Origin of the sequence: Duganella lactea (genome assembly GCF_009857505.1) — a bacterium.
GTDB classification, from domain to species: domain Bacteria; phylum Pseudomonadota; class Gammaproteobacteria; order Burkholderiales; family Burkholderiaceae_D; genus Rugamonas; species Rugamonas lactea.
In genome coordinates this window covers 1-55,987 of sequence record NZ_WWCP01000027.1, presented here as the reverse complement: position 1 = coordinate 55,987, position 55,987 = coordinate 1, and the positions used below count along the sequence as shown (strand labels likewise).

General features: G+C 65.9%; 50 protein-coding genes (1 of these 50 cut by a window edge). 32 read left to right on the top strand and 18 right to left on the bottom strand.

Translation table 11 applies throughout. The annotated features are described in order from the left end of the window. On the bottom strand, positions 1 to 227 hold the 5' end (the start) of the coding sequence (yjgA, locus tag GTP44_RS19315) for a ribosome biogenesis factor YjgA (protein WP_161020700.1). It extends 376 nt beyond the left edge of the window; only the first 227 of its 603 coding nucleotides appear in the window; its start codon is at positions 225 to 227; its stop codon lies beyond the left edge, outside the window. Between the two features lie 95 nt (positions 228 to 322). Between yjgA and pmbA the strand changes: the two genes are divergently transcribed. Then, positions 323 to 1,675, top strand: a complete 1,353-nt coding sequence (gene pmbA, locus GTP44_RS19310; protein ID WP_161020699.1) for a metalloprotease PmbA — start codon at positions 323 to 325, stop codon at positions 1,673 to 1,675. On the opposite strand, the gene GTP44_RS19305 is transcribed toward pmbA, so the two are convergent. The 3 genes from GTP44_RS19305 to paaX all read right to left on the bottom strand — a co-directional run bounded on the left by GTP44_RS19305 (position 1,672) and on the right by paaX (position 4,267). Next, a complete protein-coding gene (locus GTP44_RS19305; protein WP_160989282.1) occupies positions 1,672 to 1,917 on the bottom strand; it encodes a hypothetical protein in 246 nt (81 codons plus the stop codon). The two genes, pmbA and GTP44_RS19305, sit on opposite strands and share 4 nt — an antisense overlap. A gap of 164 nt (positions 1,918 to 2,081) precedes the next feature. Further along, positions 2,082 to 3,212, bottom strand: a complete 1,131-nt coding sequence (locus GTP44_RS19300) for a M14 family metallopeptidase (protein WP_160989283.1) — start codon at positions 3,210 to 3,212, stop codon at positions 2,082 to 2,084. Between the two features lie 128 nt (positions 3,213 to 3,340). Further along, positions 3,341 to 4,267: a phenylacetic acid degradation operon negative regulatory protein PaaX gene (gene paaX / locus GTP44_RS19295; protein WP_161020698.1), complete on the bottom strand. Its 927-nt coding sequence runs from the start codon at positions 4,265 to 4,267 to the stop codon at positions 3,341 to 3,343. A gap of 146 nt (positions 4,268 to 4,413) precedes the next feature. On the opposite strand from paaX, the gene paaA reads away from it, so the two are divergent. The 11 genes from paaA to paaZ are packed head-to-tail and all read left to right on the top strand — an operon-like array spanning position 4,414 to position 14,989. Next, the gene (paaA, locus tag GTP44_RS19290; protein ID WP_161020697.1) at positions 4,414 to 5,403 is read left to right on the top strand and encodes a 1,2-phenylacetyl-CoA epoxidase subunit PaaA; all 990 of its coding nucleotides are present in this window, start codon (positions 4,414 to 4,416) and stop codon (positions 5,401 to 5,403) included. Then, on the top strand, positions 5,400 to 5,684 hold the full coding sequence (gene paaB, locus GTP44_RS19285; RefSeq protein WP_160989286.1) for a 1,2-phenylacetyl-CoA epoxidase subunit PaaB: 285 nt from the start codon (positions 5,400 to 5,402) through the stop codon (positions 5,682 to 5,684). Before paaA ends, paaB begins: the two co-directional genes overlap by 4 nt. 11 nt (positions 5,685 to 5,695) lie before the next feature. After that, on the top strand, positions 5,696 to 6,448 hold the full coding sequence (gene paaC, locus GTP44_RS19280) for a 1,2-phenylacetyl-CoA epoxidase subunit PaaC (RefSeq protein WP_161020696.1): 753 nt from the start codon (positions 5,696 to 5,698) through the stop codon (positions 6,446 to 6,448). 13 nt (positions 6,449 to 6,461) lie between these two features. Beyond that, on the top strand, positions 6,462 to 7,016 hold the full coding sequence (gene paaD, locus GTP44_RS19275; RefSeq protein WP_161020695.1) for a 1,2-phenylacetyl-CoA epoxidase subunit PaaD: 555 nt from the start codon (positions 6,462 to 6,464) through the stop codon (positions 7,014 to 7,016). A gap of 5 nt (positions 7,017 to 7,021) precedes the next feature. Next, positions 7,022 to 8,104 (top strand): 1,2-phenylacetyl-CoA epoxidase subunit PaaE, encoded by a 1,083-nt coding sequence (gene paaE / locus GTP44_RS19270; RefSeq protein WP_161020694.1) that lies wholly within the window; start codon positions 7,022 to 7,024, stop codon positions 8,102 to 8,104. Between the two features lie 14 nt (positions 8,105 to 8,118). Then, on the top strand, positions 8,119 to 8,925 hold the full coding sequence (paaG, locus tag GTP44_RS19265; protein WP_161020693.1) for a 2-(1,2-epoxy-1,2-dihydrophenyl)acetyl-CoA isomerase PaaG: 807 nt from the start codon (positions 8,119 to 8,121) through the stop codon (positions 8,923 to 8,925). Between the two features lies 1 nt (position 8,926). Next, positions 8,927 to 10,507, top strand: a complete 1,581-nt coding sequence (gene paaH, locus GTP44_RS19260) for a 3-hydroxyacyl-CoA dehydrogenase PaaH (RefSeq protein ID WP_161020692.1) — start codon at positions 8,927 to 8,929, stop codon at positions 10,505 to 10,507. Continuing rightward, complete coding sequence (gene paaI / locus GTP44_RS19255) at positions 10,500 to 10,931, top strand: hydroxyphenylacetyl-CoA thioesterase PaaI (RefSeq protein ID WP_161020691.1); 432 nt, start codon at positions 10,500 to 10,502, stop codon at positions 10,929 to 10,931. The genes paaH and paaI overlap by 8 nt, the downstream gene beginning before the upstream one ends. A gap of 14 nt (positions 10,932 to 10,945) precedes the next feature. Continuing rightward, the gene (gene paaK, locus GTP44_RS19250) at positions 10,946 to 12,259 is read left to right on the top strand and encodes a phenylacetate--CoA ligase PaaK (protein ID WP_161020690.1); all 1,314 of its coding nucleotides are present in this window, start codon (positions 10,946 to 10,948) and stop codon (positions 12,257 to 12,259) included. 51 nt (positions 12,260 to 12,310) lie between these two features. Beyond that, positions 12,311 to 12,922 (top strand): phenylacetic acid degradation protein PaaY, encoded by a 612-nt coding sequence (gene paaY, locus GTP44_RS19245; protein WP_160989294.1) that lies wholly within the window; start codon positions 12,311 to 12,313, stop codon positions 12,920 to 12,922. 24 nt (positions 12,923 to 12,946) lie between these two features. Continuing rightward, positions 12,947 to 14,989, top strand: coding sequence for a phenylacetic acid degradation bifunctional protein PaaZ (gene paaZ, locus GTP44_RS19240; protein ID WP_161020689.1), 2,043 nt, complete (start codon positions 12,947 to 12,949; stop codon positions 14,987 to 14,989). A 101-nt stretch (positions 14,990 to 15,090) separates the two neighbouring features. Here the strand turns inward: paaZ and GTP44_RS19235 are convergent, their stop codons facing one another. After that, the gene (locus tag GTP44_RS19235) at positions 15,091 to 16,317 is read right to left on the bottom strand and encodes a M24 family metallopeptidase (RefSeq protein WP_161020688.1); all 1,227 of its coding nucleotides are present in this window, start codon (positions 16,315 to 16,317) and stop codon (positions 15,091 to 15,093) included. A 110-nt stretch (positions 16,318 to 16,427) separates the two neighbouring features. On the opposite strand from GTP44_RS19235, the gene GTP44_RS19230 reads away from it, so the two are divergent. Next, complete coding sequence (locus tag GTP44_RS19230) at positions 16,428 to 18,029, top strand: CehA/McbA family metallohydrolase domain-containing protein (RefSeq protein ID WP_161020687.1); 1,602 nt, start codon at positions 16,428 to 16,430, stop codon at positions 18,027 to 18,029. Here GTP44_RS19230 and GTP44_RS19225 read toward each other — a convergent pair whose 3' ends face one another. Next, positions 18,030 to 20,312: a M4 family metallopeptidase gene (locus GTP44_RS19225; protein WP_161020686.1), complete on the bottom strand. Its 2,283-nt coding sequence runs from the start codon at positions 20,310 to 20,312 to the stop codon at positions 18,030 to 18,032. It lies immediately after the preceding gene. Positions 20,313 to 20,444: 132 nt separating this feature from the next. Further along, the gene (gene argH / locus GTP44_RS19220) at positions 20,445 to 21,839 is read right to left on the bottom strand and encodes an argininosuccinate lyase (RefSeq protein ID WP_161020685.1); all 1,395 of its coding nucleotides are present in this window, start codon (positions 21,837 to 21,839) and stop codon (positions 20,445 to 20,447) included. A gap of 95 nt (positions 21,840 to 21,934) precedes the next feature. On the opposite strand from argH, the gene GTP44_RS19215 reads away from it, so the two are divergent. Next, positions 21,935 to 22,363, top strand: coding sequence for a GNAT family N-acetyltransferase (locus GTP44_RS19215; RefSeq protein ID WP_161020684.1), 429 nt, complete (start codon positions 21,935 to 21,937; stop codon positions 22,361 to 22,363). Between the two features lie 19 nt (positions 22,364 to 22,382). On the opposite strand, the gene GTP44_RS19210 is transcribed toward GTP44_RS19215, so the two are convergent. Together GTP44_RS19210 and GTP44_RS19205 are read right to left on the bottom strand one after the other, a co-directional pair. Then, positions 22,383 to 23,780 carry a YfcC family protein gene (locus tag GTP44_RS19210; protein ID WP_229256339.1) on the bottom strand — a complete coding sequence of 466 codons (1,398 nt, stop codon included), beginning with the start codon at positions 23,778 to 23,780 and terminating at the stop codon, positions 22,383 to 22,385. Positions 23,781 to 23,791: 11 nt separating this feature from the next. Beyond that, positions 23,792 to 24,931, bottom strand: a complete 1,140-nt coding sequence (locus GTP44_RS19205) for a succinylglutamate desuccinylase/aspartoacylase family protein (protein WP_161020683.1) — start codon at positions 24,929 to 24,931, stop codon at positions 23,792 to 23,794. 160 nt (positions 24,932 to 25,091) lie between these two features. Here GTP44_RS19205 and GTP44_RS19200 point away from each other — a divergent pair, with 160 nt between their 5' ends. From GTP44_RS19200 to GTP44_RS19180, 5 genes are all read left to right on the top strand, one after another. Beyond that, positions 25,092 to 27,830 (top strand): TonB-dependent receptor, encoded by a 2,739-nt coding sequence (locus tag GTP44_RS19200; RefSeq protein WP_161020682.1) that lies wholly within the window; start codon positions 25,092 to 25,094, stop codon positions 27,828 to 27,830. Between the two features lie 165 nt (positions 27,831 to 27,995). Further along, a complete protein-coding gene (locus tag GTP44_RS19195) occupies positions 27,996 to 29,279 on the top strand; it encodes a cyanophycinase (protein WP_229256340.1) in 1,284 nt (427 codons plus the stop codon). Positions 29,280 to 29,350: 71 nt separating this feature from the next. After that, positions 29,351 to 30,580 (top strand): cyanophycinase, encoded by a 1,230-nt coding sequence (locus tag GTP44_RS19190; RefSeq protein ID WP_161020681.1) that lies wholly within the window; start codon positions 29,351 to 29,353, stop codon positions 30,578 to 30,580. A 71-nt stretch (positions 30,581 to 30,651) separates the two neighbouring features. Then, positions 30,652 to 32,058, top strand: coding sequence for an IgA Peptidase M64 (locus GTP44_RS19185; protein ID WP_161020680.1), 1,407 nt, complete (start codon positions 30,652 to 30,654; stop codon positions 32,056 to 32,058). A gap of 93 nt (positions 32,059 to 32,151) precedes the next feature. Then, on the top strand, positions 32,152 to 32,619 hold the full coding sequence (locus GTP44_RS19180) for a hypothetical protein (RefSeq protein WP_160989307.1): 468 nt from the start codon (positions 32,152 to 32,154) through the stop codon (positions 32,617 to 32,619). A gap of 88 nt (positions 32,620 to 32,707) precedes the next feature. On the opposite strand, the gene parC is transcribed toward GTP44_RS19180, so the two are convergent. After that, positions 32,708 to 34,999, bottom strand: coding sequence for a DNA topoisomerase IV subunit A (parC, locus tag GTP44_RS19175; RefSeq protein ID WP_161020714.1), 2,292 nt, complete (start codon positions 34,997 to 34,999; stop codon positions 32,708 to 32,710). A 253-nt stretch (positions 35,000 to 35,252) separates the two neighbouring features. Beyond that, positions 35,253 to 37,250 (bottom strand): DNA topoisomerase IV subunit B, encoded by a 1,998-nt coding sequence (locus tag GTP44_RS19170; RefSeq protein WP_161020679.1) that lies wholly within the window; start codon positions 37,248 to 37,250, stop codon positions 35,253 to 35,255. A gap of 264 nt (positions 37,251 to 37,514) precedes the next feature. Between GTP44_RS19170 and GTP44_RS19165 the strand changes: the two genes are divergently transcribed. Together GTP44_RS19165 and GTP44_RS19160 are read left to right on the top strand one after the other, a co-directional pair. Continuing rightward, complete coding sequence (locus GTP44_RS19165) at positions 37,515 to 37,781, top strand: hypothetical protein (protein WP_229256985.1); 267 nt, start codon at positions 37,515 to 37,517, stop codon at positions 37,779 to 37,781. Between the two features lie 61 nt (positions 37,782 to 37,842). Then, positions 37,843 to 38,601, top strand: a complete 759-nt coding sequence (locus tag GTP44_RS19160) for a TorF family putative porin (RefSeq protein WP_161020677.1) — start codon at positions 37,843 to 37,845, stop codon at positions 38,599 to 38,601. Positions 38,602 to 38,637: 36 nt separating this feature from the next. On the opposite strand, the gene GTP44_RS19155 is transcribed toward GTP44_RS19160, so the two are convergent. Beyond that, a complete protein-coding gene (locus GTP44_RS19155; protein WP_161020676.1) occupies positions 38,638 to 39,192 on the bottom strand; it encodes a hypothetical protein in 555 nt (184 codons plus the stop codon). Positions 39,193 to 39,426: 234 nt separating this feature from the next. Here GTP44_RS19155 and GTP44_RS28260 point away from each other — a divergent pair, with 234 nt between their 5' ends. From GTP44_RS28260 to kdpE, 7 genes are read left to right on the top strand one after another with little or no spacing between them, the layout of a single operon-like run. Continuing rightward, positions 39,427 to 39,528 carry a potassium ABC transporter ATPase gene (locus GTP44_RS28260; RefSeq protein ID WP_371867273.1) on the top strand — a complete coding sequence of 34 codons (102 nt, stop codon included), beginning with the start codon at positions 39,427 to 39,429 and terminating at the stop codon, positions 39,526 to 39,528. Beyond that, positions 39,525 to 39,614, top strand: coding sequence for a potassium-transporting ATPase subunit F (locus GTP44_RS19150; protein WP_160989313.1), 90 nt, complete (start codon positions 39,525 to 39,527; stop codon positions 39,612 to 39,614). The genes GTP44_RS28260 and GTP44_RS19150 overlap by 4 nt, the downstream gene beginning before the upstream one ends. After that, positions 39,614 to 41,401 (top strand): potassium-transporting ATPase subunit KdpA, encoded by a 1,788-nt coding sequence (gene kdpA, locus GTP44_RS19145; protein ID WP_161020675.1) that lies wholly within the window; start codon positions 39,614 to 39,616, stop codon positions 41,399 to 41,401. The genes GTP44_RS19150 and kdpA overlap by 1 nt, the downstream gene beginning before the upstream one ends. 9 nt (positions 41,402 to 41,410) lie before the next feature. After that, positions 41,411 to 43,543 (top strand): potassium-transporting ATPase subunit KdpB, encoded by a 2,133-nt coding sequence (gene kdpB / locus GTP44_RS19140; RefSeq protein ID WP_308494378.1) that lies wholly within the window; start codon positions 41,411 to 41,413, stop codon positions 43,541 to 43,543. A 19-nt stretch (positions 43,544 to 43,562) separates the two neighbouring features. After that, on the top strand, positions 43,563 to 44,144 hold the full coding sequence (kdpC, locus tag GTP44_RS19135) for a potassium-transporting ATPase subunit KdpC (protein ID WP_161020674.1): 582 nt from the start codon (positions 43,563 to 43,565) through the stop codon (positions 44,142 to 44,144). Between the two features lie 15 nt (positions 44,145 to 44,159). Beyond that, on the top strand, positions 44,160 to 46,919 hold the full coding sequence (kdpD, locus tag GTP44_RS19130) for a two-component system sensor histidine kinase KdpD (RefSeq protein WP_161020673.1): 2,760 nt from the start codon (positions 44,160 to 44,162) through the stop codon (positions 46,917 to 46,919). Further along, a complete protein-coding gene (gene kdpE, locus GTP44_RS19125; protein ID WP_160989317.1) occupies positions 46,912 to 47,607 on the top strand; it encodes a two-component system response regulator KdpE in 696 nt (231 codons plus the stop codon). Before kdpD ends, kdpE begins: the two co-directional genes overlap by 8 nt. A gap of 22 nt (positions 47,608 to 47,629) precedes the next feature. On the opposite strand, the gene GTP44_RS27240 is transcribed toward kdpE, so the two are convergent. The 4 genes from GTP44_RS27240 to GTP44_RS19105 form a co-directional block, all read right to left on the bottom strand. After that, entirely contained in the window at positions 47,630 to 48,526 is an 897-nt protein-coding gene (locus tag GTP44_RS27240; RefSeq protein WP_202424149.1) for a GNAT family N-acetyltransferase, read from the bottom strand. A 125-nt stretch (positions 48,527 to 48,651) separates the two neighbouring features. Continuing rightward, positions 48,652 to 49,821, bottom strand: coding sequence for a vWA domain-containing protein (locus GTP44_RS19115; RefSeq protein ID WP_161020672.1), 1,170 nt, complete (start codon positions 49,819 to 49,821; stop codon positions 48,652 to 48,654). 1 nt (position 49,822) lies between these two features. Beyond that, entirely contained in the window at positions 49,823 to 50,416 is a 594-nt protein-coding gene (locus tag GTP44_RS19110; RefSeq protein ID WP_161020671.1) for a GNAT family N-acetyltransferase, read from the bottom strand. Beyond that, positions 50,413 to 51,261, bottom strand: a complete 849-nt coding sequence (locus GTP44_RS19105) for an AAA family ATPase (RefSeq protein ID WP_161020670.1) — start codon at positions 51,259 to 51,261, stop codon at positions 50,413 to 50,415. Before GTP44_RS19105 ends, GTP44_RS19110 begins: the two co-directional genes overlap by 4 nt. Before the next feature lie 199 nt (positions 51,262 to 51,460). Here GTP44_RS19105 and GTP44_RS19100 point away from each other — a divergent pair, with 199 nt between their 5' ends. Both GTP44_RS19100 and GTP44_RS19095 read left to right on the top strand, forming a co-directional pair. Then, a complete protein-coding gene (locus GTP44_RS19100; protein ID WP_160989321.1) occupies positions 51,461 to 51,799 on the top strand; it encodes a c-type cytochrome in 339 nt (112 codons plus the stop codon). A 2-nt stretch (positions 51,800 to 51,801) separates the two neighbouring features. After that, positions 51,802 to 52,143 carry a c-type cytochrome gene (locus GTP44_RS19095; RefSeq protein ID WP_160989352.1) on the top strand — a complete coding sequence of 114 codons (342 nt, stop codon included), beginning with the start codon at positions 51,802 to 51,804 and terminating at the stop codon, positions 52,141 to 52,143. A 21-nt stretch (positions 52,144 to 52,164) separates the two neighbouring features. On the opposite strand, the gene GTP44_RS19090 is transcribed toward GTP44_RS19095, so the two are convergent. Beyond that, complete coding sequence (locus GTP44_RS19090; RefSeq protein ID WP_160989322.1) at positions 52,165 to 52,590, bottom strand: DUF1841 family protein; 426 nt, start codon at positions 52,588 to 52,590, stop codon at positions 52,165 to 52,167. 55 nt (positions 52,591 to 52,645) lie between these two features. Beyond that, positions 52,646 to 53,275, bottom strand: coding sequence for an RNA pyrophosphohydrolase (locus GTP44_RS19085; RefSeq protein WP_229256984.1), 630 nt, complete (start codon positions 53,273 to 53,275; stop codon positions 52,646 to 52,648). A 203-nt stretch (positions 53,276 to 53,478) separates the two neighbouring features. Between GTP44_RS19085 and GTP44_RS19080 the strand changes: the two genes are divergently transcribed. Both GTP44_RS19080 and GTP44_RS19075 read left to right on the top strand, forming a co-directional pair. After that, positions 53,479 to 55,215 carry a proline--tRNA ligase gene (locus tag GTP44_RS19080; RefSeq protein ID WP_161020669.1) on the top strand — a complete coding sequence of 579 codons (1,737 nt, stop codon included), beginning with the start codon at positions 53,479 to 53,481 and terminating at the stop codon, positions 55,213 to 55,215. After that, a complete protein-coding gene (locus GTP44_RS19075; protein WP_160989324.1) occupies positions 55,215 to 55,805 on the top strand; it encodes a lytic transglycosylase domain-containing protein in 591 nt (196 codons plus the stop codon). Before GTP44_RS19080 ends, GTP44_RS19075 begins: the two co-directional genes overlap by 1 nt. Positions 55,806 to 55,987 lie beyond the last annotated feature (182 nt).

Here is a 55,987-nt window from a genome sequence, read left to right as displayed (position 1 = left end):
CCCTCGTGGTTGGTGATGTTCTGGCATTCGAGGATGGCGTCGAGCACGTCTTCCGGCATCGGCACCTTCTTGACGCGGTCGCGTGGCGCCTCGACCAGTTCCTTGCCGAGTTTTTGCAGGGCGTCCGACTGGCGCTTCATTTCGGACTTGGAGGGACGTTCGTAGTCGTCTTCGAATTCGGACGAACTGAAGCCGACGCCGCCGCCGCTGCGGTTGGGATTTACCATAATATTAACTTTCGAGCGGGCGCTTGGCGGCGCCCTTAAACTGTAAACGACTGCTATGATAACTGTTTTAGCGGCCAACCCGAATAAAACAGCCCATGAGCGATACCCATTTTACCCACACCCAGGACCAGTTGAAGCAGCTCGCATGCGATGTGCTGGGCTACGCGAAAGCCCAAGGCGGCACCGATTGCGCCGTCGAAATCAGCGAGGGCAGCGGCCTGTCGGTGTCGGTGCGCAAGAGCCAGATCGAGACCATCGAGCAAAATAAAGACAAGGGCATGGGCGTGACCGTGTTCATCGGCCAGCGCCGCGGCAACGCCTCGACCTCCGATTTTTCGCCGGCCGCGCTGAAGGCGACGGTGGAGGCGGCCTACAATATCGCCCGCTTCACCGCCGATGACGATTGCGCCGGTCTGGCCGACGCCGAGCTGCTGGAGCTGAACCCGCGCGACCTGAAACTGTTCTATCCATGGGAGATCTCGACCGCCGAGGCGGTGGCGCTGGCGCAGCGCGCCGAGGCGGCTGCCTTCGCCGTCGATCCGCGCGTGACCAATTCGGATGGCGTCGGCGTGCATGTGCAGCAGTCACAGTTTGTCGCGGCCAATTCGCGCGGCTTTATCGGCGGTTACCCGTTTTCGCGCCACACGCTGTCGGCGGCGTTGATCGCCGGCAAGGGCAAGCATATGCAGCGCGACGACTGGTATTCGTCGGTGCGCGATGCGGCGACGATGGCGTCGCCGGAGGCGATCGGCCGCTACGCGGCGGAGCGCGCGCTGGCGCGCTTGCATGCGCGCAGCATCGACACGCGCACCTGCCCGGTGCTGTTCGAGGCGCCGCTGGCGGCCGGTTTGCTGGGGGCCTACGTGCAAGCCACCTCGGGCGGCGCGCTGTATCGCAAGTCGACCTTCCTGCTCGACTCGCTGGGCCAGCAGGTGCTGCCCAAGCATGTGCAGATCGTCGAGGACCCGCATGTGATCGGCGCGGTCGGCTCGGCGCCGTTCGACGAGGAGGGCGTGCGCACGGTCAAGCGCGATGTGGTCAAGGACGGCGTGGTGCAGGGTTACTTCCTGTCGTCCTATTCGGCGCGCAAGCTGGGCATGCAGACCACCGGCAACGCCGGCGGCTCGCACAACCTGTCGCTGACGTCGTCGCTGACCACGGCGGCCGATGACTTCGCCGGCATGTTGTGCAAGATGGGTACCGGCCTGCTGGTTACCGAGCTGATGGGCCAGGGCACCAATTATGTGACCGGCGATTATTCGCGCGGCGCCGCCGGCTACTGGGTGGAGAATGGCGTGATCCAGTATCCGGTGGAGGAGATCACCATCGCCGGCAATATGAAGGACATGCTGGCGCAGATCGTCGCGGTCGGCAATGATGTGCTGGTGCGCGGCACCAAGCAGACCGGCTCGATCCTGATCGAGAACATGGTGGTGGCCGGCACCTAATCGGTGCCGCGACGGGCGCGGCGCACATAGATGTCGCGCCAGGCGTTGCGGATGCTGCCGCATACTTCTTCGGCCCATGCGCTCGGCGTGGTGATTTTTCCTTCGGCCATCAGGTAGTTGCCTTCCACTTGCGCCATGTGGCAGTGGCCGCGGTGGAGGATGCGCAGCCTTGTGCCGTGCGGCAGGAACAGTTCTTTCCATTGGTAGCCGCGATCGGTGGGCTGGCCGTACTCGCGTTCCATCGGAAGTTCGGCGGGCGGGCGGCTAAATTTCAGGCATTCGTCAGGCCATGTCAGGCAAAATCAGGCGCTGGCTGTGAGAGAGAAACCCTATGTATATGCTCGGATACATAGCTTGAGCAGGGATGCGGCGCCTGGAAGCGGCGCCGCGGGGAGTGGCGCCGAGCTTACTGCTGCGCCAACAGCGATTGCAGCACCGGCTGCAGGATCGCCTTGCCCAGCTCGGCGGAGCGGGCGCCGTTCCAGCCGGTGTCCGGGTCCGGATCGTTGGCGTTGTCCTTGAACGGCATCTCCAGCGTCAGCGACAGGCAGCCGAAGGCGTGGGTGATGTGCGGCGAGCCCATGGTCAGCGTCGCCGGCGTGTACGGCGTCTCGCCGTAGCCGAACTCGTCCTGGAAGTCCGGGCTGGCGATCAGGAAATTGTCGATGAAGTACTGCTGCGCCTCGGCCTGGTCCGGCGTGAACGCCGGCAGCGACTCGCTGCCGGCCACGAACACATACGGCAGGCCCTCGTCGCCGTGGATGTCCAGGCACAGATCGACACCGGTCTCGTGCATCTTCTGCTTGACCAGGAACACTTCCGGGCTGCGCTCCATGGTCGGGTTCAGCCATTCGCGGTTCAGGTTGGCGCCGGCGGCGTTGGTGCGCAGGTTGCCGCGCACCGAGCCGTCCGGGTTCATGTTCGGTACCACGTAGAACACCGCTTCCTTCAGGCACTGGCGGCCGAACGGGTTGGCCGGGTCCAGCAGCGCCTCGACCAAGCCTTCGACCAACCACTCGGCCATGGTTTCGCCCGGGTGCTGGCGGGCGATGATCCACACTTTTTGCGCCGCGTCCGGATCGCCGATGACCAGCATGTTGAGGTCGCGGCCGTCGATGGTGTTGCCCAGGTCGACCAGCCTGACCAGCGGCGACAGCTGGGCGTTGTCCAGCAGCGCCAGATGGCGTTCCCACGAATACGGCTCGAAGTAGGCGTAGTAGACGCTGTCGTGCTCGGGCGTGTGCTGGATGGTCATGGTCTGGCCATCGTAGGTGGTCGGCACGCGGAACCAGCTGTCGCGGTCGTAGCTGGCGACGGCCTGGTAATCCTGCCAGCCGTCCGGATAGGCGGACTGGCCGGCGTTGAGGAAGTTCATCGTCAGCGGCGTGCCCTGCGCGCCCTGCACGCGGTAGTAGAACCACTGGGTGATGTCGGCGTGGGAATCCTTGCGGAGGTTCAGGTCGATGGCGGCCGGATCAGCGGCGCGGACCACCTCGATGGCGCCAGCGTCGAATTGCTGGCTGATTTTGATAGGCATGACGGAATCCTGATGAATTCGATGGAAAGAGGCCCGCGCTTGTGGCGCGGACCCGACATGATACAGGGTAGCGCGCCGGCCCGCGCGGATTTCCAGTGCCACGCCGTCGGTGTTAGGGCCGCGGCGCGCTAGCTCAAGCCGCCGAAGCGGTCGAAGAAGGCGGCTTCGGCGCTGGCGGCGGCGGCGTCCTCGCGGCGCAGGGCGGCGTCGATGTGTTGCTCGGCGGCGGCGTAGACGCGCAGGTAGATGTCGCGCGCCAGCTCGTAGGCCAGCGCGCCCGGCCATGGCGTTGGCAGCAGTTCGACCGGCAGTTGCGGATCGTGCAACTGCACGCGGCGGTAGGCGTGGATCAGCAGCGTGCGCATCACGAAGGCTTGTTCCGGCGTCGGCGGCGTCTCGGCGGCGGCGGCGCGCAGCGCCGTCAGCAGCGGCGTGAACTGGGCGAGGAATTTGCTGTAGCCGTCGGCCACCGCCGCCACGTCCCAGCCCTCGGCCACCAGATCGCTGAGCGGGCGCGCGCTGACCTGGCGCATCGACTTGCCCTGCACCACGAACAGCTTGCCGGCCACGCCCAGCCGCTGGAGCAGCTCGTCCAGCGCCGCGCCGTCGGCCGCCGGATGGCCCATGATGCCCGGCGCGATCACGCTATAGCCTTCCCACAACAATTCCTTGCGCACCGCCGCCCGCTCGGCCGCGTTGAGCATGCCGTCGCCGTTGAGCACCAGCGTCCAGCTGCCGTCCCAGTGCACGTTCGGCGGCGCGTAGATGCGGCGGTAGGCGTGCACGAAACGCGCCATCGCCTCCGGCGTGATCGCATACGACGCGCGGCGACCGTCACGCTGCGCGCCCAGCCAGCCTTCCTGCGCCAGCCGGAACACGGTGGTGCGCAACAGGCGGTCGTTGACGCCGAACGGCGCCAGCAGCTCGATCAGGCTGCCCAGCCACACCATGCCGCCATGCGGCACGATGGCATCGCCAAAAATGGTCACCACCAGCGATTTCGAACGCGGCGGGTCGGTGGCCAAAAAACCGGTGATCCAGTCGTTGCAATTCATACGCGGCTTATTAATCTGTACATGGAAACGTAGTTTACTTTGCCGCGCGCCAAAAATTAAGCCGATGCATTAAAATAATATGACACAAAAAAACTGTAGCTAAAACAAAATTCGTATCGTATTATGGATGGAAACAGGAGACAGCCATGTACGCACAACTGGTGGAGACCGGCCTGAAGCAGGTTCGCACGGCCGACGACATGAGCGCCGACGAGCGCGCGTTCCAGGCCCGCATCGACGACGGCATCAAGATCGAGGCCAAGGACTGGATGCCCGAGGCCTACCGCAAAACGCTGATACGTCAGATCTCGCAGCACGCGCATTCGGAGATCGTCGGCCAACTGCCGGAGGGCAACTGGGTGACGCGTGCGCCCACGCTCAAGCGCAAGTCCATCCTGCTGGCCAAGATCCAGGACGAGGCCGGCCACGGCCTGTACCTGTACAGCGCCGCCGAAACGCTGGGCGTGTCGCGCGACGAGCTGCTGCGCGCGCTGCACAGCGGCAAGGCCAAATACTCCAGCATCTTCAATTATCCGACGCTGAGCTGGGCCGACATGGGCGCCATCGGCTGGCTGGTCGACGGCTCGGCCATCATCAACCAGATTCCGCTGTGCCGCTGCTCGTATGGCCCGTATGCGCGCGCCATGATCCGCGTGTGCAAGGAAGAATCGTTCCACGCGCGCCAGGGCTACGACATCATGCTGTCGCTGGCACGCGGCACGCCGGCGCAGAAGGCCATGGCGCAGGACGCGCTGAACCGCTGGTGGTGGCCGTCGTTGATGATGTTCGGGCCGTCGGACGCGGCGTCGGTCAACAGCGCGCAGTCGGCGCAGTGGCGCATCAAGCTGTTCTCCAACGACGAGCTGCGCCAGCGCATGGTCGACCAGACCGTGCCGCAGGCCGAGTTCCTGGGCCTGACCGTGCCGGACCCCGATCTGCGCTGGAACGCCGAGACCGGCCATTACGACTTCGGCGCCATCGACTGGGCCGAGTTCCACAACGTCTTGCAGGGCAACGGCCCGTGCAACCGCGAGCGCCTGCAAACCCGGGTCCGGGCCTGGGACGACGGCGAGTGGTTCCGCGACGCGCTGGTGGCCCACGCCGACAAGCAACGCAACCAGGAGAGCGCACCATGAGCAAGGAATGGCCACTGTGGGAAATCTTCATCCGCAGCCAGCATGGGCTGGCGCACAAACATGTCGGCAGCCTGCACGCGCCCGACGCCGGCATGGCGATGAATAACGCGCGCGACGTCTACACCCGGCGCAACGAGGGCGTCAGCATCTGGGTGGTGCGCGCCAGCGACATCGTCGCCAGCAGCCCGGCCGACAAGGGCGCGCTGTTCGAGCCGTCCAACAGCAAGGTGTATCGCCACCCGACCTTCTTCCCGATGCCGGAAGAAGTCAAGAACCTGTGAGGCGCGCGGCCATGGACGACAAGGTCAACTACCTGCTGCGCCTCGGCGACAATGCGCTGATCCTCAGCCAGCAGCTGTCGCGCTGGTGCGGCAAGGGGCCGGCGCTGGAGGAGGACATGGCGCTGACCAATGTCGCGCTGGACCTGCTGGGGCAAACGCGCCTGTGGTACGACTACGCGGCCGAACTGGAAGGCGCCGGCCGCGACGAGGACGCGCTGGCCTTCCTGCGCGACGCCCACGAGTTCAAGAACTGCCTGTTGCTGGAGCAGCCCAACGGCAATTACGCCGACACGCTGATGCGCCAGTTCTACTTCGACACCTGGCACTACTTCCTGATCGAAGGGCTGACGCGCAGCGCCGACCCACGCATCGCCGCCATCGCCGAGAAGTCGCTGAAGGAAGTGACCTATCACCTGCGCCGCAGCGGCGACTTGATTGTGCGTCTGGGCGACGGCACGGACGTCAGCCACGCCAAAACCCAGGCCGCCGCCAACGCGCTGTGGATGTACAGCGGCGAGGTCTTCGCCTACGACACGGTCGATCAGGCGATGGTCGCCGCCGGCATCGCGCCGGCCGCCGCCGACCTGCGCGCGCAATGGCTGGCGCACGTGGACGAGGTCTTCACCGAAGCCACGCTGACGATGCCGCCGGCCGACGCCTGGATGCAGAGCGGCGGCAAGCAAGGCCGCCACAGCGAGCACCTGGGCTACATCCTGGCCGAGATGCAGTTCCTGCAACGCGCCTATCCCGGCGCAACCTGGTAAGCGCGAGGCAACCATGAACGCCACCGCCGTCACCCCGGCGCAAGCCGGGGCCCATACAACGCAAATCTGGGCCTGGCTGGGCGCGATCCCCGATCCCGAAATCCCGGTCATCAGCATCGTCGACCTGGGCATCGTGCGCGCCGTGCGCGTGAGCGCCGACGGCGGCTGCGACATCACCATCACACCAACTTACTCCGGCTGCCCGGCGATGCAAGTCATCGCCGACGCCATCACCGAAGCGCTGCAAGCGCGCGGCGTGCGGCCAGTCCGCCTGCACACCCAAATCTCGCCCGCCTGGACCACCGACTGGATGAGCGAAACCGGCAAAGCCGCGCTGAAAGACTACGGCATCGCCCCGCCAGCGCAGCGGGTCATCGACATCAGCCGTTTGCGAACCGGTGCCGCCGCCGCCATCTCGCGCCGCGCCCACCCCGCGCCAACGGTCGCCTGCCCGCACTGCGGCTCAACGCACACCGAAATCACCAGCCAGTTCGGCTCCACGCCCTGCAAGGCGCTCTACAGATGCCTGGACTGCCGCGAACCGTTCGACTACTTCAAGTGCCACTGACCGCCATGAGCAAATTCCACCCGCTGACCATCGCCGACGTGCGCCACGAAACCCGCGACACCATCGCCGTCACCTTCGCCGTGCCGCCCGAGCTGCAGGACAGCTTCCAGTACCAGCAAGGCCAGCACCTGACGCTGCGCGCGCGGATCGGCGACGACGACGTGCGCCGCTCCTATTCGATCTGTTCCGCCGTGCAGGACCGCGCGCTGCGCGTGGCCATCAAGCGCACCCACGGCGGCCTGTTCTCGTGCTGGGCCAACGACAACCTGCGCGCCGGCCACATCATCGACGTGATGCCGCCGATGGGCCACTTCAACGTGCCGCTGGACGCCAGCCACAAAAAGCACTACCTGGCCTTCGCCGCCGGCAGCGGCATCACGCCGATCCTGTCGATCATCAAGACCACGCTGGCCGCCGAACCGCACAGCAGCTTCACGCTCTTCTACGGCAACCGCGCCTCGTCGTCGGTGATCTTCAAGGAAGAACTGTCGGACCTGAAGGACACTTACCTCGACCGCCTGAAAATCGCCTACGTCATGAGCCGCGAGCAGCAGGACATTGAACTGTTCAACGGCCGCATCACCCAGGACAAGGCCGCGCAATTCCTGCAACACTGGGTGCGCGCGGAAGACATCGACACCGCCTTCATCTGCGGCCCGGAGGACATGATGCACGGCGTCTCGGCGGCGCTGCAGGAAGCCGGCCTGCCGAAATCCAGCATCAAGGCCGAACTGTTCGCCGCCAGCATCCCGAAACACGCGCACCAGCCGCGCGCGGCGGCGGTCAGCGCCGCCGCCCACCAGCAGACCGAAGTCACCGTCATCATGGACGGCAACGCCGCCAGCTTCACCATGGAGCAGGACAAGGAATCGCTGCTCGACGCCGGTCTGCGCGCGGGGCTCGACATGCGCTACTCGTGCAAGGGCGGCGTGTGCTCGACCTGCCGCTGCAAAGTCATCGAGGGCAAGGTCGACATGGACGCCAACTACGCGCTGGAAGACTACGAAATCGCCCGAGGCTACGTATTGAGCTGCCAGAGCTTCCCCACCACCGCCAAAGTCGTCATCGACTTCGACCAGGCGGAATAAGAACGGAGACCCAGATGGACTATCAGAACATCCTGTTCGACATTAGTGACGGCATCGCCACGCTGACGCTCAACCGCCCGGATAAGCTGAACAGCTTCACGCAGGCCATGCACGACGAGGTGCGCCACGCGCTGCGCCGCACCGCCACCGCGGCTGCGGCCGCCGACGGCAGCGTGCGCGTGCTGGTGCTGACCGGCGCCGGACGTGGCTTCTGCGCCGGCCAGGACTTGTCCGACCGCGCGGTGGCGCCGGGCGCCAGGTCGATCGATCTGGGCGACTCGGTGGAAAAGAACTACGCGCCACTGGTGCAATCGCTGCGCGCGTTGCCGCTGCCGGTGATCGGCGCCATCAACGGTGTGGCCGCCGGCGCCGGCGCCAACATCGCGCTGGCGTGCGACATCGTGCTGGCCACGCGCTCGGCCAGCTTTGTCGAAGTGTTTTGCAAACTGGGGCTGATCCCCGACACCGGCGGCACCTACTTCCTGCCACGCCTGGTCGGCGGCGCCCGCGCCATGGGGCTGGCCATGCTGGGCGAGAAGCTGACCGCCGACAAAGCCGAAGCCTGGGGCCTGATCTGGAAAGCCATCCCCGACGACGACTTCGCCGCCGAAGTGCAGGCCATGGCCCGCCACTTCGCCAGCGCGCCGACCAAGGGACTGGCCTTCACCAAGCAAGCCTTGCACGCCAGCGCGCACAACACGTTGCAACAGCAGTTGGCGCTGGAATGCGGCATGATGAGTGAACTGGGTCGCAGCGACGATTACCGCGAGGGCGTGGCCGCCTTCATGGAAAAGCGCGCGCCGCAGTTCAAGGGGCGCTGAGATGGCGGCGCTGAGCAGGGAACGCGCGGTCGCCGTCATCGGCAGCGGCGCCATGGGGGCGGGCATCGCGCAGGTGGCGGCGGTGGCCGGCTACACGGTGTGTTTGTACGACACTCGTCCGGACGCCGTGGCCAAGGCGATATCCGATATCGCGGCGGCGCTGAACAAGCTGGTCGCCAAGCAGCGCATGGACGCGGTGGCGTGCGCGGCCGCCATCGCCCGCCTGCGGGCGGCCGTCACGCCCGCCGACGTGGCCGGCGCGGGGCTGGTGGTGGAGGCCATCGTCGAGAACCTGGAGGCCAAGCGCGCGCTGTTCGCGCAGCTGGAGGACATCGTCGCCGATGACTGCATTCTGGCCACCAATACCTCGTCAATCTCGGTCACCGCGATCGCGGCGGGTCTGCGTGTGCCGGGGCGGCTGGTGGGCATGCACTTCTTTAATCCGGTGCCGCTGATGGCGCTGTGCGAAGTGGTCAGCGGTCTCGCCACCGACGCCGCCGTCGCGCAGACGGTGTACGACACCGCCGCCGCGTGGGGCAAGAATCCGGTGCACGCCAAGTCCACGCCGGGCTTCATCGTCAACCGCGTGGCGCGGCCGTTTTACGCCGAGGGCTGGCGCTTGCTGAGCGAGCAGGCGGCCGACGCGGCCACCATCGACGCGGTGATGCGCGAGGCGGGCGGCTTCCGCATGGGGCCTTTCGAGTTGATGGACCTGATCGGGCATGACGTCAACTTCGCCGTCACGCAGTCGGTCTTTAATGCCTACTTCGGCGATCCGCGCTTTACGCCATCGGTGCTGCAACAGGAAATGGTCAACGCCGGCTTCCTCGGCCGCAAGGCGGGGCGCGGCTGCTACCGCTATGACGATGGCGCCGCCACGCCGCAGGCGCAATCGGAAGCGCCGCAGCCGAAGCCGGAATATGTCAGCTACACGATCGAGCAGGGAATGGTATCGCATGCCGTGGGCGGTGCGGTGGCCGATGCGCTGGCGACCCGTCTGCGCGCGGCCGGCATCGCGATTTCGCATCGCACCACGCCGGAGACCATTCGTCACGCCGGCCCGCACGATGATGCGCCGGCCTTCCATTGCAGCGGCGCCGCCGTCTACCTGACGGACGGCCGCAGCGCCACCCAGCGCGCGCGCGACAACAACCATCCGGATACCGTGCTGTTCGACCTGGCGCTGGACTACGCCGCCGCCAAGCGCATCGCCATTGCCCGCGGCGACCAGTGCGCGCCGGCGGCCTGCGACGCCGTGGTCGGCCTGCTGCAAGCGGCCGGCTTCACCGTCACGCGGCTGGACGACGTGCCGGGCATGGCGGTCATGCGCACCGTCGCCATGCTGGCCAACGAGGCGGCGGACGCGGTCAATCAAGGCGTGTGCAGCGCCGCCGCCGCCGACATCGCGATGCAAAAAGGCGTCAACTACCCGCGCGGCCCGCTGGCGTGGGCGGACGCCATCGGCATCGAACACGTCGTGCGCGTGCTGGCCAATCTGGCGGCCAGCTATGGCGAGGACCGCTACCGGGTATCGCCGCTGTTGCGCCGCAAGCAGGCGGGCGGAGGGCGCTTCCATGAATAAGCCGACCGACCCGCAGGCGCTGGCCGAGGCGGTGGGCGCGGCGATGTTTGCGCGCGATCCGGCCTCGCAGTCGCTGGGCATGACGCTGGATGCCATCGCGCCCGGCGCCGCGCGCATGTCGATGCCGGTGCGTCCCGATATGCTGAACGGCCACGCCAGCTGCCACGGCGGTTTCATTTTCGCGCTGGCCGACAGCGCTTTCGCCTTCGCCTGCAACAGCCATAACCTCGTCACCGTGGGCGCCGGCTGCACCATCGACTATCTGGCGCCCGGCCGCGAAGGCGATCTGCTGACCGCCACCGCGACGGAACAAGCGCTGGCCGGAAAAACCGGCGTCTACGACGTCGAGGTCCGCAACCAGGATGGCCGCATGATCGCGCTGTTTCGCGGAAAATCGCACCGCGTCAGCGGTGAAGTCATCTAACAAGGAGGCATCCGATGGTCCAACGCAGCCCCGCACCGTCCGATTTGGAACCGATCGAGCGCGCCAGCCGCGACGAGCTGCAAGCCTTGCAGCTGCAACGCATGCAATGGTCGCTGAAGCACGCTTATGACAACGTGCCGCATTATCGCGCCGCCTTCGACGCCGCCGGCGTCCACCCGGACGATCTGCGCATGCTGGCCGATATCGCGAAGTTCCCGTTCACCACCAAGAAGGAACTGCGCGACAACTACCCATTCGGCCTGTTCGCCGTGCCGCGCGAGCGCGTGGTGCGGGTGCACGCGTCGAGCGGCACCACCGGCAAGCCGACCGTGGTTGGCTACACGCAGAACGACATCGACACCTGGGCCAGCGTGGTCGCGCGCTCGATCCGCGCGGCTGGCGGACGGCAGGGCGACATGGTCCATATCTCTTACGGTTATGGCCTGTTCACCGGCGGCCTCGGGGCGCACTATGGCGCCGAGCGGCTGGGCTGCACCGTGGTGCCGATGTCCGGTGGCCAGACCGAAAAGCAGGTGCAGCTGATTCAGGACTTCAAGCCGGCTATCATCATGGTCACGCCGTCGTATATGCTCAACATCATCGAGGAATTCCAGCGTCAGGGGCTGGATGCCGCCGCCAGCTCGCTCAAGGTCGGCATCTTCGGCGCCGAGCCGTGGACCGATGCCATGCGCGCCGAAATCCAGCAACGCGCCGGCATCGACGCGGTGGATATTTACGGCCTGTCGGAAGTCATGGGGCCGGGCGTGGCCAGCGAATGCATCGAGAGCAAGGATGGTCCGGTGATCTGGGAAGACTACTTCTATCCGGAGATCGTCGATCCCGAAACCGGCGAGGTGCTGCCGGACGGCGCGCAGGGCGAACTGGTTTTCACTTCGCTCAGCAAGGAAGCGCTGCCGATTATTCGTTATCGCACCCGCGACCTGACTCGGCTGCTGCCGCCGACCTCGCGCAGCATGCGCCGCATCGGCAAGATCACCGGCCGTTCGGACGACATGCTGATCATCCGTGGCGTCAACGTGTTCCCGACGCAGATTGAGGAGTTGATCTGCAAGATGCCGAAGCTGTCGCCGCAATACCAGCTGGTGCTCACGCGCGACGGTCATCTGGACAAGCTGGAGGTGCTGACCGAGTTGCGTCCGGAGACCTCGGCTGGCGACAGCGAGGCGTTGGTGCGCGAGCTGGAACAGCGCATCAAGACCAACGTCGGCGTTAGCACCAAGGTGACGCTGCTACCGCCCAACGGCATCGAACGCACGCTGACCGGCAAGGCGCGCCGCGTGGTCGACCAGCGACCTGCATCGCGGTGATTATCGAGCGCGCATAAATCACACGACAACGCACACGACAACGGAGCGGATATGGTGAAGGTTTACGAAATCAATGGCGTCACTCCGGTGGTCGATCCGAGCGCCTACGTGCATCCCAGCGCGGTGCTGATCGGCGACGTGATTGTCGGCCCGCGCTGCTACGTCGGCCCGCTAGCCGCGCTGCGCGGCGACTTTGGCCGGCTGGTGCTGGAGGAAGGCGCCAATCTGCAGGACACCTGCGTGATGCACGGCTTCCCCGGCGCCGACACCGTGGTCGGGCGCGATGGCCACATCGGCCACGGCGCGGTGCTGCATGGCTGCCGCATCGGACGCAACGCGCTGGTCGGCATGAACGCCGTCATCATGGACAACGCGGTGGTGGGCGAGGACAGCATCGTCGCCGCCATGAGCTTCGTCCGTGCCGGCATGGAGATCCCGCCACGCAGCCTGGCGATGGGTTCCCCCGCCAAGGTCGCGCGCGAACTGCGCGACGATGAAATCGCATGGAAATCCGGCGGCACCGCGCAGTACCAGGAGCTGGCCGTGCGCTCGCTGCGGACCATGCGCGAAACCGAAGCGCTGACCGCGCCGGAGCCGGACCGCCAACGCATCGAATGGGACAGCGCGCTGCCGCTGCATCTGCACAAGAACGCCTCAGCATAATTCAGCCTAATCAACGGAGACAGTATGACCACTCTGCAAAGCTTTATCGCCGGACGCTGGATCGGCAGCGAGGCCGCCGCGCCGCTGCACAGCGCCTTGACCGGCGCCGTCATCCACCACACGCACGCCGACCGGATCGACTTCGACGAGGCCACCACTTACGCCCGCAAGACCGGCATCCCGGCGCTGATGCAACTGAACTTTCAGCAGCGCGCGCAGCGTCTGAAGGCGCTCGCGCTCTATCTGCTGAACCGCAAGGAGGAGCTGTACGCCATCTCCCACCAGACCGGCGCCACCCGCGCCGACAGCTGGGTCGACATTGAAGGCGGCACCGGCACGCTGTTCGCCTACGCCAGCATGGGCAGCCGCGAGCTGCCGTCGTCCAACGTGCTGCACGAAGGCCCGGCCATGGCGCTGGGGAAGAACGGCGGCTTCGCCGGCACCCACATCCTGGTGCCGCGCGGCGGGCTGGCGGTGCACATCAACGCCTTCAACTTCCCGATCTGGGGTTTGCTGGAAAAATTCGCGCCGAGCTTTCTGGCCGCCATGCCGTGCATCGGCAAGCCGGCCACCGCCACCAGCTATCTGACCGAAGCGCTGGTGCGCATGATGCACGAATCCGGCCTGCTGCCGCAAGGCGCGCTGCAACTGGTGATCGGCGGCACCGGCGATCTGCTGGACCGCCTGAACGGCGCGGACGTCGTCACCTTCACCGGTTCCGCCGACACGGCGGCCAGGCTGCGCGTCAACCGCAACCTGATCGCCAATTCGGTGCCGTTCACCGCCGAAGCGGACTCGCTCAACTGCGCCATCCTGGCGCCGGACGTCACGCCCGACGACGTGGAGTTCGACCTGTTCGTCAAAGAGGTGGCGCGCGAAATGACCGGCAAGGCGGGGCAGAAATGCACCGCGATCCGCCGCATCATCGTGCCGGAAAAGATGGTGGACGCGGTCGGCACGCGGCTGCGCGAGCGGCTGGCGAAAGTCAGCGTCGGCGATCCGTCGGTGGAGGGCGTGCGCATGGGCGCGCTGGCCTCGCGCGACCAGCAGCGCGATGTCGCCGAACGCGTCGAACAACTCGCGCGTGGCAACGAAGTGCTGTTCGGCGCCGGCGACGGCTTCAAGCCGGTGGGCGAGGGCGTGGCCGACGGCGCCTTCTTCGCGCCGACGCTGCTGCTGTGCCGCGACGGCCAGCGCAACGACGCGGTACACGACGTCGAGGCGTTTGGCCCGGTCAGCACCATCATCAGCTACAACGGCATCGACGAGGCGCTGGCGCTGGCCGCGCGCGGCAAGGGTTCGCTGGTATCGACGCTGGTGACGAAGGAACCGGCCATCGCCGCCTACGCGGTGCCGATGGCGGCCGCCTCGCACGGCCGGGTGCTGGTGCTGGAGCGCGAGGCGGCGGTGGACTCCACCGGCCACGGCTCGCCGCTGCCGCAACTGAAGCACGGCGGGCCGGGACGCGCCGGCGGCGGCGAGGAGCTGGGCGGCATCCGCGCGGTACGCCACTTCCTGCAACGGGCGGCGCTGCAAGGCTCGCCGACGATGCTGGCGGCGGTCACCGGCGAATACGTGCGCGGCGCGGCGGTGCAAGAGAGCGACGTGCACCCGTTCCGCAAACATTTCGAGGATCTGGCGATCGGCGACTCGCTGCTGACGCACCGCCGCACCGTCAGCGAGGCCGACATCGTCAACTTCGGCGGCGTCTCGGGCGACTACTTCTACATGCACTTCGACGAGGTGGCGGCGAAAGACACGCAATTTGGCCAGCGCATCGCGCACGGCTACTTCGTGCTGTCGGCGGCGGCCGGGCTGTTCGTATCGCCGGCGCCGGGGCCGGTGCTGGCCAACTACGGCCTGGATAATCTGCGCTTCATCACGCCGGTGGCGATCGGCGACACCATCCGCGCGCGCCTGACCTGCAAGCGCAAGGTCGACCGCAACCGCACCGACGACAAAGGCGTCGGCCAGGGCGTGGTCGCCTGGGAAGTGCAGATCACCAACCAGCGCGACGAACTGGTCGCTAGTTACGACATCCTGACGCTGGTGATGAAGCGGACATAAAACCCGGTGTCAGGTCTGACAATCGCACACGGGCTCAACTGCGTAGCAGTTGAGCCCGTGTGCGATTGTCAGACCTGACACCGGGTTTTGACGCTGGGGGCTTAGCGCTTGAGGCCGAACGGGTCGTCGATGCTGTGGGCCGGTTCGGTGAACCATTTGGGACCTTGCGCCGTCATGTAGAAGTGGTCTTCGTGGCGCACGCCGAATTCGCCGGGAATGCAGATCATCGGTTCGTTGGAGAAGCACATGCCGACGTCCAGCGGGGTGCTGTCGCCGCCCACCAGGTAGGGCCATTCGTGGATGTCGAGGCCGATGCCGTGGCCGGTGCGGTGCGGCAGGCCGGGCAGCTTGTAGCCGGGGCCGAAGCCGTCCTCCTCCAGCGCGCGCCGGGCGGCGGCGTCCACCTGCTCGCACGGCACGCCCAGTTGCGCGGCGGCGAAGGCGGCGGCCTGCGCTTTCTTTTCGCTGTTCCAGACAGAGCGCTGGCGCTCGCTGATCGGGCCGTAGACGTAAGTGCGGGTGATGTCGGAGATGTAGTTGTGCAGCTTGCAGCCGGTGTCGATCAGCACCGTGTCGCCGGCCTTGAGCGTCTGCACGTAGCTGACGCCGTGCGGGTAGGCGGTGGCTTCGCCGAACAGCACGATGACGAAATACGAGCCGGCCGCCGCGCCGACCTTGCGGTGCGCGCGGTCGATGAAGTCTTCCACTTCCTTGGTGGTGATGCCTTCGCGCAGCATGCTGGCGGTGGCGATGTGCACCGCCAGCGTCATGTCCTTGGCGCGCTGCATCAGGGCGATTTCGGCGGCCGATTTGCGTGTGCGGCAGTGCGCGGTCACCGCGCGCGCGTTCTCCAGCGCGTAGCCGTCCGCCAGCGGACGGATGCCGTCGTAGATGAAGAAGGCGGCGCTTTCGCAGATGCCGACGCGCGGCGGTTGTGCGGCATTCGGCGCGATACCCATGCGTTTGAGCACAGCGATGAACAGCGCGTACGGGCTTTCGTGTTCATCCCAGCAGTTGACGTCGCCATCGACCAGCATGAAGTCTTTGAGCGTGCTTTCCTCGAACGCCGGCGCGATGTATTCGACCGCGCCTTGCGCCGGCAGAATGGCGCCGACCATGCGTTCGCTGGCGTGCCATTTGGTGCCGGTGAAGTAGGTCAGGTTGGCGCCGGCGTTGATGTAGATCGCGGCGATGCCCTGCGCCCGCATATGGGCCTGCGCGCGGGCGATGCGCGCCAGGTGTTCGTCCTTGCCGATAGGGATCGCGCCCGCCGTCATGTCGGACAGTGTGGCCAGTGCTTGTTCTATGGTCTTTCCGCCAATAGTCATTTTTATATCCTGATGGTGTGCATAGCCTTCGATGATAGCAGGTCATCGGCTGGTCATACGCGAATGCTACATTGCCGTCTCGTTTTTCTTCCCCCTTTCAGGATGTTGCCATGTCGCTCAAAAAATTGTTGATCCCTTCCGCCATCGCCATCGCGCTGGTCGTCGTTGCCTGCGGCGGCGATAACGATCCGGTGAGCAGCGTGCCACCGCTGCCGGCGGGCCGCTGGATCGCCGGTGATCTGCACACCCACACCACGCAGTCGGCCGACGCTGACGTCAGCCAGACGCTGGACAAGATTCTCAGCAAGGCGTTCACCAGCTATGGCCTGGACTGGATGGCGGTGAGCAACCACCTGCGCGTCTCGACCCGCGACGAAAAAGGCACGCTGCTGCCGGCGCAGATTCCGATGTCGCTGGGCATGGAGCGCTATGAGCTGCCGCGCGTGCAGGCGCTGCAGGCGGCGGGCACGTATGCCGACAAGCTGATTTTCTCCGGCTTCGAGTGGGACATGCCGACGCATGACCATATCGGCATCGGCCTGTTTGACGGCGCCAACACGAGCGTCAAGGGTGTCAAGGAGTTCGAGTATCTGTTCACCACGCGCGACCCGGCGATGTTCGATGCGGCCGACGTGACGGCGTGGAAGGCGAAGTACGGCGAGACGCGCTACAACAAGAGCGCCGCCGATGCGCTGCAGGCGATCAGCTGGCTGAAGACCAATTATCCTGACAGCAGCTATGCGGTGATCAATCACCCGTCGCGCAACAAGGGCAGCTACAGCATCGCCGACTTCCGCGCCTTCAACGATCTGGCGCCGGACATCGTGTTTGCCATCGAAGGCATGGTCGGCAATCAGATGGAGCCGGACCGTGGCGGTTACACCGCTGCCTACACCGACGACAATGCGCTGCTGCGCGTGTATGGCGGTGTCGATTATGTGGTGGCCAAGTTGGGTGGCCCGTGGGACGCGCTGCTGGGCGAGGGCCGTCGTATCTGGAACCTGACCGACTCGGACACCCACTTCAAGATCGTTGGCCGTAACAGCAGCGGCTATCTCCCCGGCGAGTATGCGAAGAACTATGTGTTCAACAGCAGCACCGGCAAGCCGGCCACCCGTGACTTGCTGCTTGGTCTGCGCTCGGGCAAGATGTTCTCGGTCTATGGCGATTTGATCAACGCGCTCGATTTCAACCTGGCCAGCAAGGATGATCGCAAGGAGATGGGCGGCGAGCTGAAAGTGGCCAGCGGCGACAAGGTGACCATCACCATGCGCTTCAAGTCGCCGGCCAAAAACAATTACGAGAAGCCGGTCGACAGCGGCACGGCGGCCAACGTCAAGCCGGTGGTCGATCACGTCGATCTGATCGCCGGCGATGTCGGCACCAAGGCGCAGCCGGGCAGCGCGGCCTACAACGTCGCCACCAACGCCAGCACGCGCGTGGTCAAGCGCTTCACGGCGGCTGACTGGAAGGTCGATGCGGATGGCTATTCCAGCGTGACCTTCGAGACCACGGCGACCAGGAACCAGTACTTCCGCCTGCGCGGCACCAATCTGGGCACCGATGTCGCCGGCCTGACGGCCAACGGCGAGCCGCTGGCCGACCAGCGCACCAGCACCACCGACGACACGCAACGCTTCAACGCGATCAACGACCGCAATTACGGCAGCCTGTGGTTCTATTCGAACCCGGTGTTCGTGTCGCTGCGCTAGTCACTTGGTCAGCAGGCTGACTTTGTCGAGCACAAAGGAGGTCTGCTTGCTGCGGTCTTCGCGCATGGCGAAGGATAGCGTCACGCTCTGGCCCCGGTAGGCCAGCAGGTCGAAGCCGCGCAGTTGGTAGCCGGTGGCCGGCGTCAGGTTGGTGTAGATGGCCAGCGTGGCCGCCGCGCCGCTGGCGGGGCGCAGCGACACGGTCAGCGTGTCGTAGACGGTGTTGCTGGTTTCGGCGGTGTCGAGGTGCAGCGCGAAGCTCAGTTGCGCGCTGGTGGCGCCGGCCGGGATTTGTACTTGCTGCGTCAGCGTCTCGCTGCCGCGGCGGCCATTGCCGCCCAGCCAGGCGACGCGCGCCCCCTCGTAGGGCGCCTGCCCGCTGTGGGCGCTGATCACGCCGGTGCTGCCGCTCCAGCCGCTGACGCCGTCCTCGAAGCCGCCATTGCGCACGCGCTCGACGGCCTCGCCGCCGTCACCGCCGCCGCCCGCCTCGTCGATGTCGGCGCCGACGTTGATCGCCGCGTAGGCGCGCTGCACGGCGATGGCCTCCGGCGCGCCGGCGCCGTACAGTTCCTGCGCCGCCTGCAGCACTTTGCCGCGGGCGTCGGCGTAGTTGGTGGCGGCGGTGAATTTGGTGGTCAGCGCCTTGAACCAGATGCGGTAGGCCTTGTCGTTGCCGATGCCGGTCATCGCCAGCGGCGCGCGCGTCAGGTAGGGGCTGTGGTATTCGCTGGCCGGATCGGCCTTGGAACCCTGCGACAGGAAGTAGAACATGCGGTTGTTGGGGCCGCTGGAGTAGTGGACGTCCAGGTTCTTCAGGTCGGCGCTCCACGCGTCCGGGCTGTTGCCGTCCTTGCTCGGCTTGTACATCCAGCGCAGCGGCTGGCCGCTGCGGCTGATTTCCTTGCCCATCATCCAGTCGTTGCCGGTCGCCGGCAGCTGCGCGCCGGTGCCGCCGGCGCGCGCGTAGGCCTTGACCATTTCGCCGCCGATGTCGGAGTGCGATTCGTTCAGGCCGCCCGATTCGCCGGCGTAGATCAGGTCGGCCGTGGCGGCGGTGACGCCGTGCGACATCTCGTGGCCGATGACGTCGATCGCGCCCAGGCTGGTGAAGCTGTTGCCGTCGCCGATGTACATGCACTTGCAGCTGTCGTCGTAGAAGGCGTTGTCGTAGGCGGTGCCGACGTGGGCGGCGATGTAGGTGGCGGTGTTGTTGCCGTCCAGCGCTTGCCAGCCGAGCACGTTCTTGTGGGCGTCGTAGGTGTTCATCAGGCCCCACAGCGCGTTGACGGCGGCGGTCTGGCCGTTGGCGTCGGTGGTGCTGCCGCCGTTGTATTGCTGGCCGTCGCCCCAGGTGTTGCCGGTGTGGCTGTAGACGGCGCCGGGGTCGGGGTTGTTGGGCGAGCTGTGGTTGGCGTTGGTGATGGCCATGGCGCCGAACTTGCCGCCGCTGCCGCGCGCCGGGTCGCGCATCTGGAAGCCGCCGGCGGTCGCCGTGGTGCTGATCGGCACCACGCCGTTGTACTGGCTGTGGCCGCTGCCGATGACGGTTTGCAGCGCCGGCCATTTGGCGATGATGGCGCCGCTGCGGGCGTCGACCACCACGTCGTAGTAGATCACCTTGCCGTCGCGCGCCAGGCGTAGTTGCACCAGGTAGGCCAGTTCGTAGCGTTGCACCACCTCTTCGAGGTCGAGCGCGTTCAGTTGCGCGGCCGGCTGGTTGACGGCGGCGGCGGTGCGCACCGTCTGCATCACCGGGTAGATCAGCAGCTCGGCGCTGGCCGGCCAGCGGTGGCTGGCGCCGGGGGCGACGTTTTGCACCGCCAGGGCGATGGCCTCGTCGCCGCTCAGGGCCGGCGTCAGGTCGGCCGGCGGCGTCGCGGCGGCGGGCGCCACGATGCCGCCGGGTGCGCTGGCCTGCGGCGCCAGGCCGGGGCGGCGGTCGGCGCTGGAGACGCTGACGATGTCGCCGGCGGCGTTGGTCACCACCACCGCCTCGGAGCCGAACACGCGCAGGTTCTTGTAGGTGTGCTGGGCGCGGGTGATTTTTTGTCCGACCACGCCGGGGTGCTGGCTGCCGAGGCGAAAGCCGTAGTCGGTGGTCAGGCCGGCGCGGGCGTCGAGCGCGGTCAGGCGGGCCACCAGGCCGGCGCCTTCCTGCGGTGTGGCGATGGCGACCGGGGCGGACATCAGTTGCGGCGCGGCGCCGTCCGGCTGGGCGGCGTGGACGAGGCCGAGGCCGAGCGCGAGGCTGGCGGCGAGCAGCGGTGTGCGTGGGTTCATGTCATCCTCCTGTGGTAGAGGAGTTCACGCTAAACGCTGCGGCCGGCGCGGTGCTGTGCCAGATCAATAAGCGGGCAGATCGGCCTGTGCATGGGTCCCGGCACAGGCCGGGAGCCATGGCACGCCGGCGTGTTACGTCAGTTGCGCACGCACGCGGGCGATCGCCAGCCTTACCTGGTTCGGCGCGGTGCCGCCGACGTGATCGCGCGCGGCCACCGAGCCCTCCAGCGTCAGCACGGCGAACACGTCGTCCTCGATCAGCGGCGAGTAGGCGCGCAGTTGTTCCAGCGACATCTCGGCCAGGTCGATTTTCAGCGCGTCGCAGGCGCGCACCGCGTGCGCCACGGCCTCGTGGGCGTCGCGGAACGGCAGGCCCTTCTTGACCAGATAGTCGGCCAGGTCGGTGGCGGTGGCGTAGCCCTGCAGCGCGGCGGCGCGCATATTGTCCGGCTTGACCGTGATGCCGCCGGCCATGTCGGCGAAGATGCGCAGCGTGTCGACCAGCGTGTCGACCGTGTCGAACAGCGGCTCCTTGTCTTCCTGGTTGTCCTTGTTGTAGGCCAGCGGCTGGCCCTTCATCAAGGTGAGCAGGCCCATCAGGTGACCGAACACGCGGCCGGTCTTGCCGCGCGCCAGTTCCGGCACGTCCGGATTTTTCTTTTGCGGCATGATCGACGAGCCGGTGCAGAAGCGGTCGGCGATGTCGATGAAGCCCACGCGCGGGCTCATCCAGATGATCAGCTCTTCCGACATGCGCGAGATGTGCATCATGATCAGCGAGGCGGCGGCGGTGAACTCGATCGCGAAGTCGCGGTCGGACACGGCGTCCAGCGAGTTGTGGCAGACGTCGTCGAAGCCCAGCGTCCTGGCCACGCGCGCGCGGTCGATCGGGAAGGTGGTGCCGGCCAGCGCGGCCGCGCCCAGCGGCAGACGGTTGACGCGCTTGCGGGCGTCGGCCATGCGCTCGGCGTCGCGGCCGAACATTTCGACGTAGGCCAGCATGTGGTGGCCGAAGGTGATCGGCTGCGCCACCTGCATGTGGGTGAAGCCGGGCAGGATGGTGTCGGCGTTCTTCTCGGCCAGGTCGGTCAGCGCGGCGCGCAGCGCGTTGAGCAGCTGCAGCACGTCGTCGATGGCGCTGCGCACGTACAGGCGGATGTCGGTGGCCACCTGGTCGTTGCGCGAGCGGCCGGTGTGCAGGCGCTTGCCGGCGTCGCCGACCAGCTCGGTCAGGCGTTTTTCGATGTTCAGGTGGACGTCTTCCAGGTCGAGCAGCCATTCGAACTGGCCGGCGTCGATTTCGGCGCCGATCTGCGCCATGCCGCGTTCGATTTCGGCGCGGTCGGCGGCCGAGATGATGCCTTGCGCGGCCAGCATCTCGGCGTGCGCCAGCGAGCCCTGGATGTCGGCCTTGGCCAGGCGCTTGTCGAAGAACACCGAGGCGGTATAACGTTTGACGAGGTCGGAGACCGGTTCGCTGAAACGGGCCGACCAGGCTTCGGCTTTTTTGGAGAATTGTGCAGTCATAGTCAAATAGGGGAAGGTCGCTGAAGATCAACAGCGATTATAAACCGTCATCTGCCCTAAAATACGTCAAGCTTATCTTTATTGCCACGGAAAACATGACCATATTGCATATCAGCACCGATAAAGCCGCCCTGGACGTGGCCATGATCCACCAGTTCCTCAGCGAGCGCTCGACCTGGGCGCGCGGCATGCCGCTGACCACGTTGCAGCGGGCGATCGACCATTCGCTGTGTTTTGGCGCCTATCTGGATGGCCGGCAGGTCGGATTTGCGCGGGTGACGACCGACCGCGCCACCTTCGCTTACCTGGCCGATGTGTTTGTGCTGGAGGCGGCGCGCGGCAAGGGCGTGAGCAAGGCGCTGGTGGCGGCGGCGATGGCGCACCCGGACCTGCAGGGGCTGCGCCGCTTCATGCTGGCGACCAACGACGCGCACGCGCTGTACGCCCGTTACGGTTTCACGCCCCCGTTGCGTCCGGCGACGCTGATGGAGCGCTATTTCCCGGACGTTTATGTGAATGGATGATGGCCTGCAACCAGTCTGACTACTGCCAGTTCATCAGGCACGGCGGCACCAGCAGCGCCAGCGCCAGCACCGCGTAGATCAGTTGCAGCGGGATCATCCACTTGGCCCAGGTGATCCATGGAATCCGCGCCAGCGCCAGCACGCCGACCGTGATGCCCGAGGTCGGGATCATCGGCGTGGTGAACTCGCCGAACTGGAACGCCAGAATCGCCGTCTGCCGCGTCACGCCGACCAGATCGGCCAGCGGCGCCATGATCGGCATCGTCAGCGCCGCCTGCCCGCTGCCCGAGTGGATGAAGAAGTTGATCACCGTCTGGATGCCGAACATCTTCCACGCCGCGAACACCGGATGCGACGATTGCACCAGCGGCATCAGCTCGTGCAGCATGGTGTCGATGATGTGGGCGTCGCGCGCCAGCACCAGCGTGCCGCGCGCCAGCGCGATCACCAGCGCCGTGCCGACCAGATCGCGCGCGCCCTGCATGAAGCCCTCGACGATCTGGGTCGAATCCAAACGCCCGACCAGGCCGATGATGATCGCCATGCCGAGGAACAGCGCCGCGATCTCGTCGATGTACCACGCGTAGTGCACCACGCCGAACACCATCACCGCCAGCGACGCGGCGAACACCCACAGCACCGCCTTGTGGCGCCCGGTCATGCCGTGGAAGTCCTGCACGCCGCCCGCCGGCAAGTCCTTGCGCTTCTCCAGATCCAGCGCGTAGGTCGGGCTCAGCGTCGGATCGCGCTTGACGCGCGCCGCGTACCACATCAAAAACAGCACCGTCACGGTGGTGGCGATCGCCCACACGATCAGGCGGTAGCCCCAGCCGGAAAACACCGGCACGCCGGCGATGCCCTGGGCGATGCCGACGTTGAACGGATTCAGAAACGCCGCCGAGAAACCGACCTGCGAGCCGAGGAACGGAATCGACACCCCGGTCACCGTGTCATAGCCCAGCGCCAGCGCCAGCGGCACGAAAATCAGGATGAACGGAATCGCCTCCTCGTTCATGCCGAAGGTCGCGCCGCCGATCGAGAACATGGTGACGAATACCGGAATCAGCGCGCGCTGGATGAAGCGCGAACTGGCGTGCGCCCGCGCCAGCGACTTGATCATCGCGTCGATCGCCTCGGTTTTTTGCAGCACCGCGAAGGCGCCGCCGACGATCAGCACGAAGCCGATGATCTGGGCCGCCTCGACGAAGCCCTTGATCGGCGCCTTCATCAGCGCCACCAGCCCCTGCGGATTGCTGTCGACGTAGTGGAAGCTGTCCGGGTTGATCAGCTGCTTGCCGTTGACCAGATGCGTCTCGTACTTGCCGCCCGGGACCAGCCAGGTGGCCGCCGCGATCAGCGCCAGGATGATGAACAGCAGGACGAAGGTGTGCGGGAGTTTGAATTTTTTGGTCGTCATTTTGGTCATCATCATGCGCTTAGCAGGTCGCCTTCACGATAGGCCCGGGCGCCGGCCACCTTGCCGACGTTCATGCCGCGGATCACATGGCGGTGCGCGCTGCGGGCGAAGAACACGCCCTCGACCTCCGCGCGCAACACCGTGGTGGCGCCGCTGACCGGGTCGATCAGGTCGGCGATGGCGTCGCCGGCCGCCACCCGCTCGCCCAACGCGCGGGTGTAGACCAGGATGCCGGCGTGCGGCGCGTACAGCGGCTCGACGCCCTCCAGCGGGGTCGCCGCGCACAGCGGCGCCGGCAGCACGGCGGCGGCGGCCCGGGCGGCCGGATCGTCGGCGTGCAGCACGCCGTTCAGCGTCAGGAACTGCAGCAGGCCGGCGGCGTCCTGGCGCGCCAGCGCGTAACTGACCTCCTGCTCGCCGCGCAGTTCGACCGTGGTCGACAGGCAGGCCGGCGGAATCGGATAGCGGTGTTCGAAGTGGCGGTCCAGGTCCCACCACAGGCGGCTGCAGGCCTCGTCGAACGGTTCGCCGCCGGCCTCGTAGGCCAGCAAGGTGGCGTGCGAGCCGAGGATCGCCGACAGCGGTGCGATGGCCTCGGCCAGCGGCGTGCCGGCGTAGAGGTGCAGCACCGCCTCGTTGTCGCAATGCAGGTCGAGCACGATGTCGGCGTCGATCGCCAGCGTCATCAGGGTTTTCTTCAGCGTCTCGGCGTCGGTGGCCGGCTGCCAGTCGGCGATGGCGGCGCGCGCGTGCTGGCGGATCAGCGCCACGTTGGCGGCGGCGTCCGGCCCCAGCAGGCCCTCCAGCGAGGTCTTCAGCGCGTTGGCCACGTGCTTGTAGCCGCGGTTGAAGTTGACGCCGGTGGTCAGGTCGAAGCGGCCGAAGGCGGCGCCGTGCAGCGCCTGCGCCAGCCCGATCGGATTGGCGGCCGGCACCAGGATGATCTCGCCGCTGATCTTGCCGGCCGCCTCCAGCGCCAGCAGCTCCTGGCGCAGACACTGCGCCACCAGCATGCCGGGCACCTCGTCGGCGTGCAGCGAACCCTGGACATACACCTTCTTGCCGCCGCCGGGCGTGCCGAAATGGAAACTGGTCAGCGTGTAGGCGGCCGGGGCGCCGGCGACGGAAAGGGAATGGGTGATGGCGTGCATGGCAAGTCCGGAGGTCGGTGAAGGATTGAGTATGTCGCAGTATTTTCACAAAGTAAATCGCGCCGGGGTGAAACCCGGGTGGCTTTCTTGAGTTTTCGGCCACATGTGCGTACAGTTAGTTTAAATGAATTGTTTATAGATCGAATAGCGGGGAGAGAATATGCGTGCAGTACCCAACACCACCATGCGTCGCGCGGTGCGCCTGGCCCTGGCCGCCGGCGCCGTGTCCGGCCTGATCGGCAACGCCGCCGCCCAGAACGCCGACGGCGCTGCTTTGCCGGCGCCGCTGGCGCGGGTGGAAATCACCGGCTCGGCGATCAAGCGCATCGAGTCCGAAACCGCGCTGCCGGTGCAGATCATCACCCGCGAGGAGATCGACAAGGTCGGCGTGACCACCGCCGCCGAGATCCTGGCGCGGCTGTCGTCCAACGTCAACGGCCTGACCGACGCCGCCAGCATCACCGATGGCAAGGACCAGCGCGGCTTCAACAGCGCCAACCTGCGCGGCATCGGCACCTCGTCCACGCTGGTGCTGCTCAACGGCCGTCGCATGGCCAATTTCGCCTCGCCGGGCGACGACACCGGCGTCGACCTCAACAACATCCCGTCGGCCGCGCTGGCGCGCGTCGAAGTGCTGCTCGACGGCGCCTCGGCGCTGTACGGCACCGACGCCATCGGCGGCGTGATCAACTTCATCACCCGCAAGGACTTCCAGGGCGTCGAGCTGAACGTCTACGGCCTGAAGACGGAGGAGGGCGGCGCCGGCAAGCGCACCGCCAGCCTCAGCCTCGGCCACGGCGACCTCGCCAAGGACGGCTACAACGTGTTCGCGGTGGCCGACTTCCAGCGCACCGGCCGGCTGTCGAGCGCGCAGCGCGGCTTCATCGACGACCTGCACATCACCGAGCGCCTGCCGCACCTGCTGTCGGGCTTCACGTCGCCGGCCAATATCCGCCTGACCGGCGACCAGCGCGACTATCTGCAAGCGCAGGGCTTCACCATCAACGGCAAGCCGATCACCAACCGCCTGATCAACCTGTCGCAGCCGACCTGCTCGGCGCCGGCCAACGTCTACCTGCCCAACGGCATCGGCGGCGTCGACGCCTGCACCTACAACTACATGGGCGACACCGAGCTGTATCCGAAATCCGAGAAGGCCAATCTGCTGTCGCGCGGCGTGCTGCAGCTGGACGCCGAAAACCAGCTGTACGCCGAGGTCGCGCTGAGCCGCGCCAAGACCTGGTATGTGGCGTCGTCGGCGCGCACCACCGCCGCCATCGACTACCGCAAGATCCCGGCGCTGGCCGGCTACGACCTGGCCTCCGACGAGGCCGGCGGCGACGGCGAGATCGAGCTGCGCGTGCGGCTCAACGAGGCCGGCCGCCGCACCTCCGAGCTGATCAGCGAAAGCCAGCGCTATGTGGTCGGCTGGAGCGGCAGCCGCAACGGCTGGGACTATGACGTCGGCCTCAACCACAGCGTCAACGTGGTGCGCGACCGCGACACCCACGGCTACCTGCTGTACAACGAGCTGCAGGCCGGCATCGCCTCGGGCGTCATCAACCCGTTCGGCCCGTCCAGCCAGGCCGGCCGCGATCTGATCAACAGCATCCAGGTCAACGACGAGGTGCGCCACGCGCGCGGCACCATGGACTCGGTCGACTTCAAGGTCTCGCACGCGGTCGGCGCGCTGGCCGGCGGCGACGCCATGCTGGCCGTCGGCGGCGAGGCGCGCCGCGAGAAGACCGAATTCAACCCGTCGGCGCTGCTGATGAGCGACAACATCAACAACGACAGCGCGCCGGACGGCGGCCAGGCCACCAGCTACAGCCGCAAGATCCAGGCGGCGTACGGCGAGCTGCTGCTGCCGCTGACCAAGCAACTGGAAGCGCAGCTGTCGGCGCGCTACGACCACTACGAGGTGGTCGGCGGCGCCGCCAGCCCGAAACTGGGCCTGAGCTACATGCCGACCAAGACCATGCTGTTCCGCGCCTCGGCCGGCCGCGGCTTCCGCGCGCCATCGATGACCGACCTGTACCGCCCGACCCAGGTCAGCGCCACCGCCACGCTGCCGGACCCGGTCTACTGCGCCACGGTCGACAACAACTACGCCGACTGTGCCGACAACTGGGAAACCCACCGCCACTCGAACCCCAACCTGAAGCCGGAAAAGAGCCGCCAGTTCTCGCTCGGCATGGTGCTGCAGCCAAGCAAGCAGGTGCTGCTGTCGCTGGACTACTGGAACATCAAGCGCACCGACCTGATCGCCGAGGTCGGCGACGACGTCCTGCTGGCCAACCAGACCAAGTACGCCAACCTGATCCACCGCGATGAGGACGGCTACATCGACTACATCGACCTGTACAAGGAAAACCGCGGCGCCCAGAAGGCCGCCGGCCTCGACCTGACGATCGACTACAAGGGCGTGCAGACCTGGGCCGGCCGTTTCGGCGGCCGCCTCAGCGGCACCTATGTCACCGACTCCAAGATCCAGAACGAGAAGGGGGCCGCCTATGTCAGCAACCTGGGCCGCTTCGTCACCGACGGCGTGGTGCAGCGCTGGCGCCACACCATCACGCTGGACTGGGACAACGGCCCGTTCGCGGCCACCTTGTCGAACACCTTCTCCAGCGGCTACGAGGACCAGAACTCGGCGATCAACACCGACGACGGCACGGTGGTGGCGGCCAACCGTGTCAGCTCTTACTCGCTGTGGGATCTGACCGGCTCGTGGCAGGCCAGCAAGGCGCTCAAACTGCGCGCCGGCCTGCAGAACCTGTTCGACCGGGCGCCGCCGTTCTCCAATCAGGCCTATCATTTCATCTCCGGCTATGACCCGACCTATACCGATGTGCGTGGCCGTCGTTTGTTTGCTAGTGTAAATTACGCCTTCAAGTAATGCGCTTTTAAGCAATAGCTTGGTATCATCTGGCAATCAGTAGCAATTAGCAGTAATCAGCAACAACAAGCGGCGGTAACGCCCGGCGCCCGGCGCTAGCCCGGCGCCGGTTTTCATCGGAAGGGCAACATGAAATTAACTGGTTTTACGCTCCAGGGGCTGTGCATGCGTTGGTGCATGCTGTGGCTGCTGGCGCTGGCGGGCGCCGCGCAGGCCGCCGCGGCCACGCCGGTGCCCAAGGTCCAGGTGCCGGGCAAGACCAGCAAACCGGCCAAGGCCGTGCCGCCACCGAAGCCGGTGCTGGCGCCGCCGGCGGGCAATCTGGTCATCATCGGCGGCGGTCTGCGCACCGAGAACGCCGAGGTCTGGCAGCGCATCGTGCAACTGGCCGGCGGCAAGGGCGCGCGCATCGGCGTGTTCGGCGGCGCCTCGATCAACCCCGAGGCGGCGGCCCAGGCCACCGTCAACCGTCTCAATCAGTACGGTGCGCAGGCGTTCGCCATTCCGCTCGGCGTCACCTGGCCCAATAGCGACTACCGCAAGGCCGCCGAGGACCCGGAGACGGTGGCGATGATCCATTCGGCCACCGGGATCTACTTCACTGGCGGCGACCAGGCGCGCATCACGCGCGCGCTGGTGCGCCCGGACGGCAGCCACACGGCCGCGCTGGACGCGGTGTGGGACGTCTACCGCGACGGCGGCGTGGTGGCCGGCTCCAGCGCCGGCGCCGCCATCATGAGCACCACCATGTTCTACGACGCCAAGTCGACGCTGGACATGCTCAAGGCCGGCGTCAACGACGGCCACGAGATCGCGCCCGGCCTCGGCTTCATCGGCGAGGACGTGTTCATCGACCAGCACCTGCTGGTGCGCGGCCGCTTCGCGCGCATGATCCCGGTGATGCTGAAGAAGGGCTATCAGATCGGCCTCGGCATCGACGAGAACACCGCCATGGTGGTCAACGCCAAGCGCGACGTCGAGATCATCGGCTACAGCGGCGCGTTGCTGCTGGACCTGTCGGCGGCGATCACCGACCGCGGCATCAAGGGCTTCAACATCTCCAACGCCACCATCAGTTACCTCGATCGCGGCGACAAGTTCAATCTGGTCTCGCGCGAGTTCACGCCGTCGCCGGACAAGGCCGACAACAAGCTCGATCCGAACCAGCCGGACACGCGCGAGCCGGTCTATACCAACGATATCCTCGGCAACAACGCGGTGCTGGACCTGATGGTCAACCTGATCGACAATGCCCAGCAGGAGGCGATCGGCATCGCCTTCGGCAACCCGCGCGACTTCAACCCCGACCTGGGCTTCGAGTTCCGCTTCTCCAAGACCATCAACAGCGTCGGCTACGCCGGCACCGAGGTCGAGGCGTATTCGGTGCTCAAGCTGCGCATGGACATCCGGCCGATTCAGTTACAGCAGCCCTTATATCGTTACCGCTAGTCCGGCTTAAGGTATATTAACGGGACGGCGCCTCCAGCGAGGCGGCGTCCCGTTTTTCTTTGGAGAAGCCGATGCGCATGTTGTTCCGCTGCCTGTTCCCGCTGGTGCTGATGCTGGCCGTGCCGCCGGGCGCGGGTGCCGGCGCGGGTGCCGCCGCCGATGAGCCGCAAGGTTCGCTGGTGATCATCGGCGGCGGGCTGCGGCCGGACAACGACGCCGTCTGGCAACGCATCGTGCAACTGGCCGGCGGCCAGGGCGCGCGCATCGCCGTGTTCGCGTCGGCGGCGGCCGACCCGGCGCCGGTGGCCGCCGCCATCGTCGACTATTTGAAGCGCTACGGCGCCGACGCCTTCCAGGTGCCGCTGGCGGTCAAGCTGGCCGACAGCGACTTCCGTCAGGCCGCCGACGACCCGCTGCTGGCCGACGCCGTGCGCGGCGCCGGCGGCGTGTTCTTCTCCGGCGGCGACCAGGCGCGCATCACCCAGGCGCTGGTGCGCGCCGACGGCAGCCGCAGCGCCGTGCTGGAGGCGGTGTGGGACGTCTACCGCAAGGGCGGCGTGGTGGCCGGCAACAGCGCCGGCGCGGCGGTGATGAGCAGCACCATGTTCTACGCGCCCAAGACCGTGTTCGCCACCTTGCGCGGCGGCGTGCGCGACGGTGAGGAAATCGCCCCCGGCCTCGGCTTCATCGGCGACGACGTGTTTGTCGACCAGCACTTTCTGGTGCGCGGACGCTTCGCGCGGATGATTCCGGCGATGCTGACAAAGGGCTACAAGTACGGCCTGGGCATCGACGAAAACACCGCCATGGTGGTCGACCGCCGGCGCCGGGTGGAAATTGTCGGCAGCAAGGGCGCCTTGCTGGTCGACCTGTCGCGCGCCACCACCGACCCCGCCAGCGCCGGCTTCAACATCGCCAACGCGGTGATCAGCTATCTCGATAACGGCGACATCTACGACCTGACCACGCACGGTTTCACGCCGTCGAAGGCCAAGGCCGGGCGGCGGCTCAAGCCGCACAAGGATCTGGTGGCCGACCCGGTGTTCTCGCCCGACATCCTGGGCCGCAACGCGCTGGTGCAGCTGATGGAAAGCCTGATCAACAACCGCCGCAGCGAAGCGATCGGCATCGCCACCAGCGGCCGCGGCACGCCGCTGCCTGAGCTGGTGTTCCAGTTCACGCTGAGCAAAACGCGCGACAGCGTCGCCTACGCCTCGGTCGCGCCGCCGAGCTACTCCATCCTCAACCTGCGCCTCGACATCCGCCCGCTGGACCTCGGCCAAGCGCCGCGCCCCGAATAAGCACGGCGGTGACGCCACGCGTCCACCGCATTACAATACCGCACACTTTCCACCCCACCATCAGGACCCCCATGCTCCGCCGACTCGCCTCCCTGCTGGCGCTGTGCGCCATCAGCGCCACCGCGCTGGCCGCCCAACCCGCCACCATGCGCCTCGACTACCTCCACAGCGGCAACGCACTGGACGAACACTACGCCATCGACCGTGTGGTGATCGAACCGCTGCCGTGGCCCGGCAACCTGTCGCAAACCCTCGACCCCACCAACCGCGGCAACAACCTGGTCGAAGTGGTCGACGCCAAAACCGGCAAGCTGCTGTATTCGCGCGGCTTCTCCACCATCTTCGCCGAATGGCGCACCACCGACGAGGCCACGCGCGCCGACCGCGGCTTCCAGGAATCGGTGCGCTTCCCGCTGCCTGAGCAGCCGGTCAAGGTCCGCATCCTCAAGCGCGACGAGCGCAATCTGTTCTCGGTGGTGTGGACCACCAGCGTCGACCCCAACGCCATGGACGTGATCCGCAAGCAGCCGCCGGCGCCGGTCAAGCCGATCGGCATCCGCGTCAACGGCCCGTCGGAAGACAAGGTCGACCTGCTGATCGTCGGCGACGGCTACACCCAGGCCGACATGAAAAAATTCGAGGCCGACGCGCGTCGCCTGGCCGACCATCTGTTCGCCACCTCGCCGTTCAAGGAGCGCGCCAACGACTTCAACGTCTGGGCCATCGCCCGCCCGACCAGCGCATCGGGCGTCTCGCGCCCATCGACCGGCGTGCACAAGGAGTCGCCGCTGGGCACGCGCTACGACATCTTCGGCAGCGAGCGTTACGTGCTGACCACCGACAACCGCGCGCTGCGCGAACTGGCGCAATACGCGCCCTATGAATTCATCGAAATCCTGGTCAACAACGACACCTACGGCGGCGGCGGCATCTTCGGCCAGTTCAGCACGGCGGCGGCCGGCAACGACTGGGCCAACTACCTGTTCGTGCACGAATTCGGCCACCACTTCGCCGGCCTGGCCGACGAGTACTACACCTCGCCGGTGGCCTACGCCACCGGCGGCGAGCGCCGCGAACCATGGGAACCGAACGCCACCGCGCTGCGCGACCCGGCCCAACTGAAATGGAAAAAATTCATCAAGGAAGGCACGCCGCTGCCGACGCCGTGGCCGAAGGAAGCGTATGAAACCGCCTCGCGCGCGTACCAGAAAGAGCGCGCCGCGCTGCGCGCCAACCAGCGCCCGGAGTCCGAGATGAGCGCCTTGTTCCAGCGCGACCTGACGCAAAGCAGCGCGCTGTTCTCGCGTGACCCGCACGTGCACACGGTGGGCGCGTTCGAAGGCGCCAACTACGAAGCCACCGGTTACTACCGACCTGAAATGCAGTGCATCATGTTCGACCGCAGCGACAAATTCTGCTCGGTGTGCGCCGACGCGATCACCACCATCATCGACCTGTATTCCCGGCCAACAAGGTAATCAGGCAATTGAGTACGTTAGCGTACAGAGTGTGCGGCGGCGTGAGCATAAAGTGTGTCTCACGCACTCAACAACACCGAAAGGGAGAAAACCATGAGCAAAATCATCGCCACTCTGATCGCCGGCCTGTTCGCCACCGCCGCCTACGCACAAACCGCCGACGTCGCCAAGGCCCAGGTCGAAGCGAGCAAGGACATCGCCAAGGCCGAGCAGAAGGAAGCCAAGGCTGACGCCAAGGCCGACAAGAAAGCCAACAAAGCGATCGCCAAGGCCGACAAGGTGCACGAAGAGCAGCAAGCCAAGGTCACCGTGGAGCAAGCCAAGGCCAACGAAAAAGTCGCCAAGGCCGATCCTGAAGACAAGGCCAAGGCCGCCGCCAAGGGTGACAAAGAGGTTGCCAAAGCGGTAGAAAAAGCCGAGAAAAAATCGGTGAAAGCCGACGCCAAAGCGATCAAAGCCACGGTTGACGCCACCGAAGACAAAGCCCTGGCCGCCAACAAAACGGCCGCCGTCAAAGCCAAGGCCGACGCCGAAGTGAAAGAAGCCGCCGCCAAGCACTAAAAAACGGTGTCAGGTCTGACAAAAGCACACGGCCTCAACTGCGTAGCAGTTGAGGCCGTGTGCTTTTGTCAGACCTGACACCGTTTTTTTACACGATCGGGACCAGGCCGCTTGGTTTGATGCGCGTCGCCAGTTCCTTGCCTTTGCGCGCGCGCTTGCCGAAGTGGACCGCCAGCGCCGACGCCGACAGCTTCTCTTCCTGCGCCTTGCCGCCGCGGCCGATGCCGACCACGGTCACGCCTTTCTGGCTGATCGGCTTGGCCGCTATCAGGGTTTCCTTGTCGTTCAGCTCCATCAGGATCACGCCGCGGCCGCCGTTGGTCAGCACCTTCATTTCGTCCATGCCGAACACCAGCACCCGCGCGCCGGACGACAGCGTGGCGACCGCGCTGGCCGTGTCCGGGATCACGGTTGGCGGCAGCACGCTGTCGCCTTCGTCCAGCGTGAGGAAGGCCTTGCCGCTCTTGTTGCGGCTGACCATGTCGCCGGCCTTGCTTTCGAAGCCGAAGCCGGCGCTGGTGGCCAGCAGCAGGCGGGTGTTGCCGTTGCCGGCGAAGTAGTGCAGCAGGCGCGAGCCGGACGCCAGGTCGATCAAGGTCGTCACCGGGACACCGTCGCCACGCGCGTTCGGCAGGGCCGCCACCGGCACCGAGTAGATGCGGCCGTTGCTGCCGAAGGCCAGCAGGTGGTCGACCGTGCGGCATTCAAACGCGCCGTACAGCGTGTCGCCGGCCTTGAAGGTGAACTGCGTGGCGTCGTGGCCGATGCCGCCGCGCGCCCGTATCCAGCCTTTTTCCGAGATGATGACGGTCACCGGTTCGTCCACCACCTTCTGCTCGACCACGGCTTTTTGCGCCTCTTCGATCAGCGTGCGGCGGGCGTCGCCATACACCTTGGCGTCGCTCTCGATTTCCTTGATGATGGCGCGCTTCATCGATGCCGGGTTGTCCAGCAGATCCTGTAGCGTCTGGCGTTCCTTGCGCAGCTCGGCCAGTTCCTGTTCGATCTTGATCGCTTCCAGCCGCGCCAATTGGCGCAGGCGGATTTCCAGGATGTCCTCGGCCTGGGTCTCGGACAGCTTGAAGCGTTCGATCAGCGCCGCCTTCGGTTCGTCCGAGTTACGGATGATGTGGATCACTTCATCGATATTGAGCAGGATGGTCTGGCGGCCTTCCAGGATGTGGATGCGCGCGTCGACCTTGCCCAGCTTGAATTGCGTGCGGCGGGTCACGGTGGCGAAGCGGAACGTGATCCATTCCTGCAGGATGTCGGTCAGGCCCTTCTGGCGCGGCCGGCCATCGCCGCCGATCATCACCAGGTTGATCGAGGCCGACGATTCGAGCGAGGTGTGCGCCAACAGCAGCAGCATGAATTCGGTCTGGTCCTGGTTCTTCGATTTCGGCTCGAACACAAGGCGTACCGGCGCGGCGCGGCCGGATTCGTCGCGGATGGCGTCGAGCGAGTTGAGGATCAGCGATTTCAGCGCCAGCTGTTCCGGCGTCAGCGCTTTCTTGCCCAGCTTGACCTTCGGATTGGTCAGCTCTTCGATTTCCTCCAGCACTTTCTGCGACGAGGTGCCCGGCGGCAGTTCGGTCACCACCGCCTGCCACTGGCCGCGCGCCAGTTCTTCGATCTTCCAGCGCGCCCGCACCTTCATCGAGCCGCGACCGGTGGCGTACATGTCGGCGATCTGCTGCGCCGGCGTGATGATCTGGCCGCCGCCGGGGAAGTCGGGACCGGGGATCAGCGCCATCAGTTCTCTGTGGCTGATTTTCGGGTTCTTGATCATCGACACCGCCGCCTGCGCCACTTCGCCCAGGTTGTGCGACGGGATTTCGGTGGCCAGGCCGACCGCGATGCCGGAGGCGCCGTTCAGCAGCACCATCGGCAGCCGCGCCGGCAGCAGGCACGGTTCCTCGGTCGAGCCGTCGTAGTTGGCCTGGAAGTCGACCGTGCCCTGGTTGATTTCGTCCAGTAGCACCTTGGCGATCGGCGTCAGGCGCGCCTCGGTGTAACGCATCGCCGCCGCGCCGTCGCCGTCGCGCGAGCCGAAGTTGCCCTGGCCGTCGATCAGCGGGTAGCGCAGCGAGAAGTCCTGCGCCATGCGCACCATGGCGTCGTACACCGACTGGTCGCCGTGCGGGTGCAGCTTGCCCAGCACGTCGCCGACCACGGTGGCCGATTTGCGCGGCTTGGCGGCGCTGTTGAGGCCCATTTCGTTCATCGCGTACAGGATGCGGCGCTGCACTGGCTTCTGGCCGTCGCACACGTCCGGCAGTGCGCGGCCCTTGACCACCGAGATGGCGTAGTCGAGGTAGGCGCGCTCGGCGAAGGTGGACAGGGTCAGGGCGTCGCCGCCGTTGCCACCACCGCTGAACATGCCGCCGTCGCCGCCGCCACCACTGCCGCCGTTATGGCCGCCGCCGCCATCGCCATCGCCGCCGGCGTCGGTGTCGGTGTCGCCCTCGGCGAGGACAGGGGCTGGCTGGTCGTGGGCGGCCGCCGGTTGCGGCGCGAGCACGGGATGATCGGTGGCGCCGGGCTGTGGCGCTGGCGCGGCCTTGCTGTCGTCCGGCGCCGGTTCGTCAAAGAGATTTGCTTGAGTCATGATGTCTATGCTTGTGTAGTGCGCGTCAAATATCCGCGTCGGCTTCGTTGCCGTGTTCTTCGATCCAGGCGCGGCGCGCGGCCGCTTCGCCTTTGCCCATCAGCATGTTGAAGCGGGCGGCCGATTCATGCAGGCCGTAGCCGCCCAGCGCCACCGGCAGCAGGCGCCGCGTGTCCGGGTTCATCGTGGTTTCCCACAGCTGCTCGGCGTTCATCTCGCCCAGACCCTTGAAGCGCGAGATCGACCACGCGCCTTCCTTCAGGCCATCCTTGCGCAGCTTGTCCTCGATGGCGGTCAGCTCGCCGTCGTCGAGCGCGTACAGCTTCTGGATCGGCTTCTTGCCGCGCGCCGGCGCGTCCACCCGGTACAGCGGCGGACGGGCGATGCAAATATTGCCGTTGGCGATCAGGCCGGGGAAGTGGCGGAAGAACAGCGTCAGCAACAGCACCTGGATGTGCGAGCCGTCCACGTCCGCATCCGACAGGATGCAGATTTTGCCGTAGCGCAGGCCGGACAGGTCGGGCTGATCGTTCGGCGTGTGCGGGTCGACACCGATGGCGACCGAAATGTCGTGGATCTCGTTGTTGGCGAACAGCCGGTCCTTGTCGGTCTCCCACGAGTTCAGCACCTTGCCGCGCAGCGGCAGGATGGCCTGGAATTCCTTGTCGCGGCCCATCTTGGCCGAGCCGCCGGCCGAGTCGCCCTCGACCAGGAACAGTTCGGTGCGCTCGACATCGGTCGATTCGCAGTCGGTCAGCTTGCCCGGCAACACCGCCACGCCGGAGGATTTTTTCTTTTCCACTTTCTGCGCCGAGCGCAGGCGCGATTGCGCCTGCTTGATCACCAGCTCGGCCAGCTTCTTGCCGTAGTCGACGTGGTGGTTCAGCCACAGCTCCAGCGCCGGCTTGGAATAGGTCGACACCAGCCGCACCGCGTCGCGCGAGTTCAGGCGTTCCTTGATCTGGCCCTGGAACTGCGGGTCCAGCACCTTGGCCGACAGCACGAACGAGGCGCGCGCGAACACGTCCTCCGGCAGCAGCTTGACGCCCTTCGGCAGCAGCGAGTGCATTTCGACGAAGTTTTTCACCGCGCCGTACAGGCCGTCGCGCAGGCCCGATTCGTGGGTGCCGCCGTTTGGCGTCGGGATCAGGTTGACATACGATTCGCGCACGATCGCGCCTTGCTCGGTCCACGCCACCACCCACGACGCGCCTTCGCCTTCGGCGAAGCCTTCGGCGTCGGCGCCGGCGAACTGCTCGCCCTCGAACAGCGGGATCAGCGTCTCGCCGTCGGTGCTTTGCGCCAGCGCCTCGGTCAGGTAGCCGCGCAGGCCGTCGTTGTACCGCCAGGTCTGCGACTCGCCGCTCTTGGCGTTGTTCAGCGTGACCGTGACGCCTGGCAGCAGCACCGCCTTCGAGCGCAGCAGCCGTTGCAGCTCGGTTGGCGAGATCGCGGCGGAATCAAAATATTTGGCGTCCGGCCACACCGTGACTTTGGTGCCGGATTTTTTGCCGTCGCGCGGCGCCACCACGGAGGTCAGCGGCTCGGTGACGTCGCCGTGCTCGAATACCAGATGGTGCAGGCCGGTGCCGTTGGGCTCCTTGCGCCAGACGGTGATCTCCAGCCGCTTCGACAGCGCATTGGTGACCGACACGCCAACGCCGTGCAGGCCGCCGGAAAACGCGTAGGCGCCGCCGCTGCCCTTGTCGAACTTGCCGCCGGCGTGCAGCCGGGTGAAGACGATTTCCACCGTCGGCACGCCTTCCTCCGGGTGTAGGCCGACCGGGATGCCGCGGCCGTCATCCTCGACGGTGACGCTGCCGTCGGCGTTCTGCGTGACGATGATGTTGTTGCAATTGCCGCCCAGCGCTTCGTCGGCGGCGTTGTCGATCACTTCCTGGATGATGTGCAGCGGGTTCTCGGTGCGGGTATACATCCCCGGACGTTGCTTGACAGGTTCCAGTCCCTTCAGGACCCGGATGGATGATTCGCTATAGTCGGAAACGGGTTTTTTGGTGGCCATACGTGAGCAGCTTGTGTTTTTGATACTGGGTTTATGTACAGTTCGCAGATTGTTTGCGTATTCTATCCTCAACTGCGGTGGAAGGCGGCAAAAATTGCGCAGTGCGCAATTTATACACGATGTTTACAGGCCCAGCCTGTCTTTTTAGACCGTTTTTACGAAGTCATGGCTAAGCTTTCCTGTATCGAAACGTCCACCCGGAGGTCAGCCATGCCCGCCTTTTTCCCAACACCCGCCGCGTCGCACCGTTCCTCCCGGAGCGGCTTGACGCGTGCCCGCGTCCCGCGCCAGTGCCTGATGCAGCTGACGGTGGACACCACCGCGCTGAGCGAGTTGCGGGCGCTGGTGGCGCGCACCTGCGGTGATGCGCTGCAATTCATGCGGGTCGAGGCGTGTGACCACGGCGCCCGTGTGCGGGTTTGGCTATGCCTGTCCCGCACGTTGGCGGCGCAGGTGATGGAGGCGGTGATGCGCGCCTTGCCGGGGGCCGAGTTCGGCCGCCTGACGGCGCTGGCGCAGCGCTCGGCATGAGCGCCGAGATGGACGTGGACGTACCGTACCGCGAAGTTTTCAACCACTGATAGGAAGTTTTATGAAAAAGTTTGTACTTGCCGCCGCCATCGCCGCGGTTTTCGCCGCCCAGACCACTCATGCGCAGGAGGCTGCGCCGGCACCGGCACCGGCCGCCGAGCCGGAAAACGCGGTCAGCTTCAACGCGGCGGTGGTCAGCGATTACCGCTATCGCGGCATCTCGCAAACGCGCCTGCAACCGGCGTTGCAGGGCGGCGCCGACTACGTGAATAACCCGTCCGGCCTGTATGTTGGCGCCTGGGCGTCGACCATCACGTGGGTCAAGGATGCCGGCGGCGACGGCAACGTTGAGCTGGATCTGTATGCCGGCAAGCGCGGGCAACTGTCGACGGAGGTGTCGTATGACGTTGGCGTGCTGAGCTATGTGTATGCCGACAATAAACTGCCGGTCAGCGCCAACACCAGCGAGGTGTATGGCCAGCTGGGTTATGGCCCGGCGTATATCAAGTATTCGCTCGCGGTGACCAATCTGTTCGGCTTTGCCGACAGCAAGAACAGCGGCTATCTGGACATCGGCGCCAATATCGATGCGGGCGAGGGCCTGACCGTCAACCTGCATGCCGGCCGCCAGAACGTCAAGCACAATGACACCGCCTCCTACACCGACTGGAAGCTGGGCGTGAGCAAAGACTTCGGCGTGCTCACCGGCGCGCTGGCCTTGGTCGGCACCAATGCCAACGAGGCGGCCTATACCTCGGCCGCCAATGGCAAGTTCCTCGGCAAGAACGCCGTGCAGCTGATGATCAGCAAAGTCTTTTAAGCGTTAATTAAGCGTTAATTAAGCGTTAATTAAGCGTTAAGGCCGGCGCGCCAGGGCAAGGAACACCTCCCGGTAGAGGTGACGTACTTCTGGCGCGCACAGTTTGTGGTCCTGTTTGTAGGCTTGCGGTTCCAGCGCGCTGTGGCGGGAGTGGTAGGTGTCCTGGCCGTCTTCCAGCACCAGCGTGTCGGCCAGCCGGGCCTGCGGCAGCTGCGCCACGAACACCAGCACACAGCCGGCTTGATGCGCCGTCAGCGGCCGGCGGCCATGCGCCACCGCCACCAGTACCCGCGCCGCCGGGTTCCCACTCTGCATCACCTTCAAGCGCGCCAGCAGTTCGGCGCAGCCGTCGCGCTCCAGCGTTTCCGGGCGCAGCAGGGCGAGGATCACGCTCGCCCGCGCCGGTGCCGCATCCTGACCGCGCAGCGACAGGTCGATGACCAGATCATCGAACAACCGCGGATCGTAGGGGCCGGGATTGGGCGACACCAGCAGCACGCGCTTGCCGGCGGCCACGCGCAGCATGGCCAGGTCCTCGGCCAGATCGGCGACGGCGCTGTCGCCATCCACACCAGTCAGGGCGACGATCATAGGGCCCCCATGCAGTGTAAAGAACAGTGTAAAGAAGTCATGATATTCAAAAGTCGTTGCGATGAAACCAGCGTAGCCAAGGCGCTGTAAAAATGGCCTAAAGAGTCGCCCGCCGCGCGTAAAGAAGGCGTAAATTTTTACGCTTTGTTTACACCCCGCCAGCAAGTCTTTACAAAATCTTTAGACCGATCTGGCTAAGCTTGACTCCATCAAAACAAGACCTGTGAGGGTGTGATGGACTTAGTATTTATCGGCGCCATGGCGCTGTTCTACCTGCTGACGGTGGCGCTGGCCACCGGCTGCGACAAGCTGGGCCAAATGGGAGGCCAGCCATGAACACGTTCTATCTGATCGGCGCCATCGCCGCCGCCGGCCTGCTGGTCTACCTGGTGGTGGCGCTGGTGAAAGCGGAGGACCTGTGATGACCGCGCAATCCCTGATCCTGCTGATCGTCTTTCTGGCCGTGCTGCTGGTGCTGGCCTGGCCGCTGGGCAAGCTGCTGACCCGCGTCGGCGACGGCCGCGCCATCCCCGGCATGGGCTGGCTGGGCAAAATCGAACACCTGATTTACCGCGTGGCCGGCGTCAACCCGGCCGAAGGCCAGGGCTGGAAAGCCTACGCCACCTCGCTGCTGCTGTTCAGCGTGATCGGCGCGCTGGTCACCTACGGCCTGCAGCGGGTGCAAGTCTGGCTGCCGCTCAATCCCCAGGCGATGGCCAATATCAGCCCGGATTCCGCCTTCAACACCGCCGTCAGCTTCGTCGCCAACACCAACTGGCAGGGCTATAGCGGCGAGCAGGCGATGAGCTACCTGACCCAGATGCTGGCGCTGGCCGGCCAGAACTTCTTCTCGGCCGCCACCGGCATCGCCGTCGCCTATGCGCTGATTCGCGGCTTCGCGTCGCGCTCGGCCAAGTCGATCGGCAACTTCTGGGTCGACCTGACCCGCTCCACGCTGTACCTGCTGCTGCCGCTGTCGCTGATCCTGGCGGTGTTCCTGATGGCGCAGGGCGTGATTCAGAACTTCAAGCCGTATCAGGAAGTGCCGTTGCTCGATCCGGTCACCTACAGTCAGCCGAAGGTGGACGCCGCCGGCCAGCCGGTGCTGGACGCCAAGGGCCAGCCGGTCACCGAAACGCTGACCGCCACCACCCAGACCATCGCCATGGGCCCGGTCGCCTCGCAGGAAGCGATCAAGATGCTGGGCACCAACGGCGGCGGTTTCTTCAACGCCAATTCCGCGCATCCGTATGAGAACCCGAACGCGCTGACCAATTTCGTGCAGATGCTGGCGATCTTTCTGATCCCGACCGCGCTGTGCTTCGCCTTCGGCCATATGGTTGGCGACCAGCGTCAGGGCTGGGCGGTGCTGGCCGCGATGACGCTGCTGTTCGTGGTCTGCACCTGTGTGGTGATGGGCACCGAGCAGGCCGCGCATCCGGGCTTGCAGGCGCTCAACGTCGACCAGTCGGCCGGCTACATGGAGGGCAAGGAAACCCGCTTCGGCGTCAGCGCCTCATCGCTGTTCGTGGCGGTCACCACCGCCGCCTCGTGCGGCGCGGTCAACGCCATGCACGACTCGCTGACCCCGGTCGGCGGCCTGATCCCGATGCTGCTGATGCAGTTCGGCGAAGTGATCTTCGGCGGCGTCGGTTCCGGCCTGTACGGCATGCTGGTGTTCGCCATCATGGCGGTGTTCATCGCCGGCCTGATGATCGGCCGCACGCCGGAATACCTGGGCAAGAAAATCCAGTCGTATGAAATGAAGATGACCGCGATCACCATCCTGGTGACGCCGACGCTGGTGCTGGCCGGCACCGCCATCGCGGTGCTGTGCGAGGCCGGCAAGGCGGGCATCGCCAATCCGGGCGCGCACGGCTTCTCGGAAATCCTGTACGCCTTCAGCTCGGCCGCCAACAACAACGGCAGCGCGTTTGCCGGGCTATCGGCCAACACGCCGTTCTATAACACGATGCTGGCGATCGCCATGTGGTTCGGCCGCTTCGCCATGATCGTGCCGATTCTGGCGATCGCCGGTTCGCTGGCCGGCAAGCAGCGGCTGGAGGCCAACGCCGGCACCATGCCGACCCACGGCGGCATGTTCATCGCCCTGCTGTGCGGCGTGGTGGTGCTGGTCGGCGTGCTCAATTACGTGCCGGCGCTGGCGCTAGGCCCGGTCGTCGAACACCTGCAGCTGTTTGCCCAATAAGGATTCATCATGTCACAAGCCACCCCAAAAGAGATGACCCTCTTTACCAATGCGCCGGCCAAAAAGCTGCGCATGTTCGACGCCGCGCTGGCCGTGCCGGCCATCGTTGACGCCTTCCGCAAGCTGCACCCGCGCACCCAGTTGCGCAGCCCGGTGATGTTCGTGGTCTACGTCGGCAGCATCATCACCACCTTGCTGGCGGCGCAGGCGCTGGCCGGCCACGGCGAGGCGCCGGCCGGCTTCATCGTCGCCACCGCCGTCTGGCTGTGGTTCACCGTGTTGTTCGCCAACTTCGCCGAGGCGCTGGCCGAGGGCCGCAGCAAGGCGCAGGCGGCGTCGCTGCGCAGCCTGAAGCAAACCGTCACCGCCAAGAAGCTGGCCACGCCGAAGTACGGCACCACCTGGCTGCCGGCGCCGGCGCTGGACCTGCGCAAGGGCCATACCATCCTGGTCGAGGCGGGCGACGTGATCCCGATCGACGGCGAGGTGATCGAAGGCGTGGCCTCGGTCGACGAAAGCGCCATCACCGGCGAATCGGCGCCGGTGATCCGCGAGTCCGGCGGCGACTTTTCATCGGTCACCGGCGGCACCCGCGTGCTGTCGGACTGGCTGGTGGTGCGGGTCACCGCCAATCCGGGCGAGACCTTCCTCGACCGCATGATCTCGATGGTGGAGGGCGCCAAACGCCAGAAAACCCCGAACGAGATCGCGCTGACCATCCTGCTGGTGGCCTTGACCATCGTGTTCCTGGTGGTGACGGTGACGCTGCTGCCGTTTTCACTGTTCTCGGTCAGCGCCGCCGGCAGCGGCACGCCGGTCACCATCACCGTGCTGATCGCGCTGCTGGTGTGCCTGATTCCGACCACCATCGGCGGCCTGCTGTCGGCCATCGGCGTGGCCGGCATGAGCCGCATGATGCAGGCCAACGTCATCGCCACCTCGGGTCGCGCGGTGGAGGCGGCCGGCGACGTCGACGTGCTGCTGCTGGATAAAACCGGCACCATCACGCTGGGCAACCGCCAGGCCTCGGCCTTCGTGCCGGCGCCGGGCGTGACCGAACAGCAGCTGGCCGATGTCGCGCAACTGGCCTCGCTGGCCGACGACACGCCGGAAGGGCGCAGCATCGTGGTGCTGGCCAAGCAGAAGTTCAACATCCGCGAACGCGAGATGGCGACGCTGAACGCGGTGTTCGTGCCGTTCACGGCGCAGACGCGCATGAGCGGCATCGACCTGCCGGCCGATGGCGCCGCCGCCGGCGTGGTGCGGGCGATCCGCAAGGGCGCCGCCGACACCGTGCGCAAATACGTCGAGTCGCTGGGGCAGCCGTATCCGGCGGAAATCGCGCGCGGCGTCGATGACATCGCGCGCCGTGGCAGCACGCCGCTGGTGGTGGTCGATGGCGGCCGGGTGATGGGCGTGGTGGAGTTGAAGGACATCGTCAAGGGCGGCATCAAGGAGCGGTTCGCCGAGTTGCGCCGCATGGGCATCAAGACCGTGATGATCACCGGCGACAATCAGCTGACCGCCGCCGCCATCGCCGCCGAGGCGGGCGTGGACGACTTCCTGGCCGAGGCCACGCCGGAAGACAAGCTGAAACTGATCCGCCAGTACCAGGCCGAGGGCCGCCTGGTGGCGATGACCGGCGACGGCACCAACGACGCGCCGGCGCTGGCGCAGGCCGATGTCGCCGTGGCGATGAACTCCGGCACCCAGGCCGCCAAGGAGGCCGGCAACATGGTCGACCTGGATTCGAATCCGACCAAGCTGCTGGAGATCGTTGAAATCGGCAAGCAGATGCTGATGACCCGCGGTTCGCTGACCACGTTCTCGATCGCCAACGACATCGCCAAGTACTTCGCCATCATTCCGGCGGCGTTTGTCGGCACCTATCCGCAGTTGAAGGCGCTGGATGTCATGCGCCTGGCCAGCCCGTCGTCGGCCATCATGTCGGCGGTGATTTTCAACGCCTTGATCATTGTGGTGCTGATTCCGCTGGCGCTGAAGGGCGTGCAGTACCGGGCGATCGGCGCGGTGGCGCTGTTGCGCCGCAACCTGCTGCTGTACGGCGTGGGCGGCATCATTTTGCCGTTCATTGGTATCAAGGCCATCGATATGCTGCTGGCCGCGCTTAATCTCGTTTAACCCTGCACAGGAGTTTTTTATGGCATCGCAACTTCGCCCCGCCCTCACCATCTTCGCCGCGCTGACCTTGATCTGCGGCGTGCTCTATCCGCTCGCCGTCACCGGCATCGGCCGGGCGGCCTTCCCGGTGCAGGCCGGCGGCAGCCTGGTTGAACGCGACGGCAAGGCGATCGGCTCGTCGCTGATCGGCCAGGCCTTTACCTCGCCTATGTACTTCTGGGGCCGGCCATCGGCCACCACGCCGATGCCCAACAACGCCGCCGGTTCCGGCGGCGCCAACCAGGGGCCGACCAACCCGGCCTTCCTGGACGCCGTCAAAGGCCGCATCGCCGCGCTGAAAGCCGCCGATCCCGGCAACAGCGCCGCCATCCCGGTCGATCTGGTCACCGCCTCGGCCAGCGGCCTTGATCCGGAGATCAGCGTGGCCGCCGCGCGCTACCAGGCCGGCCGCGTGGCCGGCGCGCGACAGATCAGCCAGGAGCAGGTGCTGGCGCTGATCGCCCGCCACACCCAGCCGCAGTGGCTGGGTTTCTTCGGCGAGACGCGGGTCAACGTGCTGGCGCTGAATCTGGCGCTGGACCGCGCGCAGCCGCATGGCTAAGGGTACAATCCGCGCATGGCCTTGATTCCCCACGACTCTGCACGCCGGGAGCCCGTACGCCCCGACCCCGATGCGCTGCTGGCGCAGGTGCAGGCGCAGGCGCGCAAGGCCGCGCGCGGCAAGTTGCGCATCTATTTCGGCGCCTCGGCCGGCGTCGGCAAAACCTGCGCCATGCTGTCCGCCGCCCGCAAGCTGCAGGAGGGCGGGCAGCCGGTGCTGGTCGGCGTGGTGGAAACCCACGGCCGCGCCGACACCGCCGCGCTGCTGGCGGGGTTGCCGCAACTGCCGCCGCGCGTGGTCGCCCACCGCGGCAAGCAATTGGCCGAATTTGACCTGGATGGCGCGCTGGCGCTGCGACCGCCGCTGATTCTGATGGACGAGCTGGCGCACTCCAACGCGCCCGGCTCGCGCCACCCGAAGCGCTGGCAGGACGTCGAGGAACTGCTGGACGCCGGCATCGACGTGCTCACCACCGTCAATGTGCAGCATCTGGAAAGTCTGAACGACGTGGTGGGCGGCATCACCGGCATCCGCGTCGCCGAGACCGTGCCGGACACCGTGTTCGACCAGGCCGACGAGGTGGTGCTGGTCGACGTGCCTGCCGACGAGCTGCTGGCGCGCCTGCAAAGCGGCAAAGTCTATCAGGCGGCGCAGGCCGAGCGGGCGTCGAAAAACTTCTTCCGCAAAGGTAATCTGATCGCGCTGCGCGAGCTGGCGCTGCGGCGCACGGCCGACCGCATCGAGGACGATGTGCGCGCCTACCGTGTGGAGAAATCGATCGCCGACATCTGGAAGACCGGCGCCGCGCTGCTGGCCTGCGTCGGCCCGCGCGCCGACGGCGAGCACACCGTGCGCAGCACCGCGCGCTTGGCCAGTCAGCTGGGCACCGAGTGGCACGCGGTCTACATCGAAACGCCGGCGCTGCAACGGCTGCCGGCCGCGCAGCGCGAGCAGATTCTCAAGCACCTCAAGCTGGCGGAGGACCTGGGCGCGACCACCGCCGTGCTGCCCGGCGCCGATGTCGCGCTGGCCGCGCTGGATTATGCGCGCAGCCACAATCTGTCCAAGCTGGTGCTGGGGCGTCCGCGCCGCCGCGCGCCGTTGCCGTGGCGGACGCCGCACCGCAAGCGGCTGGCGCAGCTGGCGCCGGACCTGGACCTGATCGAAATCGGCGTGCCGCGCAACGCCGGCGGCGCGGCGGCGATCGACAAGCCGCCGGTGTCCGACCTTGACGAACGGGCCGCGCCCGAGCTGCTGCGCCGGCGCGCCACTGGCTACGCGATCGCCGCCGTCGCCAGCGTCGCCACCGCGCTGGCGGCTTTGCCGCTGCTGGCCTGGCTGGACCTGGCCAACCTGGCCATGCTGTTCCTGCTGGTGGTGGTGCTGGTGGCGGTGCGTTACGGGCGCGGACCGTCGGTGCTGGCCACCTGCGTCAGCGTGGCCAGTTTCGACTTCTTCTTTGTCGCCCCGCGCTTCACCTTTGCCGTCACCGACTTCCAATATCTGATCACCTTTGTCGTGATGCTGGCGGTGGGCCTGATCACCGGCCACCTGACGGCCGGCCTGCGTTTCCAGGCGCGGGTGGCGGCGCAGCGCGAGCGGCGCGCGCGGGCGCTGTACGAGTTCGCCCGCGAGCTGTCCGGCGCGTTGCAGACCGAACAAATTTTCGACAGCACGCAACGGGTGATCCAGACCGCCTTCCGCGCGCGCGCCACGCTGCTGCTGCCGGACGACGATGGCCGCCTGCTGCCGCCCGCCGCCGCCGCCGCCGGCCCTGGCGGGGCGGCGGCCCGGCCCGATCTCGGCATCGCCCAATGGGCGTTCGACCGCGCCGAGCCGGCTGGGTTGGGCACCGACACGCTGCCGGCCAGTCGCGGCTTCTATCTGCCGCTGGTGGCGCCGATGCGCACGCGCGGCGTGCTGGCCATCGAGCCCGAGCAGCGGCGCTGGCTGCTGATCCCCGAGCAGCGGCAGCAGCTCGACACCTTCGCCGCGCTGGCCGCCATCGCGCTCGAACGCGTGCATTACATCGACGTGGCGCAGAGCGCGCTGGTCAGCATGGAGTCCGAACGGCTGCGCAACTCGCTGCTGGCGGCCTTGTCGCACGACCTGCGCACGCCGTTGACCTCATTGGTGGGCCTGTCCGAATCACTGGCGGGCTCCAAGCCGGCGCTGAGCAGCACGCAGCGGGAGGTGGCGCGCGCGCTACACGACGAGGCGCTGCGCATGAGCACCATGGTGGCCAACCTGCTGGACATGGCGCGCATCCAGAGCGGCGACGTGCATTTCAATTTGCAATGGCAGCCGTTGGAGGAAGTGGTCGGCAGCGCGCTGCGCGCCAGCGCCGCCGCGCTGAAGCAACACCGGCTCACTACCCGGCTGCCGCCGGATCTGCCGCTGCTGCGTTACGACGCCGTGCTGATCGAGCGGGTGCTGGCCAATCTGCTGGAAAACGCCGCCAAATACACGCCGCCGGGCGCGCACATCGAGATCAGCGCCGCGCTGCACGGCGCCTGGATCAACGTCACGGTGGCCGACGACGGCCCCGGCCTGCCGCCGGGACGCGAGGAAGCGCTGTTTGAAAAGTTTACCCGTGGTGAGCGCGAATCGGCCAAGCCGGGCGTTGGCCTCGGGCTGGCGATCTGCCGCGCCATCGTTGAAGCGCACGGCGGCAAGATCGGCGCCGCCGGCAGCCCGCTGGGCGGCGCCGCCTTCACCTTTACCCTGCCGTTAGGCACGCCACCGGCCATGCCGGACGAGGAAGCCCATGAATGACACCGCGCCGACCGCGCTGCTGGTCGAAGACGAACCGCAAATTCGCCGCTTCGTGCGCGCCGCGCTGGAAGAGGAGGGCTGGCAGGTGCACGAAGCGCCCGGTCTGCAACGCGGCCTGATCGACGCCGGCACGCGCAAGCCGGACCTGATCGTGCTCGACCTCGGGCTGCCGGATGGCGACGGCATCGACTTCGTCATCGACCTGCGAAAATGGTCGACGGTGCCGGTGATCGTGCTGTCGGCGCGGGTCAGCGAGGACGACAAGATCCGCGCGCTGGACGCCGGCGCCGATGATTATCTGACCAAGCCATTCGGCGTGGGCGAGTTGCTGGCGCGGGTGCGCGCGACCTTGCGGCGGCAGCGCCAGCCGGCCGCTGATACGAGCGGGTTGGTGCGGTTTGGCGAGGTGGAGGTGGATTTGCAAAACCGCCGCGTGACGCGTGGCGGTGCGCATGTGCATCTGACGCCGACCGAATACCGGTTGCTGGCGGTGCTGGTGACCAATGCCGGGCGGGTGATGACCAATCCGCAGCTGCTGCGCGCGGTGTGGGGGCCGTCGCAATCGGAGAACGGCCACTATCTGCGCATTTACATGGGCCATCTGCGGCATAAGCTGGAGGCCGATCCGACGCAGCCGCGCTATCTGCTGACCGAGACGGCGGTGGGCTACCGGCTGCAACTGCCATAGGCCGGGTCGCCACGCGCGCCGCTTAGCCGCGGATCATCAGATCGTAGTCGCTGCTGGTGCTATGGTACTGGAAGCTGCGCCGGCGCAGCATCTGCATCATTTGCGAATTGGTCTTGCAGCCGACCACCAGACGGCGCTGCTGGTAGCGGGTGCAGAAGAAGTCCACCAGCGCGCGGCCGACACCGCGACCGCGGCAGGCCGGATCCACCGCCAGCGCGTGCATCTCGCGTTCCGGTCCGTGGTCGCCGTTGAGCCCCAGCACCATCATGTAGCCGCTGATCTGGCCCTCCAGTTCGGCCACCCAGAACTCGATCGGCACCATCGACTGGCCGCCGCCCCACAGATCGCGCAACGCGACGCCGTTGGCGATGCCCTGGCTGAAATGCATGGACAACTGCGCCTGGCGCTCAGCCTCGGCCACATTGCTGTTAAAGGCGCCGTTGTCGTTGCTGCCGACGGTCAGGCGCACGATGGCCGGCACGTCGGCCTGCACGGCGCGGCGGATGGCGGTGTCCAGATGGCGGGCGTGGCGTGCCTGGCGCGCCTTGCGCTGGAAGCTGGCGGCGTGGCGCGCCAACCGGTTCATCGTCTGCCGCACCTTGTGCGCCAGCAGCGCGATCAGGCTGTAGAAGGCCGCGCTCTGCAGCAAGTCGTACAGCAGCAACAGCCATGTCTCATGGTGCAGATTGTGGTAATCGTAGACGCGCGCCAGCGTGGCGATGACGACAAACGTCACCACCAGCGGCAGGCGCAGGCGCCACGCCGCCAGTGCCACCGGCAGGCTGTAGAAAGGGGCGAACGAAATCGTCGCATTGGTGCTGGCGTCAACGATAAAAATCAGCGCGTGCGCCAGCAGCAGCCAAGCGGCCACCTGACGCTCGCTGGCGCCGCGCAGGCGCCGGGAAAAATGGCGGAACATAGCGTTAGATTAAGTCCGCCACCGCGCACGATCAACCGTTGATTTGTATTGAATTGTTTCAGTAATGGAATAAAATCAAGTCTTTTGGCCGCTTGGCAATCGATGTTGTTTCTTTGCTAGTGTGCTTATTTGCTGAGGGTGCGCATGGCGCGCTCCAGGCCGTCCATGGTCAGCGGGAACATGCGCTGGTTCATCAGCTGACGGATGATCGACACCGATTGCCGGTACTGCCACAGGCCTTCCGGCTCCGGGTTGAGCCAGGCGAACTTGGGGAAGGCGCTGGTGAAGCGCGCCAGCCAGGCGCTGCCCGCCTCCGGGTTGTTGTACTCGACCGAGCCGCCCGGCGCCAGGATCTCGTAGGGGCTCATGGTGGCGTCGCCGACGAAGATCAGTTTGGTGTCGGGCGGGTATTTGCGCAGGATGTCCCAGGTTGGAAAGCGCTCGGCGTGGCGGCGGCGGTTGTTTTTCCACAGATAGTCGTAGACGCAGTTGTGGAAGTAATAGAACTCCATGTTCTTGAACTCGCTGCGGGCGGCCGAGAACAGTTCCTCGGTGCGCTCGATGTGGTCGTCCATGGTGCCGCCGACGTCGAACAGCATCAAGACCTTGATGTTGTTTTTTCGTTCAGGCTGCATCTTGATGTCGAGGTAGCCGGCGTTGCTGGCGGTGGCGCGGATGGTGGCGTCCAGCGCCAGTTCCTCGGCCGCGCCCAGACGGGCGAACTTGCGCAGCCGGCGCAGCGCCACCTTGATGTTGCGGGTGCCGATCTCGCGCTCGCCGTCGTAGTCCTTGTAGCGGCGCGCCTCCCACACTTTGACCGCCGTGCGGTTGCCGCCCTGGCCGCCGATGCGGATGCCTTCCGGGTTGGTGCCGCCGTGGCCGAACGGCGAGGTGCCGCCGGTGCCGATCCATTTGCCGCCGCCTTCGTGGCGTTCTTTCTGTTCCTTCAGCAGTTCGCGCAGACGGTCCATCAACTGGTCGTAGCCGAATTTCTCCAGCGCGGCGATCTGCTCCGGCGTCAGCTCGCGCTTCATGCGTTGCACCAGCCAGTCGAGCGGCACGCTGCCTTGCTCGTCGAACGCCGCCGCGATGCCTTTGAAGTATTGGCCGAAGGCGCGGTCGAACTTGTCGAAGTGGGCTTCGTCCTTGACCAGTGTCAGTCGCGCCAGGTAGTAGAACTCGTCGAGCGAATGCGGAATCACCTGCTTTTGCATGGCCTCCAGCAGCGTCAGGAACTCCTTGATCGACACCGGTATTTTGGCGTCCTTCAGCGTGAAGAAGAAATCGATCAGCATCTCAGCGCACTCCGTGCCGCGCCAGCTTGTGGCGCAGGTGGGCGCGGATCTCCGGCCACTCGCCGGCCGTGATGCTGTACATGACGGTGTCGCGCACGGTGCCGTCGCGGCGCGGCTGGTGATGGCGCAGCACGCCGTCCTTTTTGGCGCCGAGGCGTTCGATGGCGGCCTGCGAGGCGTGGTTGAAATTGTCGGTGCGCAGCCCGACCAGCCGCGCGCCCAGCGTCTCGAAGGCGTGCGTCATCAGCAGCAGCTTGCAGGTGGTGTTGACGTGGGTGCGCTGCCAGCGTTTGGCGTAAAAGGTGTAGCCGATCTCCAGCCGGTCGATGGCCGGCACGATGTCGTGGTAGCTGGTGGTGCCGATCAGCATGCCGGTGCCGAGGTCGATCACCGCGAATGCCAGCCGGGTGGGGCGCTGCTCGATGGCCTTGTAGATGTAGGCGTCGACATCTTGCGGCTCCGGCACCGAGGTCACGCGCAGTTGCCACAGCTGGCCGTCCTCGGCGGCGGCGCGCAGGCCGTCGGCGTGGTGGGCGCCGAGCGGCTCCAGGCGCACCCCGTGCAGTTCCAGCGTGACGGGCAGGAGGGTGTTCATCGGTTGCTCCGCACCATCTGGATCAGGCGCTCGAACAGGTGGATGTCCTGCTCGTTCTTCAGCAGCGCGCCGTGCAGCGGCGGCACGATGGCCTTCTGGTCCTGGCTGCGCAGCGCCTCGGGCGGGATGTCCTCCGCCATCAGCAGTTTCAGCCAGTCGAGGAACTCGGAGGTGGACGGCTTCTTCTTCAGGCCCTGCACGTCGCGCAATTCGTAGAAGGTCTGCAGCGCCTGCGCCAGCAGCTCCCGCTTCAGGTGCGGATAGTGGACCTGGACGATCTGCGCCATCGTGTCGCGGTCGGGGAACTGGATGTAGTGGAAGAAGCAGCGGCGCAGGAAGGCGTCGGGCAGCTCCTTCTCGTTGTTAGAGGTGATGATCACCAGCGGACGGTGCGTGGCGCGCACCATCTCGCGCGTTTCATAGACATAGAATTCCATGCGGTCGAGCTCGCGCAGCAGGTCGTTGGGGAATTCGATGTCGGCCTTGTCGATTTCATCGATCAGCAGCACCACCGGCGCCGGCGCGGTGAAGGCCTGCCACAGCACGCCCTTGACGATGTAGTGGTGGATGTCGCGCACGCGCTCGTCGCCCAGTTGCGAGTCGCGCAGGCGCGAGACAGCGTCGTACTCGTACAGGCCCTGCTGCGCCTTGGTGGTCGACTTGACGTGCCACTGCAGCAGCGGCATGTCGAGCGCGGCGGCGACTTCCTCGGCCAGCATGGTCTTGCCGGTGCCGGGTTCGCCTTTGATCAGCAGCGGGCGTTGCAGGGTGAGGGCGGCGTTGACGGCCAGTTTCAGGTCGGCGGTGGCGACGTACTGGTCGGAACCTTCGAAGCGTGCTTGCATGGGGTTGTCCGGGGAAGAAAAAGAACAAACAGTATAGAAGGAAACGCCGACGCGGGGGATTGGCGGCGCGCGTGGTTGGCGTTGTTTATAAAAAATACTTAGGTTAGAATCCTTGAACAAGTAGCTCAAAAGTCAATATCATTGACACGTGGTAGTAGTATCCGAGATCGCAGTATCCGATTACTTACTTAGAGACACCATGAAAAAACTCCCCGCACTCCTTGTGCTCGCAGGCCTGGCCCACGTCGCCGTCGCTGCGGAAGTTGTGGGCAACGCCCAGAACGCCAAAGCCAAGATCGAAATGTGTATCGGTTGCCACGGCATTCCCGGCTACAAAGCCACGTTCCCCGAAGTGTTTCAGGTGCCGATGATCGGCGGCCAGTCGGCCAAGTACATCGAGAGCGCGTTGCAGGCCTACAAAAAAGGCGAGCGCAAGCATCCATCGATGAAGGGGATCGCCAGCAGTTTGTCGGACCAGGATATCGCCGATGTGGCGGCGTTCTATGCGCAGCAGACCCCGGCAGGAGGTGCGAAATGAAGATGCAACACTGGATCGCCGCGGCCGCGTGCCTGCTGGCCGCCACCGGCGCGCAAGCGGCCGGCAACGTCGCCAACGGCAAGGCGCTGACCGAAAAATACGCCTGCTTCAGCTGCCACGGCAAGGACTTCAACACGCCGATCGACCCCAGCTATCCGAAGCTGGCGGGCCAGCACAAGGATTATCTGGCGCACGCGCTGAAGACCTACAAGCGCGGCGACGCGCCGTATGGCCGCAGCAACGCCATCATGACTGGCCAGGTCAAGCCGCTGAGCGATCAGGATATTCAGGACTTGGCCGCTTACCTGCACAGCCTGCCGGGCACGCTGGCCACGCACCGCTAGCCCGGTCGTTCCGGACGGTGCTTACAGCCGCCGTTTGATGGCCTCGATATAGGCGACGCCATCCGGCGGCGTGCCGTTGCGCTGGGCATTCCAGATCATCTCGCCCAGGCATTCCATGATCTCGTGCTGCGCCGCGTGGGCGTCGTCCAGCTTCAGCGTCAGCTCGGTCGCCAGCGCGCGGATGCCGGGCGGCTGATCAATCGAAATCTGCTCGTCGATCGACAGGTGCATCGACAAATGCAAAAACGGATTGGCCTGCGCGCCGTCGACCTGGTAGTCGCGCGTCAGCGCCGTCTCCACATCGCCCAGCACAGCGTGGTATTCGGGATGGTGGCCGATCCAGTCGGCCGCCATGGCTTCGATCGGCGTCAGCGGCGCGCGCGCCTGTTGCTTGCGGTAGGCCTCGCAGAAGAAGCGGCGTACATCGTCGGAAGAGGGATTAAACATAGGCCGCCATTGTACGGAAAAAAAGCGGGACCGTCAGACGGTCCCGCTGTTTGCGTCATGCGCCGCTTTTGTGCGCCTCCGCCGGCTCGGCGCACGCGCAGTCGTCCGTGGTCGGCGGCAGCGGCTTGGGCGCCGGCGTGGCGCCATTGCGTGGCGCATGCGGCTGGCGCAGGTAGCGCGAGCCGTGCTGCCGGCGGTCGTGGCCGTTGGCCGGCCAGGTCAGGAAGCGCGACAACTCCTGCAGCGCGCGCTGGTAGACATCGCGCTTGAATTCAATCACCACGTCCAGCGGCACCCAGTAGTCGTGCCAGCGCCAGGCGTCGAATTCCGGATGGTCGGTCAGGCGCAGATTGACATCGTTGTCGCGCGCGCACATGCGCAACAGGAACCAGATCTGCTTCTGGCCACGGTAATGGCCGCGGATTTCCCGCTTGATGAAATGGTCCGGCACCTCATAGCGCAGCCAGTCGCGGGTGCGACCGACGATCTTGACGTGCTCGGCCCGCAGACCGATTTCCTCTTCCAGCTCGCGATACATCGCCTGCTCCGGCGTCTCCCCATATTTGATGCCGCCTTGCGGAAATTGCCATGAGTGCTCGCGCACCCGCTTGCCCCACCACACCTCGTTCTGGGCGTTCAGCAGGATGATGCCGACGTTGGGCCGAAACCCTTCACGATCGAGCATATTGCACCTCAAACTTTCTGCGGCTTAGCTCCCTGTCTTATCTTTTTGCCCACAAAGCGGCGCGCCGGAGCGGTTTTCGGGGTACGAAAACAGCCGGAGGGCCCTGATTTGAACGCATTTGTATAAAGTATGGGTGCATCAGCCAGCTAATCCTTTAAAATTAGGTTGATTATAACTCTCTCTTTTTAAAAAGAATTCACCGTATGCGCGCGTCACGTTTTTTTATTTCCACGCTTAAAGAAGCTCCTTCCGATGCCGAGATCGTCAGCCATCAGTTAATGATGCGCGCCGGCATGATCAAACGCCTGGGTTCGGGCATTTACACCTACATGCCGATGGGTCTGAAGATCATCCGCAAAGTCGAAGCCATCGTGCGCGAAGAGATGAATCAATCGGGTGCCGTCGAACTGCTGATGCCGCTGATTCAGCCGGCCGAACTGTGGCAGGAGACCGGCCGCTGGGACAAGATGGGTGCCGAACTGCTGCGCATCAAGGACCGCCACGGCCGTGAATTCGCCTTCCAGCCGACCGCCGAGGAAGTGATCACCGATGTGGTGCGTTCGGAAATCAAATCCTACCGCCAGCTGCCGTTGAATTTTTACCACATTCAAACCAAGTTCCGCGACGAGCGCCGCCCGCGCTTCGGCCTGATGCGCGGTCGCGAGTTCACCATGAAGGATGCGTACTCGTTCGACCGCGACCTGGCCGGCATGCAAGCGTCTTACAAGGTCATGTATGACGCCTATGTGCGTATTTTCAACCGTTTCGGACTGAAGTTCCGTGCGGTAGCAGCCGATAACGGCGCCATCGGTGGCACCGGCTCGCACGAATTCCACGTCATCGCCAGCACCGGCGAAGACGCGCTGGTGTATTGCCCGAGCTCGGACTACGCCGCCAACATGGAAGCGGCCGAGGCGCTGCCGGTCAACGCCACGCGTCCCGCCGCGGCGCAAGCGCTGACCAAGGTGGCAACGCCGAACGCCACCAAGTGCGAACTGGTGGCCGAGCAGCTGAAGCTGCCGCTGGCGCAGACCGTCAAGACGCTGGCGCTGACCGTCGAGCACGAGCGGGACGGCAAACTGACGAAACAGTATTTCATGTTGCTGTTGCGTGGCGACCACGAACTGAACGAGGTCAAGCTCGGCAAAGTGCCGGGCCTGGCGGCGCACCGCTTCTCGACCGAGGAAGAAATCCTGGCAGTCTACGGCACCGTGCCGGGCTACCTGGGCCCGATCGGCACCAAGGCCCCGGTCACCGTGGTGGCCGACCGCAGCGTCGCCAACATGGCCGACTTCATCTGCGGCGCCAACGACGCCGGCTACCATTACACCGGCGCCAATTGGGGCCGTGACACCGCCGAGCCGAGCCTCGTGGCCGACCTGCGCAACGTGGTCGAGGGCGACGCCTCGCCGGACGGCAAAGGCGTGCTGGCGATCGAGCGCGGCATCGAGGTGGGCCATGTGTTCCAGTTGGGCACGGCGTATTCGGAAGCGATGAAAGCCACTTTCCTGGACGAAAACGGCAAGCCGGCGCCACTGCAGATGGGCTGCTATGGTATCGGCGTTACCCGTATCCTGGGCGCCGCCATCGAGCAGAACTTCGACGACAAGGGCATCATCTGGCCGGCCGCGCTGGCGCCGTTCGCGCTGGTGCTGTGCCCGATGGGCATGGACCGCAGCGAGGCGGTCAAGGCGGCGACCGAGCAGCTGTATGCCGAGGCGCTGGCGGCCGGGATCGACGTCATTCTGGACGACCGCGGTCACCGTCCGGGCCAGATGTTCGCCGACTGGGAACTGATCGGCGTGCCGCACCGCGTGGTGATCGGCGATCGTGGTTTGAAGGAAGGCAATCTGGAATACCAGGGCCGTCGCGACAGCGAAGCCACGGCGGTGCCGGTGGCCGAGGCGCTGGCCTTCATCAAAGGCAAACTGGCACAGTGATGTCGCTCCGGCGGTTGGTGGTGGTGGCGCTGCTAGGCGTCACCTTGCCGGCGCTGGCCGGCAACCAGAAGGAAGAAGCGTTGGCCGACTCGGTGCGGCTGGCGCTGTCGAACGCCATCAAGGACGCGACGCCGCCAACGCCGAGTTTCCGCAATCCGTCCGACCAGGCGCGCTATCAAAACTGGCTGGAGAGCATGTCCTACCGGCTCAAGCGCAAGCTGGCGGACGACCAGACCCGCCACGAATTCCTCGCCACCGTCTGGTACGAAGCGCGCCGCGCCGGACTCGATCCGGGGCTGGTACTGGGCTTGATTCAGGTAGAGTCCGCCTACCGCAAATACGCGGTATCGATCGCCGGCGCGCGCGGCTACATGCAGGTGATGCCGTTCTGGACCAATGTGATCGGCGACCGTGACCGGCGCGCCCTGTTTGATCTGCAGACCAATCTGCGCTATGGCTGCTCGATCCTGCGCATGTACCTCGACATGGAGGCCGGCAATCTGTTCCTGGCGCTGGGCCGCTACAACGGCAGCCGCGGCAAGCCGGACTACCCGAACGCGGTATTAAAGGCGTGGAATAACTGGAAGTAAATACGGTGTCAGGTCTGACAATCGCACACGGGCTCAACTGCGTAGCAGTTGAGCCCGTGTGCGATTGTCAGACCTCGTATATTGAATCTACCGCGCCATCGCCGGATAATGTGGAGGTGGCAACGGTCAGGCAGGGTGACGCCGACCAGACTTTGGGTAGTTGAACCCGTGTGTCAGATAGG

What these genes read in the sequence shown, in the direction of transcription:
- pmbA (WP_161020699.1), top strand. Translation starts at nt 323, where the DNA reads ATGAGCGATACCCATTTTACCCACACCCAGGACCAGTTGAAGCAGCTC.
- GTP44_RS19305 (WP_160989282.1), bottom strand. Translation starts at nt 1,917, where the DNA reads ATGGAACGCGAGTACGGCCAGCCCACCGATCGCGGCTACCAATGGAAA.
- GTP44_RS19300 (WP_160989283.1), bottom strand. Translation starts at nt 3,212, where the DNA reads ATGCCTATCAAAATCAGCCAGCAATTCGACGCTGGCGCCATCGAGGTG.
- paaX (WP_161020698.1), bottom strand. Translation starts at nt 4,267, where the DNA reads ATGAATTGCAACGACTGGATCACCGGTTTTTTGGCCACCGACCCGCCG.
- paaA (WP_161020697.1), top strand. Translation starts at nt 4,414, where the DNA reads ATGTACGCACAACTGGTGGAGACCGGCCTGAAGCAGGTTCGCACGGCC.
- paaB (WP_160989286.1), top strand. Translation starts at nt 5,400, where the DNA reads ATGAGCAAGGAATGGCCACTGTGGGAAATCTTCATCCGCAGCCAGCAT.
- paaC (WP_161020696.1), top strand. Translation starts at nt 5,696, where the DNA reads ATGGACGACAAGGTCAACTACCTGCTGCGCCTCGGCGACAATGCGCTG.
- paaD (WP_161020695.1), top strand. Translation starts at nt 6,462, where the DNA reads ATGAACGCCACCGCCGTCACCCCGGCGCAAGCCGGGGCCCATACAACG.
- paaE (WP_161020694.1), top strand. Translation starts at nt 7,022, where the DNA reads ATGAGCAAATTCCACCCGCTGACCATCGCCGACGTGCGCCACGAAACC.
- paaG (WP_161020693.1), top strand. Translation starts at nt 8,119, where the DNA reads ATGGACTATCAGAACATCCTGTTCGACATTAGTGACGGCATCGCCACG.
- paaH (WP_161020692.1), top strand. Translation starts at nt 8,927, where the DNA reads ATGGCGGCGCTGAGCAGGGAACGCGCGGTCGCCGTCATCGGCAGCGGC.
- paaI (WP_161020691.1), top strand. Translation starts at nt 10,500, where the DNA reads ATGAATAAGCCGACCGACCCGCAGGCGCTGGCCGAGGCGGTGGGCGCG.
- paaK (WP_161020690.1), top strand. Translation starts at nt 10,946, where the DNA reads ATGGTCCAACGCAGCCCCGCACCGTCCGATTTGGAACCGATCGAGCGC.
- paaY (WP_160989294.1), top strand. Translation starts at nt 12,311, where the DNA reads ATGGTGAAGGTTTACGAAATCAATGGCGTCACTCCGGTGGTCGATCCG.
- paaZ (WP_161020689.1), top strand. Translation starts at nt 12,947, where the DNA reads ATGACCACTCTGCAAAGCTTTATCGCCGGACGCTGGATCGGCAGCGAG.
- GTP44_RS19235 (WP_161020688.1), bottom strand. Translation starts at nt 16,317, where the DNA reads ATGACTATTGGCGGAAAGACCATAGAACAAGCACTGGCCACACTGTCC.
- GTP44_RS19230 (WP_161020687.1), top strand. Translation starts at nt 16,428, where the DNA reads ATGTCGCTCAAAAAATTGTTGATCCCTTCCGCCATCGCCATCGCGCTG.
- GTP44_RS19225 (WP_161020686.1), bottom strand. Translation starts at nt 20,312, where the DNA reads ATGAACCCACGCACACCGCTGCTCGCCGCCAGCCTCGCGCTCGGCCTC.
- argH (WP_161020685.1), bottom strand. Translation starts at nt 21,839, where the DNA reads ATGACTGCACAATTCTCCAAAAAAGCCGAAGCCTGGTCGGCCCGTTTC.
- GTP44_RS19215 (WP_161020684.1), top strand. Translation starts at nt 21,935, where the DNA reads ATGACCATATTGCATATCAGCACCGATAAAGCCGCCCTGGACGTGGCC.
- GTP44_RS19210 (WP_229256339.1), bottom strand. Translation starts at nt 23,780, where the DNA reads ATGACGACCAAAAAATTCAAACTCCCGCACACCTTCGTCCTGCTGTTC.
- GTP44_RS19205 (WP_161020683.1), bottom strand. Translation starts at nt 24,931, where the DNA reads ATGCACGCCATCACCCATTCCCTTTCCGTCGCCGGCGCCCCGGCCGCC.
- GTP44_RS19200 (WP_161020682.1), top strand. Translation starts at nt 25,092, where the DNA reads ATGCGTGCAGTACCCAACACCACCATGCGTCGCGCGGTGCGCCTGGCC.
- GTP44_RS19195 (WP_229256340.1), top strand. Translation starts at nt 27,996, where the DNA reads ATGCGTTGGTGCATGCTGTGGCTGCTGGCGCTGGCGGGCGCCGCGCAG.
- GTP44_RS19190 (WP_161020681.1), top strand. Translation starts at nt 29,351, where the DNA reads ATGCGCATGTTGTTCCGCTGCCTGTTCCCGCTGGTGCTGATGCTGGCC.
- GTP44_RS19185 (WP_161020680.1), top strand. Translation starts at nt 30,652, where the DNA reads ATGCTCCGCCGACTCGCCTCCCTGCTGGCGCTGTGCGCCATCAGCGCC.
- GTP44_RS19180 (WP_160989307.1), top strand. Translation starts at nt 32,152, where the DNA reads ATGAGCAAAATCATCGCCACTCTGATCGCCGGCCTGTTCGCCACCGCC.
- parC (WP_161020714.1), bottom strand. Translation starts at nt 34,999, where the DNA reads ATGTTCAGCGGTGGTGGCAACGGCGGCGACGCCCTGACCCTGTCCACC.
- GTP44_RS19170 (WP_161020679.1), bottom strand. Translation starts at nt 37,250, where the DNA reads ATGGCCACCAAAAAACCCGTTTCCGACTATAGCGAATCATCCATCCGG.
- GTP44_RS19160 (WP_161020677.1), top strand. Translation starts at nt 37,843, where the DNA reads ATGAAAAAGTTTGTACTTGCCGCCGCCATCGCCGCGGTTTTCGCCGCC.
- GTP44_RS19155 (WP_161020676.1), bottom strand. Translation starts at nt 39,192, where the DNA reads ATGATCGTCGCCCTGACTGGTGTGGATGGCGACAGCGCCGTCGCCGAT.
- GTP44_RS28260 (WP_371867273.1), top strand. Translation starts at nt 39,427, where the DNA reads ATGGACTTAGTATTTATCGGCGCCATGGCGCTGTTCTACCTGCTGACG.
- GTP44_RS19150 (WP_160989313.1), top strand. Translation starts at nt 39,525, where the DNA reads ATGAACACGTTCTATCTGATCGGCGCCATCGCCGCCGCCGGCCTGCTG.
- kdpA (WP_161020675.1), top strand. Translation starts at nt 39,614, where the DNA reads ATGACCGCGCAATCCCTGATCCTGCTGATCGTCTTTCTGGCCGTGCTG.
- kdpB (WP_308494378.1), top strand. Translation starts at nt 41,411, where the DNA reads ATGTCACAAGCCACCCCAAAAGAGATGACCCTCTTTACCAATGCGCCG.
- kdpC (WP_161020674.1), top strand. Translation starts at nt 43,563, where the DNA reads ATGGCATCGCAACTTCGCCCCGCCCTCACCATCTTCGCCGCGCTGACC.
- kdpD (WP_161020673.1), top strand. Translation starts at nt 44,160, where the DNA reads ATGGCCTTGATTCCCCACGACTCTGCACGCCGGGAGCCCGTACGCCCC.
- kdpE (WP_160989317.1), top strand. Translation starts at nt 46,912, where the DNA reads ATGAATGACACCGCGCCGACCGCGCTGCTGGTCGAAGACGAACCGCAA.
- GTP44_RS27240 (WP_202424149.1), bottom strand. Translation starts at nt 48,526, where the DNA reads ATGTTCCGCCATTTTTCCCGGCGCCTGCGCGGCGCCAGCGAGCGTCAG.
- GTP44_RS19115 (WP_161020672.1), bottom strand. Translation starts at nt 49,821, where the DNA reads ATGCTGATCGATTTCTTCTTCACGCTGAAGGACGCCAAAATACCGGTG.
- GTP44_RS19110 (WP_161020671.1), bottom strand. Translation starts at nt 50,416, where the DNA reads ATGAACACCCTCCTGCCCGTCACGCTGGAACTGCACGGGGTGCGCCTG.
- GTP44_RS19105 (WP_161020670.1), bottom strand. Translation starts at nt 51,261, where the DNA reads ATGCAAGCACGCTTCGAAGGTTCCGACCAGTACGTCGCCACCGCCGAC.
- GTP44_RS19100 (WP_160989321.1), top strand. Translation starts at nt 51,461, where the DNA reads ATGAAAAAACTCCCCGCACTCCTTGTGCTCGCAGGCCTGGCCCACGTC.
- GTP44_RS19095 (WP_160989352.1), top strand. Translation starts at nt 51,802, where the DNA reads ATGCAACACTGGATCGCCGCGGCCGCGTGCCTGCTGGCCGCCACCGGC.
- GTP44_RS19090 (WP_160989322.1), bottom strand. Translation starts at nt 52,590, where the DNA reads ATGTTTAATCCCTCTTCCGACGATGTACGCCGCTTCTTCTGCGAGGCC.
- GTP44_RS19085 (WP_229256984.1), bottom strand. Translation starts at nt 53,275, where the DNA reads ATGCTCGATCGTGAAGGGTTTCGGCCCAACGTCGGCATCATCCTGCTG.
- GTP44_RS19080 (WP_161020669.1), top strand. Translation starts at nt 53,479, where the DNA reads ATGCGCGCGTCACGTTTTTTTATTTCCACGCTTAAAGAAGCTCCTTCC.
- GTP44_RS19075 (WP_160989324.1), top strand. Translation starts at nt 55,215, where the DNA reads ATGTCGCTCCGGCGGTTGGTGGTGGTGGCGCTGCTAGGCGTCACCTTG.